41 protein-coding genes (2 of these 41 only partly in view) are annotated in these 57,671 nt (G+C 40.6%); 25 read left to right on the top strand and 16 right to left on the bottom strand.

Features of this window, described 5'->3' with window-relative positions:
• Both cueO and hpt read left to right on the top strand, forming a co-directional pair.
• A protein-coding gene (gene cueO / locus G6Q48_RS08375) for a multicopper oxidase CueO (protein ID WP_166265737.1) crosses the window boundary here: on the top strand, positions 1-1,154 show its 3' portion. 508 nt of this gene lie to the left of the window's left edge; the window shows 1,154 of its 1,662 coding nt (coding positions 509-1,662); its start codon lies off the left edge, out of view; its stop codon occupies positions 1,152-1,154.
• 126 nt (positions 1,155-1,280) lie between these two features.
• Positions 1,281-1,817 carry a hypoxanthine phosphoribosyltransferase gene (gene hpt / locus G6Q48_RS08370; RefSeq protein ID WP_102139424.1) on the top strand — a complete coding sequence of 179 codons (537 nt, stop codon included), beginning with the start codon at positions 1,281-1,283 and terminating at the stop codon, positions 1,815-1,817.
• 99 nt (positions 1,818-1,916) lie between these two features.
• Here the strand turns inward: hpt and can are convergent, their stop codons facing one another.
• On the bottom strand, positions 1,917-2,570 hold the full coding sequence (gene can / locus G6Q48_RS08365; RefSeq protein ID WP_102139423.1) for a carbonate dehydratase: 654 nt from the start codon (positions 2,568-2,570) through the stop codon (positions 1,917-1,919).
• 257 nt (positions 2,571-2,827) lie between these two features.
• On the opposite strand from can, the gene G6Q48_RS08360 reads away from it, so the two are divergent.
• Together G6Q48_RS08360 and G6Q48_RS08355 are read left to right on the top strand one after the other, a co-directional pair.
• Positions 2,828-3,769, top strand: coding sequence for an ABC transporter ATP-binding protein (locus G6Q48_RS08360; RefSeq protein WP_004913716.1), 942 nt, complete (start codon positions 2,828-2,830; stop codon positions 3,767-3,769).
• Positions 3,766-4,536, top strand: coding sequence for an ABC transporter permease (locus tag G6Q48_RS08355; protein ID WP_004913713.1), 771 nt, complete (start codon positions 3,766-3,768; stop codon positions 4,534-4,536). Before G6Q48_RS08360 ends, G6Q48_RS08355 begins: the two co-directional genes overlap by 4 nt.
• Before the next feature lie 125 nt (positions 4,537-4,661).
• Here the strand turns inward: G6Q48_RS08355 and panD are convergent, their stop codons facing one another.
• The 7 genes from panD to sfsA form a co-directional block, all read right to left on the bottom strand.
• The gene (panD, locus tag G6Q48_RS08350) at positions 4,662-5,042 is read right to left on the bottom strand and encodes an aspartate 1-decarboxylase (RefSeq protein WP_102139422.1); all 381 of its coding nucleotides are present in this window, start codon (positions 5,040-5,042) and stop codon (positions 4,662-4,664) included.
• 337 nt (positions 5,043-5,379) lie between these two features.
• Positions 5,380-6,243, bottom strand: a complete 864-nt coding sequence (gene panC / locus G6Q48_RS08345) for a pantoate--beta-alanine ligase (RefSeq protein WP_102139421.1) — start codon at positions 6,241-6,243, stop codon at positions 5,380-5,382.
• A gap of 30 nt (positions 6,244-6,273) precedes the next feature.
• A complete protein-coding gene (gene panB, locus G6Q48_RS08340) occupies positions 6,274-7,065 on the bottom strand; it encodes a 3-methyl-2-oxobutanoate hydroxymethyltransferase (protein ID WP_102139420.1) in 792 nt (263 codons plus the stop codon).
• A gap of 58 nt (positions 7,066-7,123) precedes the next feature.
• Positions 7,124-7,615, bottom strand: coding sequence for a 2-amino-4-hydroxy-6-hydroxymethyldihydropteridine diphosphokinase (gene folK / locus G6Q48_RS08335; protein WP_102139419.1), 492 nt, complete (start codon positions 7,613-7,615; stop codon positions 7,124-7,126).
• A 17-nt stretch (positions 7,616-7,632) separates the two neighbouring features.
• Entirely contained in the window at positions 7,633-8,979 is a 1,347-nt protein-coding gene (gene pcnB / locus G6Q48_RS08330) for a polynucleotide adenylyltransferase PcnB (protein ID WP_207393023.1), read from the bottom strand.
• Between the two features lie 728 nt (positions 8,980-9,707).
• The gene (gene dksA, locus G6Q48_RS08325) at positions 9,708-10,163 is read right to left on the bottom strand and encodes an RNA polymerase-binding protein DksA (protein ID WP_004260494.1); all 456 of its coding nucleotides are present in this window, start codon (positions 10,161-10,163) and stop codon (positions 9,708-9,710) included.
• A gap of 195 nt (positions 10,164-10,358) precedes the next feature.
• Positions 10,359-11,069, bottom strand: coding sequence for a DNA/RNA nuclease SfsA (gene sfsA / locus G6Q48_RS08320; protein WP_166265731.1), 711 nt, complete (start codon positions 11,067-11,069; stop codon positions 10,359-10,361).
• A 99-nt stretch (positions 11,070-11,168) separates the two neighbouring features.
• On the opposite strand from sfsA, the gene hrpB reads away from it, so the two are divergent.
• Together hrpB and mrcB are read left to right on the top strand one after the other, a co-directional pair.
• A complete protein-coding gene (hrpB, locus tag G6Q48_RS08315; RefSeq protein ID WP_166265728.1) occupies positions 11,169-13,628 on the top strand; it encodes an ATP-dependent helicase HrpB in 2,460 nt (819 codons plus the stop codon).
• Positions 13,629-13,810: 182 nt separating this feature from the next.
• On the top strand, positions 13,811-16,336 hold the full coding sequence (gene mrcB / locus G6Q48_RS08310; RefSeq protein WP_166265725.1) for a bifunctional glycosyl transferase/transpeptidase: 2,526 nt from the start codon (positions 13,811-13,813) through the stop codon (positions 16,334-16,336).
• A 456-nt stretch (positions 16,337-16,792) separates the two neighbouring features.
• On the opposite strand, the gene hemL is transcribed toward mrcB, so the two are convergent.
• Positions 16,793-18,082 (bottom strand): glutamate-1-semialdehyde 2,1-aminomutase, encoded by a 1,290-nt coding sequence (gene hemL / locus G6Q48_RS08305; RefSeq protein WP_102139445.1) that lies wholly within the window; start codon positions 18,080-18,082, stop codon positions 16,793-16,795.
• Positions 18,083-18,295: 213 nt separating this feature from the next.
• Between hemL and erpA the strand changes: the two genes are divergently transcribed.
• A complete protein-coding gene (erpA, locus tag G6Q48_RS08300; protein ID WP_004260480.1) occupies positions 18,296-18,640 on the top strand; it encodes an iron-sulfur cluster insertion protein ErpA in 345 nt (114 codons plus the stop codon).
• A gap of 188 nt (positions 18,641-18,828) precedes the next feature.
• On the opposite strand, the gene btuF is transcribed toward erpA, so the two are convergent.
• Together btuF and mtnN are read right to left on the bottom strand one after the other, a co-directional pair.
• Entirely contained in the window at positions 18,829-19,659 is an 831-nt protein-coding gene (gene btuF, locus G6Q48_RS08295) for a vitamin B12 ABC transporter substrate-binding protein BtuF (RefSeq protein ID WP_229597477.1), read from the bottom strand.
• Positions 19,660-19,727: 68 nt separating this feature from the next.
• Positions 19,728-20,420: a 5'-methylthioadenosine/S-adenosylhomocysteine nucleosidase gene (gene mtnN, locus G6Q48_RS08290; protein ID WP_102139413.1), complete on the bottom strand. Its 693-nt coding sequence runs from the start codon at positions 20,418-20,420 to the stop codon at positions 19,728-19,730.
• A 257-nt stretch (positions 20,421-20,677) separates the two neighbouring features.
• Here mtnN and dgt point away from each other — a divergent pair, with 257 nt between their 5' ends.
• From dgt to G6Q48_RS08250, 8 genes are all read left to right on the top strand, one after another.
• Positions 20,678-22,204, top strand: coding sequence for a dGTPase (gene dgt / locus G6Q48_RS08285; protein ID WP_166265719.1), 1,527 nt, complete (start codon positions 20,678-20,680; stop codon positions 22,202-22,204).
• A 175-nt stretch (positions 22,205-22,379) separates the two neighbouring features.
• Positions 22,380-23,711 (top strand): 23S rRNA (uracil(1939)-C(5))-methyltransferase RlmD, encoded by a 1,332-nt coding sequence (gene rlmD, locus G6Q48_RS08280; protein WP_166265716.1) that lies wholly within the window; start codon positions 22,380-22,382, stop codon positions 23,709-23,711.
• A gap of 16 nt (positions 23,712-23,727) precedes the next feature.
• A complete protein-coding gene (relA, locus tag G6Q48_RS08275; protein WP_166265713.1) occupies positions 23,728-25,959 on the top strand; it encodes a GTP diphosphokinase in 2,232 nt (743 codons plus the stop codon).
• A 483-nt stretch (positions 25,960-26,442) separates the two neighbouring features.
• Entirely contained in the window at positions 26,443-27,237 is a 795-nt protein-coding gene (mazG, locus tag G6Q48_RS08270) for a nucleoside triphosphate pyrophosphohydrolase (protein WP_166265710.1), read from the top strand.
• Between the two features lie 561 nt (positions 27,238-27,798).
• Positions 27,799-29,436 (top strand): glutamine hydrolyzing CTP synthase, encoded by a 1,638-nt coding sequence (pyrG, locus tag G6Q48_RS08265; protein WP_102139408.1) that lies wholly within the window; start codon positions 27,799-27,801, stop codon positions 29,434-29,436.
• Between the two features lie 65 nt (positions 29,437-29,501).
• Positions 29,502-30,803 (top strand): phosphopyruvate hydratase, encoded by a 1,302-nt coding sequence (eno, locus tag G6Q48_RS08260; protein ID WP_102139407.1) that lies wholly within the window; start codon positions 29,502-29,504, stop codon positions 30,801-30,803.
• 220 nt (positions 30,804-31,023) lie between these two features.
• A complete protein-coding gene (locus tag G6Q48_RS08255) occupies positions 31,024-36,945 on the top strand; it encodes a TcdA/TcdB pore-forming domain-containing protein (protein WP_166265707.1) in 5,922 nt (1,973 codons plus the stop codon).
• A gap of 381 nt (positions 36,946-37,326) precedes the next feature.
• Complete coding sequence (locus G6Q48_RS08250) at positions 37,327-38,712, top strand: SLC13 family permease (RefSeq protein WP_102139405.1); 1,386 nt, start codon at positions 37,327-37,329, stop codon at positions 38,710-38,712.
• A 70-nt stretch (positions 38,713-38,782) separates the two neighbouring features.
• On the opposite strand, the gene G6Q48_RS08245 is transcribed toward G6Q48_RS08250, so the two are convergent.
• The 3 genes from G6Q48_RS08245 to G6Q48_RS08235 all read right to left on the bottom strand — a co-directional run bounded on the left by G6Q48_RS08245 (position 38,783) and on the right by G6Q48_RS08235 (position 44,406).
• Positions 38,783-39,718, bottom strand: a complete 936-nt coding sequence (locus G6Q48_RS08245; RefSeq protein ID WP_102139404.1) for a two-partner secretion domain-containing protein — start codon at positions 39,716-39,718, stop codon at positions 38,783-38,785.
• Positions 39,719-40,044: 326 nt separating this feature from the next.
• A complete protein-coding gene (locus tag G6Q48_RS08240; protein WP_166265704.1) occupies positions 40,045-43,203 on the bottom strand; it encodes an efflux RND transporter permease subunit in 3,159 nt (1,052 codons plus the stop codon).
• A gap of 15 nt (positions 43,204-43,218) precedes the next feature.
• Positions 43,219-44,406, bottom strand: coding sequence for an efflux RND transporter periplasmic adaptor subunit (locus G6Q48_RS08235; protein WP_166265701.1), 1,188 nt, complete (start codon positions 44,404-44,406; stop codon positions 43,219-43,221).
• Positions 44,407-44,540: 134 nt separating this feature from the next.
• Between G6Q48_RS08235 and acrR the strand changes: the two genes are divergently transcribed.
• From acrR to mscK, 3 genes are all read left to right on the top strand, one after another.
• Positions 44,541-45,191, top strand: coding sequence for a multidrug efflux transporter transcriptional repressor AcrR (acrR, locus tag G6Q48_RS08230; protein WP_102139401.1), 651 nt, complete (start codon positions 44,541-44,543; stop codon positions 45,189-45,191).
• 11 nt (positions 45,192-45,202) lie between these two features.
• Positions 45,203-45,556, top strand: a complete 354-nt coding sequence (locus G6Q48_RS08225; protein ID WP_102139400.1) for a DsrE/DsrF/TusD sulfur relay family protein — start codon at positions 45,203-45,205, stop codon at positions 45,554-45,556.
• A gap of 107 nt (positions 45,557-45,663) precedes the next feature.
• A complete protein-coding gene (gene mscK, locus G6Q48_RS08220; protein ID WP_166265698.1) occupies positions 45,664-49,044 on the top strand; it encodes a mechanosensitive channel MscK in 3,381 nt (1,126 codons plus the stop codon).
• Here the strand turns inward: mscK and G6Q48_RS08215 are convergent, their stop codons facing one another.
• On the bottom strand, positions 49,045-49,221 hold the full coding sequence (locus tag G6Q48_RS08215; RefSeq protein ID WP_166265695.1) for a DUF2496 domain-containing protein: 177 nt from the start codon (positions 49,219-49,221) through the stop codon (positions 49,045-49,047).
• 18 nt (positions 49,222-49,239) lie between these two features.
• Complete coding sequence (priC, locus tag G6Q48_RS08210) at positions 49,240-49,788, bottom strand: primosomal replication protein PriC (protein WP_166265692.1); 549 nt, start codon at positions 49,786-49,788, stop codon at positions 49,240-49,242.
• Positions 49,789-49,930: 142 nt separating this feature from the next.
• On the opposite strand from priC, the gene apt reads away from it, so the two are divergent.
• The 7 genes from apt to hemH form a co-directional block, all read left to right on the top strand.
• Entirely contained in the window at positions 49,931-50,482 is a 552-nt protein-coding gene (gene apt / locus G6Q48_RS08205) for an adenine phosphoribosyltransferase (protein WP_125891578.1), read from the top strand.
• A gap of 112 nt (positions 50,483-50,594) precedes the next feature.
• Positions 50,595-52,538: a DNA polymerase III subunit gamma/tau gene (gene dnaX / locus G6Q48_RS08200; protein ID WP_102139396.1), complete on the top strand. Its 1,944-nt coding sequence runs from the start codon at positions 50,595-50,597 to the stop codon at positions 52,536-52,538.
• 48 nt (positions 52,539-52,586) lie between these two features.
• On the top strand, positions 52,587-52,916 hold the full coding sequence (locus tag G6Q48_RS08195; protein WP_004260403.1) for a YbaB/EbfC family nucleoid-associated protein: 330 nt from the start codon (positions 52,587-52,589) through the stop codon (positions 52,914-52,916).
• Positions 52,916-53,515 carry a recombination mediator RecR gene (gene recR / locus G6Q48_RS08190; protein WP_102139395.1) on the top strand — a complete coding sequence of 200 codons (600 nt, stop codon included), beginning with the start codon at positions 52,916-52,918 and terminating at the stop codon, positions 53,513-53,515. The genes G6Q48_RS08195 and recR overlap by 1 nt, the downstream gene beginning before the upstream one ends.
• Before the next feature lie 493 nt (positions 53,516-54,008).
• Positions 54,009-55,877 (top strand): molecular chaperone HtpG, encoded by a 1,869-nt coding sequence (htpG, locus tag G6Q48_RS08185; RefSeq protein ID WP_166265856.1) that lies wholly within the window; start codon positions 54,009-54,011, stop codon positions 55,875-55,877.
• Between the two features lie 192 nt (positions 55,878-56,069).
• The gene (gene adk, locus G6Q48_RS08180; protein WP_102139393.1) at positions 56,070-56,714 is read left to right on the top strand and encodes an adenylate kinase; all 645 of its coding nucleotides are present in this window, start codon (positions 56,070-56,072) and stop codon (positions 56,712-56,714) included.
• 181 nt (positions 56,715-56,895) lie between these two features.
• Positions 56,896-57,671 carry the 5' portion of a ferrochelatase gene (hemH, locus tag G6Q48_RS08175; RefSeq protein ID WP_102139392.1) on the top strand. It continues 190 nt past the right edge of the window, so only the first 776 of its 966 coding nucleotides appear in the window; its start codon is at positions 56,896-56,898; the stop codon falls past the right edge of the window.

Here is a 57,671-nt window from a genome sequence, read left to right as displayed (position 1 = left end):
CAAAGCACGGCTTACCAAGTGATTGGGGCGTTGATGATATTCCTGTCATTTTGCAGGACAAACGCTTAAAAGATGATGGTCAAATTGACTACCAGCTTGATGTGATGAGCGCGGCAGTGGGGTGGTTCGGAGACATCATGTTGACGAACGGAGCTGTTTACCCTAAACATGTTGCCCCAAAAGGTTGGCTACGCTTAAGGTTATTAAATGGCTGCAATGCGAGAAGTTTAAACATTTCCACCAGTGATGGACGTAAAATGTATGTCGTTGCGAGTGATGGTGGTTTACTAGCCGAGCCAGTTTCCGTAACAGAATTACCTATCTTGATGGGAGAGCGCTTTGAAGTCTTAATTGATGCCTCCGATGGTCGCGCATTCGATTTGGTTACGCTACCCGTCGGGCAAATGGGCATGACGATCGCACCATTTGACCAGCCTTTGCCTGTATTGCGTATCGAAACAACGTTGACGAAGGGAGAAGGTGACTTACCATCAACACTTGCAGCAATGTCTGCTATTCCTTCTCTTGCTGGCTTAAACCGTCGTCGTTTCCACTTAATGATGGATATGCGTTTGGACATGCAAGGCATGATGATGTTACGTGAAAAATATGGTGACCAGGCCATGGGTAACATGGGCGGCCATGGTGCAATGATGGGCAATATGAACCACGGTAACATGAATGCAGGCAATATGAACCATGGAAATATGAACCATGGAAATATGAACCATGGAAATATGAACCATGGAAATATGAATGGCAAAATGGGAAGTGGCGGCCACTGTGGTTCAGGTTCTGATGGTTTAGATATTCATAACGCGAATACCATTAATGGACAGGTTTTTTCAATGACTCATCCTGCATTCAATGCTCCTATGAATCAACAAGAAATATGGGTCGTTTCAGGGCGTGGCGATATGATGTTGCACCCATTCCACGTTCATGGAACACGTTTTCGTATCCTAAAAGAAAATGGTCAAGCCGTAGAGCCTCATCGCCAAGGTTGGAAAGATATTGTTAAAGTGGAAGGGCAGGTGAGTGAAATTTTAGTCGAATTTAAACACCCTGCAACTCAACAACATCCTTATATGGCTCACTGCCATCTCTTAGAGCATGAAGATACCGGAATGATGTTGGGCTTCACTGTAAGTTAACAGCCACATTTATTTTCAGATAAAATGCAGTGTGAAATTTTAGCACTGCATTTTCCTTTATTAGTATATGCGTGCTGCCTATGTTAAAATTACGTGCTTTCCATTCCCATAGATGCGTAATAGACGATGAAACATACCCTTGAAGTAATGATCTCTGAAGAAGAGATTGCTCAACGAATCAGTGAATTAGCCGATAAAATTAGCGCTCATTATCAAACACTTGATGGTGAATTAGTCCTTGTTGGTTTGCTGAAAGGTTCATTTATTTTTATGGCTGATTTATGTCGTAAGATTGATGTTCCTCATGAAGTCGATTTTATGACCGTTTCAAGCTACGGCAATGCAATGACATCAAGCCGTGATGTTAAAATTGTCAAAGACTTGGACGAAGATATCCGTGATAAACACGTATTAATCGTTGAAGATATTATCGACTCTGGCAATACCTTAAATAAAGTTCGTGAAATTTTCGAATTACGCGGCCCTAAATCTGTTGCTATTTGTACATTGCTGGATAAACCTTCACGCCGAGAAGTACAGGTTCCTGTTGAATGGATTGGTTATTCGATTGAAGACAAATTTGTGGTGGGTTACGGTATTGACTACGCTCAGCAATATCGTCATCTGCCTTATATTGGGCACGTAACGTTATTAGAAGACTAGATCTTCTGAATAAAACGACCAAAAAAGGACAGCATTGCTGTCCTTTTTTGTTGTGCATAGAAGCTCTTATGTCTAAGAGCTTCGAATTAATAATTTAATTTATTTTTTTTGAGTTAATGTTGAAATAGCTTCACGGTAACATAACTCAAGTTTTTCTCGGCTGTCAGCAGTAATATGTAAGTCGTGTAACCGGCCATTATTAATCCCATATACCCAACCGTGGATCATCACTTTCTGGCCTCGTTTCCATGCAGATTGCATGATGGTTGAATGCCCTAAATTATAAACTTGCTCAACGACATTTAATTCGCATAAACGGTTAAGACGCTCGCAAGGTTTTAGCTCACCTAACATAGAGCTATGTCTGTACCAAATATCTCTTATGTGTAATAGCCAGTTATTAATTAAGCCAAGTTCGGTGTTATCAACCGCTGCTTCAATACCACCGCAGCCGTAGTGGCCACAAATAATGATGTGCTCAACTTGTAAGACATCAACGGCATATTGAATGACTGATAAACAGTTTAGGTCAGTGTGAATAACTAAGTTGGCAACATTACGGTGCACAAAAAGGTCGCCAGGTGCCGCGTTAATTAATTTTTCTGCAGGTACTCGGCTGTCAGAGCAGCCTATCCATAAGAATCTCGGCTTTTGCGCTTTTGATAATTCTTTGAAGAATTCGGGATCTTGTTCATTGACTGATGCTGACCATGCTTCATTGTTAGCAAACAGCTCTTCGATTTTTCTCATCATGACTTATAGCCTAGTTGTGTTACTTTGCGATAAAATCTTATACAACATTTATTGATTAATTAATAATTAGTTATACTAATTTCAACATCCTTATGATGAACCTGTCTTTTAGGCAAGACAACCCTAAATTCATAACATATTGAATTATATTGTATAAACTAATTATCTCTTTTCTGCATAACATAGTGCAGAAAAAAGTGGCATCATGATGATATATTGCCTTCAAATCGTCCTAAGAATAAAGGTTTTTTTTACATATGACATATGCACTTGAGTTATCGCAATTAACCAAAACCTACCCAGGTGGTGTAAAAGCCCTGAAAGGGATTGACCTGAGCGTTGAAGACGGTGACTTTTACGCATTGTTGGGGCCAAATGGCGCGGGTAAATCAACCACGATCGGGATCATTAGCTCGCTGGTGAATAAAACGAGCGGTTCTGTAAAAGTATTTGGTTATGATTTAGAAAAGCAAGTTGTGCAAGCAAAGCAGCAACTTGGATTAGTGCCTCAAGAGTTTAATTTCAACCCATTTGAAACGGTATTACAAATCGTTCTTAACCAAGCCGGTTATTATGGGGTCACGCGCTCTGTTGCTGTACAACGTGCAGAGCAGTACCTGACCCAGCTTGATTTATGGGAAAAGCGTGATGAGCGGGCTCGTAATTTGTCCGGTGGTATGAAACGCCGCTTAATGATAGCCCGTGCGTTGATGCACCAACCAAAGCTATTAATTTTGGATGAACCCACCGCGGGTGTTGATATTGAACTTCGCCGTTCAATGTGGACATTCTTAAAGAATCTTAACGCTCAGGGAACGACAATCATTTTAACCACTCACTATTTGGAAGAAGCTGAAATGTTATGCCGTAATATTGGTATTATTCAACACGGTGAATTAGTTGAAAATACAAGTATGAAGCAATTACTGAGTCAATTAGAATCAGAAACCTTTATTTTTGATTTAATGCCAAAAAGTCCGATCCCTCAATTATTAGGGTATGAATCACGTTTGATAGACACCTCAACACTTGAGGTAGATGTCAAAAGAGAGCAAGGTCTAAATAGTGTTTTTAGCCAATTCAGTGAGCAAGGTGTTCAGATTTTAAGTATGCGAAATAAAGCAAATCGGTTAGAAGAGTTATTTGTTAACTTAGTCAAAAGAGAAAGTAATGCAACCGAGAAGGAGATTGCAAGATGATCTCACTATATTGGGTCGCATTAAAAACCATTTGGATAAAAGAAGTCACGCGGTTCGGCCGTATTTGGATACAAACATTATTACCACCTGTGATCACCATGTCGCTCTATTTTGTGATTTTTGGTAACTTAATTGGTTCAAGAATTGGTGATATGGGCGGTGTGGATTATATGCAGTTTATCGTCCCCGGGCTGATCATGATGGCGGTGATCACTAATTCATATTCAAATGTTTGTTCTTCTTTCTTTGGCTCTAAATTTCAGAAAAATATTGAAGAATTACTCGTTGCCCCTGTTCCGACGCATATTATTATCGCAGGTTTTGTTGGTGGTGGTGTTGCTAGAGGGATTTTAGTCGGCTTTCTCGTCACATTGGTATCGTTATTTTTTATTCCATTGCAAGTCCATTCATGGGCAATGGTAGTCATAACGTTATTACTAACCGCAATTGTGTTTTCCCTTGCTGGTTTATTAAATGCCATCTTCGCTAAGACATTTGATGATATTAGTATTGTTCCTACCTTTGTATTAACACCATTAACGTATTTAGGCGGTGTGTTTTATTCGTTGTCACTGCTCCCCCCGTTTTGGCAAGCCGTCTCTAAACTGAACCCAATTGTGTATATGATCAGCGGCTTTCGTTATGGCTTTCTGGGAATAGCTGATGTTTCTATCGCGATTACATTAGGCGTCTTAATGATTTTTTTAGTCGTCTTTTATGCATTAACATGGTTCCTAATTGAGCAGGGTCGAGGCCTCAGAAGCTAAGTTTTAGGGATGAAATTGTGTTAAAAAAACGGCTTTTGATACTGAATGTAATCAAAAGCCGTTTTTTATTGAAATGTATATAAATGGTGTTATTAATCAATTTATTGGGTAAGCAAAGACCCAAATTATGCCACTTGGACTGGAACCGCTTTTGCTAGGCGACTCATTTTATTATTTTCATCAAAGTAAGCTACTTTTGGTTTATGTAAGCGAGCGTCTTCATCTTCTATTTGCACATAAGAGCAAATAATCAGTTTATCACCAACCGCAGCGCGGCGTGCAGCAGCACCATTAACCGAAATAATTTTTGAACCACGTTCGCCCGAAATTGCATAAGTTGAAAAACGTTCACCGTTATCAACGTTGTAAATATCAATGGCTTCGTATTCAATGATCCCAGCGGCATCCATGAAGTCCTGATCTATTGCACATGAGCCCTCGTAGTGTAGGTCTGCTTGTGTAACAGTGACTCGGTGGAGTTTGCCTTGTAACATTCTTCTTAACATTTTTTCTTCCTCATTTGGCTCACAGCGTTGTTGGTGGCGCTCACTCACCCTAGTCACATACTTATGTATGCTCCTAGGGACTCGTTTACTTACCGCCTAGCTGTGAACCAAATGAGTTTGAAAAAAATAAAAGCCATTCGGAACACAGCGTTGTTGGTGGCGCTCGCTCGCCCTAGTCACATACTTATGTATGCTCCTAGAGACTCGCTTACTTACCGCCTAGCTGTGAACCAAATGAGTTTGAAAAAATAAAAGCCATTCGGAACACAGACATTGAATTAACGCTATAAACACTGTAATTGCAGTGTGTTATTTCATTTTTATAATTGATTTATTTTTATGCAATATCGCGTTGCAGGTCAACTTGTAAATTGTCAATAAGACGCGTTTGACCTAACCATGCAGCCATTAAAATAACCGCACGTTTACTCGGCTCACCAAGTGGTAATAATGTATCTGCATCGCGAATAAATAGCTCATCAGGGGTAAAACCGGCTTCACGTAAGCTATTATTCATCTCTTCTATAATAACCTCAGATGCGTTAGGCTCAGCGACTAATTTTTCACCCGCTTGTTGCATAATTTGATACAGTTTAGGCGCTGTTTTTAGCTCTTCCGCTGACAAATTGTTGTTGCGTGAACTCAATGCTAAGCCATTTTTGGCTCTAACCGTTGGGACACTAACAATTTGAGTATCAAATGATAAGTCAGCGACTAATTTGCGAATTAATTGCAACTGTTGGTAATCTTTTTCACCAAACAAAGCAATATCGGGCTGTACTAAGTTGAACAGCTTAGTGATAACCGTTGCGACACCTCTAAAATGACCGGGACGGCTTGCGCCTTCTAACATCGTCGATAACTCGGGAACGTCAACAAAAGTCTGTTTTTCCATCCCTTCTGGATAGAATTCTTGCGGGGAAGGGGCAAAAACTAAATTGATATCACGACGCTTTAATTTTTCGCAATCTTCTTGCAAAGTCCGTGGGTAATTGGCTAAATCAGATTGCCTATCAAATTGCATTGGGTTTACGAATACACTGGCAATCACAATATCAGCTTGTTTTTTCGCTTGGTCAATGAGTGTTAAGTGACCATCGTGTAAATTACCCATCGTAGGGACAAGTGCAATACGTTTACCTTCTTGTTTCCAGCGGCGAATTTCACGGCGTAAGATAAGTGCCGTTTCAACGATAAGCATACGTGAGTTCCTTATAATTACTGGCATCAATTAAGAAAAAGAATGTGCTTCACTTGGGTAAATGCCATCTTCCACTTCTTGAATATACATACGAATAGCATCATGAAGGTTGCCTGCTTGAGCTAAAAAGTTTTTAGCAAATTTAGGCGCTCGTGCGGTAATACCCAGTGCATCATGCATAACAAGGATTTGTCCATCAGTTCCATTTCCTGCGCCAATACCAATCACCGGTAATAGCAACTCTTCAGAAACATGACTTGCTAAGGCAGTTGGAACACATTCGAGAACCAATAATTGGATACCTGCATTTTCTAGTGCAATCGCATCTTTGAGTAATTGATTTGCCGTGACCTCATCGCGTCCTTGGACTTTATAACCGCCAAGAACGTTGACGGCTTGTGGTGTTAAACCGAGATGACCACACACAGGAACAGAGCGTTCTCCTAGCATTCTTACGGTATCACATAACCAGCTGCCACCCTCAATTTTCACCATGTTTGCACCGGCTTGCATCAAAATTGCTGCATTAGCACAAGCTTGTTCTGGTGTGGCGTAACTCATAAATGGCATATCTGCAATAATGAAGGCGTTTGGTGCACCTTTGCGAACGCATCGGGTGTGGTAAGCAATTTGCTCGACAGTAACTGGTAAAGTAGATGATTCACCTTGGATCGTCATTCCCAGTGAGTCTCCAACGAGCATCACTTGAATACCTTGCTCATAAAATAATTGAGCAAAGCTTGCGTCATAGGCAGTCATAGTTGCAAATTTGTGTTTGTCTTTTTTAAACTGACATAAATCAGCCAGAGAAATTGGTTTCATTATAATAACCTCCGGAAATGATCTCCCTGCGACCATACCTCATAAGAGGTTGAACATTTTAGGCTGGAATATCCCAAAATGTTAGGCCATTTCGAGGGACTTGTGTGAGTCTTTCTGAAAGCTTTTCGCCATCAGGAAAAACAAGGGAAGGGGCGATTTCACTAAGCGGATACAACATAAACTCACGCTCTTTTAGCCCATAATGTGGAACAATTAACCGTTCAGTATTGATAATACGGTTACCAAAAAGCATGATATCGAGGTCAAGAGTTCGTGGACCCCAACGTTCCTCTTTGCGAACACGACCAAGCTCAAGCTCGATTTTTTGTGTGTGGTTGAGGAGTATTTCTGGCTCAAGACTTGTTTCGAGTAGTACAGCCAGATTCAGAAAATCTGGCTGGTTTTGTGGACCTAGTGGTTTAGTTCGGTACACAGAAGAGGTAGAAACAACACGGCTATTGGGAATCGCATCTAATGCTGCAATAGCTTGTTGTGCCTGTAATAGCGGCTCACCAAGGTTACTTCCTACAGCAATATAGACTTGTTCCATTGTATTCTCTCTATCAATTATGACTTATTCGACCGGCGTGCACCTGTTCCACCTTGTGATGAACGTGGGCGATGGCGACGGCGAGTGGGTGCGTTGCCTAATTCCGAAATCATTTCACGCTGTTTGGTATTATTCGCTTGTTGAAAATCAGCCCACCATAATGCTAACTCTTGTAGCTCGTTGCGGTGCTCAACATTGGCCCTTAACTCTAATAAATCAAACGCGGCACGGAATTTCGGGTGCTCCATTAATTTATTGGCACGACGACCTTGGCGACGAGGTAAACGTAATTGCAACAACCAAATATCACGTATCGTGGTTGTAATGCGTTTTGGGATCGCAATCGAACGGCACTGTTCATCTAAAATATCATTCATCGCAAGGGCAAATGCATCGTAATAGGCTAGCCCGCCTTCTTGAGAGAGCTTTTCAGCATGCTCTGTAACTGGGTACCATAACATAGCCGCAAATAAAAAAGCAGGGTTAACACGCTTATCATTTTTTAATCGGAAGTCAGTATTTTTAAGGACTTGCTCAATGATTTTTTCCATTGGCGAATCACTGTTATCCGTAAAGCGGCTTGCGACAACAGGGAAAAGCTGCTCAAACAAACCATATTTTTTGAGCATTTTATAGGTATCGTAACCTTGGCCTGCTTGTAGTAATTTGAGTGACTCTTCAAATAACCGAGCAGATGGAATTTCTCTCAATAAATGAGCAAGTTGGTAAATTGGCTCTGCAGTTTTTGGTTCGATGCTCATATTTAATTTGCAGGCGAAACGTACCGCTCTTAGCATTCTGACTGGGTCTTCACGATAGCGTGTTTCTGGGTCACCAATTAGACGAATAACGCCAGCTTTGAGGTCAGTTAAGCCATTAACGTAGTCACGTAATGTGAAGTCTTCAATATTGTAATATAGGCTGTTAACGGTGAAGTCCCGACGGATCGCATCTTCCTCAATGGAACCAAAGATGTTATCGCGTAACAACATGCCATTTTGTGCTTGTGCAGATAAGTTTTTGTCATCTGATGCACTTTGGTCATGGTGGCCACGGAAAGTTGCAACTTCAATAATTTCGGGGCCAAACATAATGTGTGCTAGGCGGAAACGGCGACCAACTAGACGGCAATTACGAAATAATTTGCGGATCTGTTCTGGTGTTGCGTTTGTCGTAATATCGAAGTCTTTAGGTTTTTGGCCTAAAAGCAAATCACGCACACCCCCACCCACTAAATAGGCTTCAAAGCCACTTTTATTTAAGCGATACAGCACTTTTAACGCATTATCACTGATATCACTGCGTGAAATAGGGTGTTCGGAACGCGGGATAACAGTAATGTTTTCTTCGTTTACGGTTGTCATTGTAGGGCGCTTCTCAGGTGTTGAATCGGCACGTTGAGATTGACGAACCGTTTTTCTAATAGGGGTTGTTTTATGGGGTTGAACGGTGTTCTGCTCCTTAGATGCGGTTTGCGCATGAGCAGAATGAGTGACTGGCCTTTTACCGGCTGCCTGACTATCTCGCGAAGGATCACGATGTTTTACTACATCTTCAGGAGATGCATCTGTATTGCGAGATAAAATATTACGGCAGAAATTTGCTACTCGGTTAAAAATAGTACACCTCGATGTCATTACCAATATTCATTAAACAAAATAAGCGGCTAATCATAGCTCACAGAAGTTTCTTTGAGAATGGTTAAACGAATAAAAGTCGTCTCTAATTATAAACGTTACCAATAAAATTTACGCAAAATAATAGCGCAAAAAGCTTTCTTGCTATAGGTGTATAGGGTTAGAAGCCTTATTTTAAGCGTTTTTTTGTTATTAGATTATCGTTCAAATTCACACTATGGGGTTAAAAGATAGTATAAGCTATTTCCGTAAAAAATTACGCGAAAGTAAATATTTATCTTATTTAAAGGAACATGATAGGACGTTATCGCCAGCCAATTGGCAAAAAGATGCGAGAAGGATAGATTTTACGTGATAGCTAACGCAAGGAATAGGCTCTGAGCGGAACATAACAGAATGTGGAGTTCCCTTGTAACGGCGCAGTAATATGCGCCGTTCAGGACTCCATACAGACACTAGCCAGCCATTTGCTTTTCGCGAATTTCAGCTAATGTTTTACAGTCGATACATAAATCAGCGGTAGGACGGGCTTCCAAACGACGGATACCAATTTCTACACCACATGATTCACAATAGCCAAAGTCGTCATCTTCAACTTTTTTCAGCGTTTTTTCGATTTTCTTAATCAGTTTACGTTCACGGTCCCGGTTACGTAATTCAAGGCTGAATTCTTCTTCCTGAGCGGCTCTATCAACGGGGTCTGGAAAGTTAGCTGCCTCATCTTGCATATGAGTAACAGTCCGGTCCACTTCATCTCTGAGTTGATTGCGCCATGCTTCGAGAATGAGCTTAAAATGCGCCAACTGGGCCTCGTTCATATACTCTTCGCCAGCTTTTTCATGATAGGGTTCAACCCCAGCAATGGCGAGAATGCTTAAGGACGATGTCTTACGTTTTTGCCCTTCTTGCATAATGCTTCTCCTACACACGCAAATTTTACAAAAACCCCAAGGGGGAAAAATTAAGGTCGCTATAAATAGCAGAAGACTGCTCTCTTGGCAATCGTTCCTGCAATGAGTTTTGTAATGCTGTGAGGGCGAGCGTGTTTATTCCCTTTTTAGCGCCCAGAACTCTGCGGCCTCGTATAAAAATCGGTTAAAAAAACTTTATTTAATAGAGTTAAAGTGAATCTGCTTACTTAACACCATTTGTTGAACAGTTATATCAGCTTGATAACAAAGCACTTCAACACCACTTTGTCTCGCTTCCTCCAATAATAGCGCATAATGCTTATCAATATGTGCCGCTGCAGATGCTACGTGAATACCTGTGTGTAAAGCAACAAACAATAGTATGGCTCTTTTTCCTTCTTTCGCAATATACATTAGTTCTCTTAAATGTTTTTGGCCCCTAAGTGTCACCGCGTCAGGAAAAAAACCTTGATTATTTTCGAGTAAAGTTACTGATTTTACTTCGATAAAGCAATCGGGTAATCCATTTTGCGTGAGATAGAAATCGATTCGGCTATTTTCTGTGCCATATTTGACTTCAGGTTTTATTACGCTGTATTCGGATAATTCTGGAATGTGTTTTTCGGTTAAGGCTTGCGCAACTAATTGGTTCGCACGAAGGGTATTAATGCAAATAAAATGACCATTTGCTGTTTGGGTTAACTCCCAGCTATACGGGTATTTGCGTTTTTTATTATCGGACGTTGAATACCAGATGGTATCACCCGGGGTTGCACAACCTGTCATAGCGCCCGTATTCGCACAGTGAATTGTTATTTCTTCACCGCTCGGTAAAGTCACATCAGCCAAAAAGCGCTTGTACCGCTTAATTAAAGTGGCAGGTTGTAAGGCGGGTTCAAATTCCATGGGATCTCCGCTAGGGTATCGGTAATATGCTTACTGGCAAAAGAGGCTAATGCTACAATGTCTGACAGCAAAAGTTAAATATATGGAGTGATAGCCCCAGTGTTACCGATATTCGAAGTTTGTGAGGACATACTTACCGCGTTAATGGCTTCACCTCAAGTATTGCTTCATGCACCTACAGGTGCGGGTAAATCAACCGTTTTGCCGCTAGAAATATTAAAGAGTGGAGTTATTAATGGACGGGTTATCATGTTGGAGCCTCGTCGCTTAGCAGCACGTTCAGTGGCGGCTCGTCTTGCACAGCAACTTGGCGAAGAAGTCGGTCATACCATTGGTTTACGTATGCGCTCTGAAACTAAAGTTAGCCGCCACACTCGTCTTGAAGTGGTGACCGAAGGCGTACTGACCCGCTTACTGCAAAATGATCCCATGCTTGAAGGGGTTGGTTTAGTCATTCTAGATGAGTTTCATGAACGAAATTTACAGGCAGACCTCGGCCTAGCCTTGTTAATTGATTCACAACAAGCCTTACGTGAGGATTTACGTATTCTGTTGATGTCAGCGACACTAGATAATCAAGGGCTGTCCCAGCTGTTTCCTGATGCTCCGGTTATCACTTCTCAAGGGCGTACATTTCCCGTCATACGTGAGTATCATCCAATTAACCCAAATAAACTCTTTCATAAAGAAGTCGCATTGGCGGCTTGGCAATTATTACAGCAAGAGCATGGGTCTTTACTATTATTTCTTCCAGGTATGGGGGAAATCGAGAAAGTAAGAGCAGAACTCGCTTCGATGGTAAGTGAGGACATACTTTTATGTCCTTTATACGGAGCATTAACCCTACAAGCCCAGCAACAGGCGATACAGCTGGCACCAGAAGGAATGCGGAAGGTCGTATTAGCCACTAATATTGCGGAAACCAGTTTAACGATTGAAGGCATCCGCCTTGTGATGGACAGTGGTTTTGAACGTGTGGGTCAATTCAACCCAAGAACAGGGCTGACAAAGCTAATTAAACAGCGAATCAGCCAAGCATCGATGGCGCAGCGAGCTGGTCGAGCTGGCCGTTTAGAAACGGGTGTTTGTTGGCACTTATTGAGTGAAGAGCAGGCTGAGCGTGCGGCACAATTTAGCGAGGCCGAAATTGCGCAAAGTGACCTGAGCAGCTTATGGTTATCTTTATTACAGTGGGGGTGCCACGATGCAGCCCAGCTGAATTGGCTGACTTTACCCCCGAAGCCTGCAATATCTGCGGCAAAAAATTTACTGGGTAAATTAGGTGCTATTGATGCAGCTGGTAAGTTAACGCCTTTTGGGCTGCAGATGGCGGAGTTAGGTAGTTCAGTACGAACAGCGGCAATGTTATGCAAAGCACAACAAAGCCAAAATCAGCATGTTATTCAATTAGCTGCACTACTGGTGGCGATTATCGAAGAACCTCCTCGTCAACAAGATGCGGATCTTCGCTATTGCATAGAAAGGCCAACAGAGGGGTGGTGTAAGAGAGCATCAGCACTTTGCGAACAAAAAGTGCCGAGTACCATTGGTCAGCGAGATGCGCTCATTAGTGAGTGGTTACCAACGTTGCTGGCTACAGGGTTTCCCGACTACATAGCGAAATCTCGAGATAACCAACAACGTTACCAATTAGCGAGTGGCTTAGGGGCGACGTTGGGTGAGTCAGATAGACTAATGGGGACTCCGTGGTTAATAGTGGTGTCTTTATGGCAACCTGAAAATACAGCGGATGCGCGTATTTCTTTGGCTTACCCTGTAGAGATTGACAGGTTACAAGCAGATTGCCCATCACTGTTTAACAAGCAAGAAACGGTCGAATGGGATGAACAAAAAGGGACATTATTAGCTTGGAAGCGCTTGCAATGCGGTCAATTAGTGGTGAAATCAGAACGTTTAAGCAACCCAGATAAGACTGAGGTTCGCCAAGCGTTGGTGTATTGGTTGAAGCAAAATGGCTTACAGCAGCTAAATTGGCAGGAAGATGCATTACAATTATGTGTCCGTTGTACGTTAGCTAAGCAGTATTTTCCCGATGTTGACTTGCCAGATTTTGATGATACAGCTCTATTGGATTCGCTGGGTGAATGGCTTGAACCCTATCTTGATGGCATAACAAATAAGCAAAAACTACAGCAAATTGATTTAGCTTCTTTATTAATCAATCGATTGGATTGGCAGCAACAGCAGTGGTTAGAAAGTATGTTTCCGAAAACTTATCGAGCGCCATCTTTACATGATGTAAGTATTTACTACGCGTTAGATAAGCCACCAGTGGTAGCGATTCGTATGCAAGAGATGTACGGGGAAAAAACGAACCCGACAATAGCACAAGGAAAAATAGCAGTAACGATATCTCTACTGTCTCCTGCCATGCGGCCGTTGCAGATCACGCAAGACCTTGGTGCGTTTTGGCAAGGCAGCTATAAAGAGATACAAAAAGAGATGAAAGGGCGTTATCCAAAACATTTATGGCCGGATGACCCCGCAAATACTGCGCCAACAAGGCAAACAAAAAAAGCGATGATGGGTGCGAAATAGCCTATTTTTATGCTCTAATAGCGAGTTTCCTTATTCAGCCAATTGATAGGCTAAACTGAGTAAGGAAATGTAATTAAGAGCTTTCTTTGGTGAAATCTCTGAGGTTATGGGCCAAAATTAACCACTAAACTGGCATAACGAGTGAGTTATTAAGATATTTTGTAAGGTGATATGGAGAGACCATGTCAGGTAAAGATTTTGAACCAATCGGCAGACGTAACAAAAAAACTGCTGGGAAAAAACAATCTTCATCCCGCCGTCGTAGAGACCGCGATGACTATGATGATGAAGATTTATTCGAACATGATGATATTGATGAACAATATCTCGATGATGAAGATGAAGAAGAAGAGCAAATGGCTAAAAAAGGCTCAAGAAATAACAAGCCTCGAAAGGTAAAAAGTAAATGGCGTTGGTTTTGGCTGCTCGTCAAACTGATGATCGTGTTTGCTGTTCTACTCGCGGCATATGGTTTTTATTTAAATCAACAAATTAAAGAACGCCTTGATGGTAAGGTGTGGGATTTACCCGCAGCCGTATACGGCCGAATGGTTAACCTCGAGCCAGGTATGGACTACAGCCAGGCAGAAATAGTTCGCCTACTTGAAGGCATGCAGTACCGTAAAGTGAGTAAGATAACAACGTCAGGCGAATTTGTGGTGCGCGGTAATAGCATCGAAATCTTACGCCGGCCGTTTAATTTCCCTGATCAAAAAGAGGGGCAAATACTTGCTCGAATGGTGTTTGAAAATAATGCCTTGAGCAAAATTGAAAATATGGAGAACGGTCGCTCATTTGGCTTTTTCCGTTTAGACCCGAAACTGATCACGATGATGCAGTCGGCGAATAATGAGCAACGGTTAGTTTTACCGATATCTGACTTCCCCGAATCTCTAGTTAAAATCTTACTAGAAACCGAAGATCGCAACTTTTATGAGCATGATGGCGTCAGTTTGTACTCTATTGGCCGTGCTGTTGTTGCTAACTTAAGTGCAGGACGCTCCGTTCAAGGGGGAAGTACATTAACCCAACAGTTAGTCAAAAACTTATTTTTAACTAATGAACGCACATTAAAGCGTAAAGCTAATGAAGCGTATATGGCGATTTTACTGGACTACAACTACAGTAAAGAACGTATTTTAGAGCTGTATTTAAACGAAGTCTTTTTAGGTCAAAATGGTAATGACGAAATTCGTGGTTTCCCATTAGCAAGTTTGTATTACTTTGGTCGACCAATCAATGAGTTAAGTTTTGACCAACAGGCTTTATTAGTGGGGATGGTGCAGGGGGCATCAACATATAACCCTTGGACTAAGCCACAAAATGCGATTAAACGCCGTAATATCGTGCTGAAAATCTTGGAAACACGTGGCGTGATTGACCAAGAAATGTATCAGGTACTCAGCGCAAGGCCTCTTGGGGTGAAAAACAAAGAAGGGCTGGTGGCTTCTCAACCTGCCTTTATGCAAATGGTTCGTTTAGAACTCAATGAGAAATTGGGCGATAAAGTTAAAGAACTCTCGGGCGCGAAAATTTTTACTACCCTAGACCCAGTTGCTCAAACTGCGGCTGAAAATGCAGTTGAAAATGGTGTCGCTGATTTACGTAAATCTCGTAAATTGGATGATATCGAAGGGGCAATCGTGGTGGTTGATCGCATTAATGGCGAAGTTCGCGCGATGGTTGGCGGTTCTCAACCGCAGTTTTCAGGTTTTAACCGCGCGTTAAATGCACGACGTAGTATTGGTTCCCTAGCAAAACCACCTGTCTACCTCGCGGCATTAAGTGAACCAGACCGCTACCGTTTAAACACATGGCTAAAAGACGAGCCACTAACAGTGAAGGTTGGGAATCAAAACTGGAGCCCAAGAAACTACAGCCGCAATTTCAACGGCCGGATGATGTTAGTAGACGCTTTGGCTAAATCACAGAATATCCCAACGGTAAATCTAGGTTTAGAAGTTGGCTTAGACCAAGTGTTTAACACCTTTGTACGCTTAGGGGCTCCTGCAGCGGCTATGGAAAAAGTTCCCGCTATGTTCTTAGGTGCGGTTAACTTAACACCAGCGGAAGTTGCCCAAGTATTCCAAACCATTGGCGGTAATGGTAATCGTGCGAAATTGTCGGCATTACGTTCAGTCATTGACGGAGATGGTAAAGAGATTTACCAAAGTTACCCATCTGCTGAGCGAGCAGTACCTTCTCAAGCGGCATACCTCACATTGTATGGTATGCAACAAGTGGTTAAACAAGGTACGGGCAGAGTCTTGTTGTCTAAATATGCGAAGTATAATTTAGCCGGTAAAACAGGGACAACTAACGACCTACGTGATAGCTGGTATGCAGGGATTGACGGCAAAGAGGTCGCAATTGTGTGGGTTGGCCGTGACAATAATGGCCCAACACAATTAACAGGAGCAACAGGCGCACTGAAAGTGTACCAACGCTACTTAGATAACCAAGCGCCATTAGCCCTTATCAACCGCGCACCAGAGGGCATTGTTGATATGCAAGTCACAGCTGATGGCCAATTAAGTTGCTCAAACTTTGGCGGCGGTAGAATGTTGCCGATTTGGACGGATAACCCAGAAGGGTTATGCCAAGCGTCTGAAAGTGAAGCTCCAGTTTGGGATCTAAATGGCAATAATGGCGAGCAGCAAGGTGATGCGCCGGATTGGGTTAAGGATATGTTTGGCAATAACCCCTAAATTCTCGTCATATTTCAAGTTGTGACTGTGTTGGCTTCATTCGTCAACCCTAGTCACATACTTGTGTATGCTCCTAGGGATTTCCTCATTTGCCGCCTTGCCACAACTCGAACTATTTAGAGAATTAATTAGTTGGTGAGTTGCTTATTTGAAAGGCTAATTATTTGAGTGCTAATTAGTTAGGGCGTTGTGGTGTAAGGCTCTTCTCGTCATATTTCAAGTTGTGACTGTGTTGGCTTCATTCGTCAACCCTAGTCACATACTTGTGTATGTTCCTAGAGATTTCCTTATTTGCCTCTTACGACAACTCGAACTATTTAGAGAATTAGCTGGTGAATTAATTATTTTAAAGGCTAGTTAGGGAACTGTGGTGTCGAACCTAGAGTTATCTATTCTTAGCTATAAAAAAATAGAGGTGAAATTGGATAAATTTCACCTCTATAACATCAATGTGAATTAATTCTTTTTAATTTTCATCAATGCAGTTTCTGCGGCTTTGATCGTTTTCTCAATGTCTTCATCGCTGTGTGCGATAGACATAAAACCTGCTTCAAATGCAGAAGGCGCGAGGTAAATACCTTGCTCTAACATGTAATGGAAAAATTTCTTAAAGCGCTCAACGTCGCATTTCATCACATCTTGGTAGCAAGTTACGGTTGGGGCGTCGGTGAAGAAAATACCAAACATGCCACCGACGTGATTGATAACCATCGGGATACCTTGCTCTGCGGAAACACGTTTTAAACCACGAGCTAACTTTTCTGTTAATTCATTTAAACGTGAGTGAACACCCGGTTGAGAGACTTCTTTTAAGCAAGCAAGACCTGCAGCCATCGCGACAGGGTTACCAGATAAGGTCCCTGCTTGGTAAACAGGCCCAATTGGTGCTAGTTTTTCCATAATTTCAAGGCGGCCACCGAAGGCACCAACAGGCATACCACCACCGATGATTTTACCTAAACAGGTTAAATCAGGCTGAACGTCATAGTAATCTTGTGCTCCACCTAATGCGACACGAAAACCTGTCATAACTTCATCAATGATGAGTACGGCATTGAATTCATCACATAATGCACGTAAACCGGGTAAAAATTCAGCTGTTGGTGGTACGCAATTCATATTTCCAGCAACGGGTTCAACAATCACGCATGCAATATCTTCTGGGTAATTTTCAAATGCTTTGCGAACTGAAGCTAGGTCATTATAGGTACAAGTTAATGTGTGTTTTACAAAATCTTCAGGTACACCCGGGGAGTTAGGTTCACCCATAGTAAGTGCGCCAGAGCCCGCTTTGACTAATAAGCAGTCTGCATGGCCGTGGTAACAACCTTCAAATTTGATGATTTTGTCACGGCCAGTGTAACCGCGCGCCAGACGAATTGCGCTCATGGTGGCTTCAGTACCTGAATTCACCATACGTACCATATCCATAGAGGGTACTAATTCACAAACTAATTCAGCCATTTCAACTTCGGCGGCAGTCGGTGCACCAAAACTTAACCCTTTATGAACAGCTTTGATCACGGCATCGCGGATCTCAGGATGGTTATGGCCTAATACCATCGGTCCCCATGAGCCAACGTAATCCACATAGGCTTTACCATCAACGTCATAAATATAAGCGCCATCCGCTTTTTCAATAAATAATGGGGTTCCACCAACACCATTAAAAGCACGAACAGGGGAGTTTACACCCCCAGGAATTTGTTCTTTTGCTTGTGCGTAAAGTTTTTCAGATTGTGACATCGCAGGGCTCCAGAAAGAGGCTAAGAAAAAAATTGCTCTCATTCTAAAGCACCACACCAATTAAACCAAATGTTGAAACGAAGATATGCACAATGTGTCTAATTGCGTAACAGCACTTGAACGATTTAGTCAAGTGACGGATAATTAGGTTAATTGATCTGAGTAGGCTTTTGCCTACACATGAATTTACCGGTCACCGGTTTGGAGTAAAAAATGAGTGATGATGCAGCTCTGCCATTGCAATTTACTGATGCGGCAGCAATTAAAGTTAAAGATTTAGTCTCTGATGAGGACAACCCAAATCTGCGTCTGCGTGTTTATATCACTGGTGGCGGATGCAGCGGTTTCCAATATGGTTTCACCTTCGATGACCAAATCAACGAAGGCGATATGACCATTGAAAAGCAAGGTGTTGCTCTGGTTGTAGATCCAATGAGCCTACAGTATTTGGTAGGTGGAAGTGTTGATTATACTGAAGGCTTGGAAGGTTCGCGTTTTATTGTCACTAACCCGAATGCTAAGTCTACTTGTGGGTGCGGTTCGTCCTTTAGCGTCTAATTTTCGTCATATTTCAAGTTGTGACTGTGTTGGCTTCATTCGTCAACCCTAGTCACATACTTGTGTATGCTCCTAGGAATTTCCTCATTCACCGCCTTGTCACACCTCGAACTATTTAGAAAAATCTTTTCTCCATATATAGCTTCTAAACTTATTAATTTTTACTTTTTGATTTAAGACGTTATTTTTCAGTTTGGTAGTGTGTTTAGTTGGTCGCATAGCTGCTCGGTGGCATTGATGATACGGGGGCCTGCACGGTGAAACCAATCTTCATTTAATCGGATAATTGGGACATTCATCTGAGAGTGCCAAAATTCTTTCACTACTTTTTCCTGTTCTGGCGAGCCTGTCATGATAATTACATCTGGTTTGCGAGTGAGTACCTGCTCACGGCTGACTTGTGGCCATTGAACTGCACTATTTACAAAAACATTTTCACCACCACAAAACTCTACGATATTATTTTGCAGCGTGTGGTTACCCGCGCTAAATAAAGGCTGAGTACCGAGTTGAATGAACACTTTTTTGGGTTTGTTATTAGAAATTTTTTTATTTTGATAAGGGGCAAGCTTAGCGCGCATTTTTTCCACATTTTGCTGTGCTAACGCTGGGTTTGGGCTGTATTGCGCTAATTCAATAACTGAATTGATGACATCATCAATGGTTTGAGGATCGAAATAAATAATTGGAATGCCAAAACCCGCAAGTTGATCAAGGGGACGCTGGGGGTTGCCTCCTCGCCATGCGAGGATTAAATCAGGTTTAAGCGCGATAATACGTTCTACATTTAAACCTTGCCAATCAGAGACTTGTTCTAATTTTTTTGCTTGTTCTGGGTAATCGGAGTAAGCACTGACCGCAATTAAGCTATCCCCAAGCCCTGCAGCATAAGCTAGTTCAGTATTGGCTGGTGATAAACTAATAATACGCTGCTTTGCTGCTCCTAGGGCAGAAAAAGCCACTAATAAAGCACATAATAAGGTAACAGTAAGAGAAAAATAATGCGTTATTCGTTTCATAACAAAACTCATCGTAGAATTAATTAAAAGGCATAACTAACAAATGGTTATACCTTTTATGAAAATCATTAAGCGAGTTTAGCTAAAATGGCTGTGATCATCAGTGAGGATTGACGAGCAGCGACAGGTAAGAACTCATCGAAGCTCGTATGGGATTCCTTATCTGCCACATCCGAAATAGCACGAACGACGACAAACGGGGTGCCAAATTGGTGACATACTTGGCCAATCGCGGTAGCTTCCATTTCTACTGCCGCAACTTGCGGGAACATAGCTTTAATGCGTGCCAGTGGCTCAGCACCATTAATAAAAGCATCACCGCTACAGACTAAACCACGAACAGCATTCATATCCAATAACTTAATGCACTGCTCAGCAACTTCAATCAGTTTAGTATCAGCAACGAAAGCGGGTGGGCACTGTGCCATTTGGCCAGGTTCATAACCGAATGCTGTCACATCAGCATCATGATAACGAACTTCCGTAGAAACCACGATATCGCCAACATTTAAACGAGGGTCTAAACCACCTGCGGAACCCGTGTTAATCACGACATCTGGTTGGCAATGCTCTAATAACAGTGTTGTACCGATTGCGGCTGCGACTTTACCAATACCTGATTTTAATAAGGCGACGTCAACGCCATTAATTTGACCTGTGTAAATTTCACAGCCAGCGCGGCTAATGGTTTGGCAATTTTCTATTTGTGAGCGCAAAATCGCCACTTCCTGTTCCATGGCGCCAATTATTCCAACTTTCATTTTGTCTCCTTTTCCCTGCTCAATTTGCACTATTAATGTCAATATAGTGTCAATATTTTGACTAGGGACGATAATGTTTTATTGTGTTATTGCTGTATTTTTCGAGCAGGTTCGCAATTTTAATTGCAACAACTCGGATTTAGACAACGAAATTACAAAGGTGCACGAAGTGTAACATTGAAAGGTGAGCCGTGAAGTATTTTTCCTGTATTTAGGCTATATAATGAAACATCAATCGAGATAGGGAAGGTGGCAGAGTGGGTGAGATTAATTTTGTTAAAAAGCTAAACTTTCAGCGTAACTATATGAGTAGTGCGAAAAACCAAAAAATTTCACCTAAAGATGAAGATGCGGTTAATCGCTTATTTGAAAGTGACCGTGGGCGGATCATTAATTCGGCTGCCATTCGCCGCTTACAACAAAAAACACAAGTTTTTCCCTTAGAGCAAAACGCAGCAGTGCGGAGTCGCTTAACTCACTCACTAGAAGTCCAGCAAGTTGGCCGCTACATCAGTAAAACGGTTTTAGGTGAATTAAAAAAGAAAAAATTGCTCGAGCCCTATGGGTTAGATGAACGTTGTGATGCTTTTGAAAGCTTAGTCGAAATGGCGTGTTTAATGCATGATATCGGAAATCCTCCATTTGGACATTTTGGTGAGGCCGCAATTCAGCGATGGTTTACCAAATTATTGTCGCCAAGTTACCTGTTTACACCGAATTCCCCTGACCCATGCAAAATACCTGCATTACAGTTAACTGGGAATGAAAAACAAGATTTATTCCGCCGCCAATTAAAGCAGGATTTATGCTCATTTGAAGGTAATGCGCAAGGGCTGCGTATGGCGCATCGCTTACTTAAATTAAACTTAACCTATGCGCAAGTTGGTTCTATCTTAAAATATACGCGTGGTGCTTATGATTTGGAGCCAATTCCACCTGAGTTTGATTATTTGATGAAAAAGCCAGGCTATTATTGGTCTGAGGTGGACTTTGTTAGTGAGTTAACCAAAAAGCTCGATATGGAGAAATATTGTCGTTTTCCGCTGTCCTATATTATGGAAGCGGCTGATGATATTTCATATTGTATTGCTGACTTGGATGATGCCGCGGAAAAAGGCATTTTTACTGTTGAACAGCTGATTGAATATTTGAAAGCAGAGTGGGGAGATATTGTACAAAATGATTTGTTCGATCAAACCATTATGCGAGCTTTCAATAATATCAGTGACAACCACACAAGGCGTATTCAGCAAGATCAGTTCTTTATGTATTTGCGCGTGAATATCACAGGGAAATTGTCTCATTACAGCGCACAACAATTCATTAAAAATCTGCCCGAAATTTATAATGGCACTTTTAACAGTGCGTTGCTAGAAGATAAAAGTCCAGAACATAGGTTATTGAAAGTACTGAAAACAGTGGCTTTTAAACATGTATTTAACCACCATGAAGTTGAAGAGTTAGAGTTACAAGGCTACCGAATTATCAGTGGGTTATTAGATTTTTATAGCCCATTATTGATGATGGATAGACAGGATTTCGCTGATCTTGTTGAAAAAAATTATCACAAGCACTTTTTCATTGAAACGAGGTTATTTCATAAATTATCTAATAAGCACCGCTTATCTTACACGGAAGCACTTGAGAAAATCTCCGCAACGAATGAATCAGATAAATCTATTCTAGAGTTTTATTATCGAGCTCGTTTGATTCAAGACTATATTAGTGGCATGACCGACCACTATGCTTATGAAGAATATCGTAAATTTATGGTTAGTAACTAATATACTACTTGAATGGAATGATAAAAATAGAAAAGTAGTCAATCAAATGATAGGAAAATAGGTATAATGGTACCGTTCGTTTTTCTTAATTAATTAGCGAAAAAAAACATCGCACTAAAATTGGAAACTCGACAATCATGATTTTTATAACTTAATACTCTGTAGTGACTACTTTATGGCTCAATTTTACTCTCCTGCTCGTCGTACCTCTTCACGCCGTCAAATCACGGTTATTGCTGACAGCCTTGATGCCGCAGGGCAAGGTGTCGCCCGTATCGAAGGGAAAACCATTTTTGTAACAGGTTTATTGCCTGGCGAAGAAGCACACATTGAATTGACGGAAGAGAAACGACATTTTGCTAAAGGAAAGGTGGTTAAGCGTTTGAGCACTAGCCCCCAGAGAGTAAAGCCTCATTGCCGTTATTTTAATCAATGTGGAGGATGCCAACAGCAGCATGTTGACATTGCACTGCAAAGAGAAAGTAAAGCTCATGCATTAGCTTACCTGATGCAGCGCGAAACATCGCTAGATATATCCGTTCCTACGGTGATTAGTGGTGAGCCATATGGTTACCGCCGTCGAGCTCGATTAGGGCTACAATATCAGTCTAAAAGTAAAAATGTCATTATGGGGTTCCGTCAACCTCAATCTAACACATTGGTTGATATAAAAAATTGCCCGGTACTTTCCCCTGAATTGGATATCTTATTAAAGCCGCTTTCTGAATGTATTAACCAGCTCAGTAATAAGGCAAAACTGGGGCATGTAGAACTTATTCGTGCAGACAATTGCAAGATTGTATTGATTCGTTACTTAACGCCTTTTTCGTTATCAGATACTCAAAGGTTGAGTGATTTTGAAAATCAGCACGGAGTGTCTATCTGGTTAGCGGGGAATGATGAAAACTTACAAGCTTTGTCAGCAATTTCTCCACAGCCTGAATATCAAGTTGCTGGGGAGATACTAAAATTTGATCCATTAAATTTTATTCAAGTGAACGGGCAAGTTAACCAGCAGATGGTAGAACAAGCATTAGCATGGTTAGATCTAAACAGTGAAGATAGAGTATTAGATCTTTTTTGTGGAATGGGTAACTTTACGTTGCCAATTGCACGGTTAGCGAAATCCGTTGTGGGTGTTGAAGGTGTAGAAAATTTAGTCGAACAGGCTCGAAACAATGCACAGCTCAATACTATTTGTAATGCAACCTTCTATAATGAAAACTTAGAAGCTCAGATACACACACAACCTTGGGCGGCTCATGGCTTTAATAAAGTGTTATTAGACCCAGCGAGGGCTGGAGCAGCTGGTGTTATGGAACATTTAATTAAACTGATGCCAGAAAAAATTGTCTATGTTTCATGTAACCCCACAACATTGGCGAGAGATAGCAAAGTTTTACTTGATGGGGGCTATCAATTATTACAGTTGCGGATGCTAGACATGTTTCCGCAAACTAGCCATTTAGAGTCAATGGCGTTATTTATCCGTCGCCCAGAGGTTTAATAGGTAGGGAGAATATATGGTTGCAGTAAGAAGTGCGCATCTTACCCCAGCAGGTGAGTTTGCCCCAGAAAAGTGGGTTAACGGCCTGGGATTGAGCAATAAACAATCAGAAGAAAAGCTCATCCATACCTGGCAATATTGTCACGATAAATTAGCTGGACAAGAAATCGCCCCTCTATTACTGTGGCGTGGTATTGAAATGACCGAAATCCTATCGACATTAAGTATGGATATCGGCAGCTTACAAGCGGCTTTACTTTTCCCCTTAGTGGAAGAAGGGAAGTTAGAAGAACAAGAAGTTATTGATGAATTTGGCAAATCCATTCACGAACTTGTGAAAGGTGTGCCGGAAATGGATGCAATTCGTCAACTCAAAGCAACACAATCGAGCGAAACAAGCTCGACACAAGTCGATAATATTCGTCGTATGCTATTGTCGATGGTGGAAGATTTCCGCTGTGTTGTCATTAAATTAGCGGAACGAATTGCCCATTTACGTGAAGTTAAAGATGCGACTGAAGACGAACGCGTTTTAGCCGCAAAAGAGTGTTCCAATATTTATGCACCCTTAGCAAATCGTCTTGGAATTGGGCAATTGAAATGGGAGTTAGAAGACTTCTGTTTTCGTTATCTACATCCTGATGAATATAAAAAAATTGCAAAGCTCCTCCATGAACGTCGTATTGACCGTGAAGAGTATATAGATACTTTCGTTACAACCTTACGTAAGTACATGTTAAAAGAGAGTATTCAAGCAGATATCTACGGCCGACCTAAGCATATTTATAGCATTTGGCGTAAAATGCAGAAAAAATCATTGGCATTTGATGAACTGTTTGATGTGCGAGCAGTGCGCATTGTCGTTGAACGCTTGCAGGATTGTTATGCTGCATTAGGGATCGTTCATACCCATTTTCGCCACCTTCCTGATGAGTTTGACGACTATGTGGCGAACCCGAAACCTAATGGCTATCAATCGATTCATACTGTGGTGTTAGGCCCTAACGGTAAAACCCTTGAAATTCAAATTCGTACCCGCCAAATGCATGAAGATGCAGAACTGGGGGTTGCCGCGCACTGGAAATACAAAGAAGGCGCGACTGGCATTGGCAAGGGCAGTAGTTACGAAAACCGTATTGCGTGGTTACGTAAGCTGATTGCATGGCAAGAAGAGATGGCAGATTCTGGCGAAATGCTAGATGAAGTTCGTAGCCAAGTGTTTGATGACCGCGTGTATGTCTTTACCCCTAAAGGGGATGTGGTGGATTTGCCAGCAGGCTCGACGCCGCTTGATTTCGCGTATCACATTCACAGTGATGTCGGCCACCGTTGTATTGGTGCAAAAATAGGTGGGCGTATTGTCCCATTTAGCTATCAATTACAAATGGGTGACCAAATTGAAATTATTACTCAAAAGCATCCAAACCCAAGCCGTGACTGGTTAAATCCTAACTTAGGGTATGTAACAACCAGCCGTGGGCGAGCCAAAATCCAAAATTGGTTCCGTAAACAAGATAGAGACAAAAACATCCTTGCCGGGCGCCAAATTCTAGATAGCGAATTATCACAGCTTGATATCAGCCTGCGAGAAGCAGAGAAACTGCTAATTGCGCGCTATAATGTTCATTCATTGGATGAAGTTTTAGCCGGAATTGGTGGTGGTGATATCCGTATCAACCAATTAGTGAATTTCCTGCAAAGCAAATTTAATAAAGCCACTGCGGAAGAAGAAGACCGCGCGGCAATGAAAACATTGGAAAGTAAGTCTTCACTCCCAAGAGCGCCATCCCATGGTAGTGGTCGAGTGGTGGTTGAAGGGGTTGGTAACCTAATGCACCATATTGCACGTTGCTGCCAGCCAATTCCAGGGGATGAAATTGTCGGTTTTATCACGAAAGGACGAGGTATTTCTATTCACAGTGCGGATTGCGAACAATTAGCTGAGCTGCAAAGTCATGCGCCAGAACGTGTGATAGATGCAGTTTGGGGAGAAAACTATTCCAGTGGTTATTCTCTCGTGGTTAGAGTTGTCGCCAATGACCGTAGTGGTCTACTACGTGATATCACGACAATATTAGCTAATGAGAAGGTTAATGTGCTAGGCGTCAGTAGCCGCAGCGATGTGAAGCAGCAATTGGCAACGATAGATATGACAATTGAGCTGTATAATATTGAGGTGCTGAGTCGGGTGTTAGCAAAATTAAATCAGTTGCCGGATGTTATAGAAGCAAAACGTCATTCTCAGTGATTTTCTTCATATTTTGAGTTGTAGGGGTGTTGGCTGCACTTAGCTACTCGGGTCACATACTTATGTATGCTCCCCGAGATATCTTCGCTTGCCGCCTACCTACAATTCAAACTATTTTGAAAATAGCCCTGTTATATTGTCGGTGATTTTCTCCATATTTTGAACCGCAGCGTTGTTGGCTGCGCGCTCTCACCTTAGTCACATACTGATGTATGCTCCTACATTTTCTTCATATTTTGAGCTGCAGCGTTGTTGGCTGCGTGCTCTCACCTTAGTCACATACTGATGTATGCTCCTAGGGGCTCGTTTACTTGCCGCCTAGCTGCAATTCAAACTATTTTGAAAATAATTTTTTGCAAATGTTCAATAATCTTTTCTTTGTTTTTTCTTTTGTTGGGAAAAATTTGTTGATTTGCCTTTATATCTGGTAAGTTTGAGATAAAGATGACAATTAGAAACAAAAGAAAATCAAAGGTTAATACAATGAGTCAGGAAAAACCCCAAATCGAACGCTTATTATCCATTATGGCACAGCTGCGTGATCCACAAACAGGTTGTCCATGGGATAAGGTACAGACATTTAAAACTATTGCGCCTTATACGCTTGAAGAAACTTATGAGGTACTTGATGCGATAGAACGAGAGGATTTTTCTGACCTAAAAGGTGAACTGGGGGATTTATTGTTTCAAGTGGTTTTCTATGCGCAAATGGCGCATGAAAAATCATTGTTTGATTTTAATGATATTTGCCAAGCGGTGAGCGATAAACTCGAACATCGTCATCCACATATTTTCGATTCCAATAACACACTGAGTAGCTCAGAAGTGATTGATGGTTGGGAAAAACGTAAGTCAAAGGAACGAGCTGAAAAATCGCAGTTTTCAGTATTAGATGATATCCCGAATTCACTACCTGCATTGATGAAAGCGTATAAAATCCAAAAGCGTTGTGCTTCAGTAGGGTTTGACTGGGATACGCTAGGGCCAGTTGTTGGGAAAGTCCATGAAGAGCTTGAAGAGGTAATGGAAGAAGCCACGCAAGTGGTCGTTGACCAAGCTCGCTTAGAAGAAGAAATCGGTGACTTATTGTTTGCAACGGTGAATTTATCCCGTCATTTAGGTCATAAGCCTGAAATAGCGCTGCAAAAAGCTTGTAAGAAATTCGAAGGTCGTTTTCGCCAAATCGAAAAAAGCCTCGCAGAGAGTGGCAAAACGACAGAAAGTGCTACACTTGATGAGATGGAAGGGCTTTGGCAGCAGGTTAAGAACCAAGAATAAGATGGCTCGTCATATTTCGCACTACAGCGTTGTTGGCTGCGTTCAGCTACTCGGGTCACATACTGGTGTATGCTCCCCGAGTATCATCTCTTGCCGCCTAGCTGTAGCACGAACTATATAGAGCATGAATGATATATAGAACGAAGCATCTACAGAAAAATTCTATGTGGTTTGTTCTAAAATCACCTCATGCAATGGTTCCAAACAAAGCTTCAAAAATAATAAGCAGGTTGAAGTTTTCGAAGGCTAAATGTGGAGAGTTGGAGTAAATAGTTATTCAAAATCAAAGTTAGTGTAGAATCGCATTTTTTATGCCATACAATGAGCTGAAAGGATTTAGCTTTTATCATTGAACTGTGCTAATCTATAAAAATAGATAAAGATGACTAATTTTGAAGCGATAAATATTTTTTCGCTTTTAACTTGCTGATAATATTAGAGTATTGATGAAATTTAGCCTTATTATGCTTAGAACATTTGTAGCGAAATTAAGGTTCGGGTATACTGTTTTCCCGTCCTGTTATATCCATCATCTTTTAAACCTAAACTTTCAGGTTCAGCATGAAAACTAATTATATTTTTGTGACCGGCGGGGTCGTATCCTCACTGGGTAAAGGCATTGCCGCAGCCTCTTTGGCGGCTATACTCGAAGCCCGTGGACTCAATGTGACTATTATGAAACTGGATCCCTACATTAACGTAGATCCAGGCACTATGAGCCCAACCCAACACGGGGAAGTTTTCGTTACAGAAGACGGCGCTGAAACTGACTTAGATTTAGGTCACTATGAGCGCTTCATTCGTACTAAAATGACTCGTCGTAATAACTTTACGACCGGCCGTGTTTACTCTGAAGTTCTGCGCAAAGAGCGCCGTGGCGACTATTTAGGCGCGACAATTCAAGTTATCCCACATATCACTAATGAAATTAAAGACCGCATCATCCGTGGTGGCGAAGGCCATGACGTTGTTTTGGTTGAAGTTGGTGGCACAGTAGGTGATATCGAATCCCTACCATTCCTTGAAGCAATTCGTCAAATGGCGGCGGAAGTCGGCCGTGAGCGCACATTATATTTGCACTTAACCTTAGTGCCATACCTTGCAGCGGCTGGTGAAGTGAAAACTAAGCCAACTCAACATTCAGTGAAAGAATTGCTGTCAATTGGTATTCAACCAGATGTGTTAATTTGTCGTTCAGACAGAGTGATCCCGGCAAATGAGCGTGCAAAAATTGCACTGTTCTGTAATGTGCCAGAGAAAGCCGTTATTTCTCTCAAAGACGTTGATTCAATTTATAAAATCCCAGCCTTATTGAAATCACAAGGCTTGGATGAATATATCTGTAACCGTTTCCGTATTGATGTGCCAGAAGCTAATTTAGCTGAGTGGGAACAAGTTATTTACGAAGAAGCCAACCCTGCTGGTGAAGTTACCATTGGAATGGTGGGTAAATATGTTGAGTTACCTGATGCGTATAAATCGGTAATTGAAGCATTAAAACACGGTGGCTTGAAAAACCGTTTAACCGTGAACATCAAATTGATTGATTCACAAGATATTGAAACTCGCGGTGTTGAGTTATTAAAAGGTTTAGATGCTATTTTAGTACCAGGCGGTTTTGGCGAGCGTGGTGTTGAAGGTAAAATTCTGACCGCTCAATATGCACGTGAAAACAAGATCCCTTACTTGGGTATTTGTTTGGGTATGCAAGTCGCATTGATTGAATTTGCACGTAATGTGGCCAACATGGCAGATGCAAACTCAACAGAATTTAAAGCGGATTGTAAATTCCCTGTTGTTGCGCTGATTACTGAATGGCGTGACGAAGAGGGTAACCTTGAAGTGCGTACAGAAGAGAGCGACCTTGGTGGAACAATGCGCGTTGGTGGGCAACCATGTCATTTAGTGAATGGCAGCCTTGTGCGTGAGATGTATGGTTCAGAAACTATCATTGAACGTCACCGCCATCGTTATGAAGTGAATAATTTACTACTGAAACGCATTGAAGATGCAGGTCTAAAAATTGCAGGCCGTTCAGTGGATAATAAGCTGGTGGAAATTATTGAAAACCCTAATCATCCATGGTTTGTGGCTTGTCAGTTCCACCCAGAATTCACCTCTACACCAAGAGATGGTCATCCGTTGTTTGCAGGTTTTGTTAAAGCCGCTGGTAAGTACCAGAAAGGTGAGTTGAAATAAGATATGGGGAAGTCGGCGCAGGTGCACCAACTTCCCAAAATTTAACTTGTACTGAGGAAAACCTAATGTCCAAAATTGTTAAAGTGATCGGTCGTGAAATCATTGACTCTCGTGGTAACCCAACTGTAGAAGCTGAAGTTCATTTAGAAGGTGGCTTTGTTGGTTTAGCAGCGGCACCATCAGGTGCGTCAACAGGTTCTCGTGAAGCTCTGGAACTGCGTGACGGTGATAAAGCACGTTTTCTGGGTAAAGGTGTTCTGAAAGCAGTTGCAGCGGTTAATGGTCCAATCGCAGAAGCGCTGATTGGTAAAGATGCTAAAGACCAAGCTAACATCGATAAAATCATGATTGATCTCGATGGCACTGAGAACAAATCTAAATTTGGTGCAAACGCAATTCTCGCTGTATCTTTAGCAAGTGCTAAAGCAGCAGCAGCGGCGAAAGGTATGCCTCTGTATGAGCACATCTCTGACTTGAATGGTACTCACGGTCAATACTCTATGCCTCTGCCAATGATGAATATCATCAATGGTGGTGAGCATGCTGATAACAACGTTGATATCCAAGAATTCATGATCCAGCCTGTTGGCGCGCCAACGCTGAAAGAAGCGGTTCGTATGGGTTCTGAAATCTTCCACCACTTAGCAAAAGTACTGAAATCTAAAGGTATGAACACTGCGGTAGGTGATGAAGGTGGTTATGCACCTAACTTAGAGTCAAACGCAGCAGCATTAGCAGCAATTAAAGAAGCGGTTGAACAAGCGGGTTATGTATTAGGTAAAGACGTAACTCTGGCGATGGACTGTGCAGCATCTGAGTTCTATAACGCAGAAACAGGTAATTATGAGCTGAAAGGCGAAGGCAAAACCTTCACTTCACAAGAGTTCACTCATTATTTAGAAGAGCTGACTAAACAGTACCCAATCGTATCTATCGAAGATGGTCTGAATGAGTCTGACTGGGATGGTTTCGCATACCAAACTAAAGTTCTTGGTGACAAAATCCAACTGGTTGGTGACGACTTATTCGTAACGAATACTAAGATCCTGAAAGAAGGTATCGATAAAGGCATCGCTAACTCTATCCTGATCAAATTCAACCAAATCGGTTCTTTAACTGAAACTTTGGCTGCAATTAAAATGGCGAAAGATGCAGGCTACACAGCTGTTATCTCTCACCGTTCAGGCGAAACTGAAGATGCGACTATTGCAGATTTAGCAGTAGGTACAGCAGCAGGTCAAATCAAAACAGGTTCTATGAGCCGTTCTGACCGTGTAGCTAAATATAACCAACTGATTCGTATTGAAGAAGCATTAGGTAAAAATGCACCATTCAATGGCTTAAAAGAAGTTAAAGGCCAAGCATAATTTATTTTTGTTTAGCTAAATTAGTCAATGGGAAGCGTTCGCTTCCCATTTTTTGTTTGAATCAATTATATTTCCCCCCAATAAACATATAAAACAACTTTATTGTTAAATAGAAGTATGTCTGAAATTAGAAGCCAGTGGTGGTTTTTCTATTAATAATAAACTATTTTTATTTTTCGGCTCTTCCCTTCACTTATACAATATATTCAAAGGAATGAATATGAATAATGATAAAACTAAATTACTAAAAACGATTACGGAAAATAATATTACTCGTAGTAATGAAATTGCTAATTTAACAAAAATGTCAAAAAAATCAACGATAGACACAAGCGAGTTAATAAATTCGAGTGGTATTACTGAAAAAGGAAAAGTGGAATTTATTAAAACAAAAGATGATCGCTATGTGGTAAGGTATTTAAATGATGATAATAAAAGTAAATTATCAATTAATAGTTATTTTTTGAGTTATAACAAAACTGACCAAAGTCATTTTTATCCATACTATATTGATATCCCTAAAGAACCATTAGACAGTTTTTTTCTATTTACAGATACGCTAGATAAACATTCTTTAATTGTCACTGATTATGATAAAGATCATTATCGGGTATACAATGACTGTCGTATTAATAGTTCTATATTATATGATAATGTTGTTATGGCTGTTGATTATAAAGATTATCGTATTAAAGGGAAGGATAGTGGCAATGCAACGGCTTATATGCAGTATGTTAATAATGAATGGCAATTATTCTATCAAAAGCAAGAGACAAAATATTATGAAGGTAAAAAACATTTAATATTAAGCGAAAATAGTAGGTTAGTGCAAAACTCACCTAGCAAAGAAATTAATAATAAAAAGGAGTTTATAAAGTATAGAGAAGCAGTACACCAAGACATATTATCATTAGCAAATGAGCTGAATATTGAAGTAAAGAAAATAGATAGTGGTCTCTTTATTCAAGATAAAGATTTACCTGAAAGTTCCATAAATAATACATGGAGAGATTTGAATACAGTAATCTATAAAAAATTGAATAGAAACATTTCAATATTAGATGAAGTGCAAAATAGGTGGAGGAATAAAATAAAACAACTATATAAAACCTCAGCCAGTGAAAGCGTAAAAATAAAGGTTCTACAACAAAAAATAATACAGAGTGATATATACATTAACCTTTATCAAAACCGTTACAGTAAAGCCCTGGTAGAAGCCCGGCAAGTTGAACGTAGTTGGCTATGGTGGCAGCTAAAAGAAAAATATGGAATGAGCGCGGTTGTAAAGGCAGGGGAACAGATTATTCAAGGAGGAAGTGATGAAAACAAGAAAACGGTAAATGAGCGCTATGAAAATTTAGTTTTTGTACATAAGAATTCAAACAATATGCCATTTAGACGACGTTTTAGCGAAGGTATGGAAGATTTCAATGAAGTGAATATTTCAGGTATTAATAGAAAAATGTCGTCTTTGGAATTAAAAAAGCTGTACTTAACATTAGAACTTAGCCCAATAGAGCGTGGGGCATTGTATCAACGAATTAGCAAAGTCAGCCATGAAGAATACATAAATTATATATTGAGTGAAGCAGGTAAAGTCAGCAAGCTGTTTTATTCCTTTAATAGTCAATCAAATCGGTTAATTCCACAAGACTTCTATTTGTCACTTATGGGAGGAGAAACTAAGGGGCGATGTTATCCATTAGTAAGGGCAATGTCTGTAGCATTAGCTAAAGATGGGGAAAATGGTGCTGATATATTAATTAATAAGCTATTTATTGCCTCTGCGAATCCAAAAGATAAAGACTCAATACTGCTTAAATCAGCGTTAGAGAAGCTCCATTCAAATATTGATGCGGTTGAAGCTTCTTTTTCGCATGGCCGAATGGGAATTGAAGAGACGCAAAAATTATTGGACGCAGGGGAAAAAACAGTAATGTTTGCTATTAATAGCCAAAACCACTCAATGCTGATTGGGAAAACGGTAGGGAATGACCAATCACATTACTATTTTTATGATCCTAATTTTGGGCTATTTACATTTAATAATAGTCGAGAACTCTTCATTGCTTTTAAAATGTATATGGTTGAACACCAAATGGCTGACTTTTATTCGGCATTTGGTAGCGCTAAAAAACCTCATTTTGAGATTATTACAATTTCAACGGAAGATATGGCGATTGTCTCTGTTGGTAATGGCTTAAAAGTAGGTAACTTAAGTGATTCAAATGAACTTAGTCAGTTAACTAAAAGGGAGCAAGAAAGCCGTCGAGTCATTGAAAAACAGAATATAATAAAAAATGACCTACAGTTACAAGGAACTCTCAGCATTTTAGAGGCAGAGCAATGGGGGGATAGGCTAGATAATTCAATCAAAGGTTTGTTATTTGAGTATCAAATGACTAAAAAATGGGTTCCTATTTTCTCTACTTTACAAGAAACTAAGAATGGCAAATATCGCCTACAGTTCGTTAATTATGACGACCCAGAAAAAAGTCATTGGGTAGAAACTGAAGATACCACTTTTTTAGAGTTCAACCATTACTATAATAAAAAGATGGAAGAATTTAAAGAGTATTCCCATGTTGAAGAACGTGATACTAAACTTAAAGAGTTTGACAATGATATTCACTCTTTTGATGGATTAAATACGGGAATTGCTGTTCAATCATTAATTCAATGGTATTCTGATGAAAATAATAATATTAAACCAATGGAAACAGATGATTTTAATTTAGCACTTGCTCTAAAGATTCATGGTTATATTAATTATGGCATGATCTCACACGGTATAATGAGTGATTTATCTAAAATTGTAGGGGTTGTTCGAAAAGGATTGAAAAATAATTTAATAGTAGAGTCTAAAGCCATTAATATTTTTTCTTCCTCATTGGCTCGAACTGCGAATGAAAGTACAGCGATATTATTCAATGGTGCATTAGTTGGTATTGATGTATATGAGCTATCCCGTGCAAAAAGCGAGCCATATAAGATCATCTTCGGCACACAGCTTGCTTTTGACTCAGCAAACTTGATCACTGGTGGCGCGAGTTTAGGTGCTGGGCTTTTAGGGGCTAGCGGTGTATCAACCTTTATGAGTGGGGCTGGTGTTATTTGTGCGGGTTTGAGTATTGGCTTCACGAGTTTAGCCCGTAATTTTGTAGTTATTGGAGAGGATGCAAAATCGGTTGGTCATTATTTTTATATGTTAGATCAAGCTTATCAAAGTAATGGATATGATTATTTGACTAAAAGAAAAATAGCAACGCCAAAATTTGGAGCAGTGTTCAAAAAAATAGATCTTAAAAATAACCAGATAGAGTTTGATAGCCAGTATATTTATAGAACAACTCCGCATTCTGCGGGTGGAGGACGAAAAAATTATATTTTTTGGGCCGGTAATTTCCCTACAATGCTTCATGATCGGCAACAAGCACTAAATATACGCCAAGGTATTGGTTATACAAATAGCTACAGAGCTTATGATTATTTAGAGGCTGAAATAATTGTTTTACCAGTGACACCTAAATCTTACATTAAATATAATTATAATCTGTGGCCTGGTGCAACAACACGTCATGATAATGGATTTGATATTATTCGTCGCTTAGAAAATACAGATAAATTTGACTATGACTTTTATATTTTTCCAAGTGAGAATACGATAACACAAATATTCCATGAGTATGTGGATACATCAATAGAAGTAAATTTAGATGATAAGTATCGTTATGTGGTTGTTCCTAAAATCCCTAATGAATGGTACGGTAAGTTGAATTATTCTATTAAAGGAAATGGTGGGGTATATAGAATAGCACCTCAATTAGGAACTAAAATTACATTGTTTGATGAGTCTGGTTCTATATCACCTTCTAATTGGTTGATTGATGGAACATTTTTTGAAAATGATGAAATAATAATTCACCATGATAAAGTTATTATTTCTGGAGTGGAAGTTTATTTTTCATCCTCAATGCCTAAAGATAATATATTGTATATTAATAGTCAAAATGAAATTTATAAGATTGATTGTTTGAATTTAACTTACTATCTAATCAGTGAAGATGGTAATAAGTGGATAGGTAAAAGTGATAGATTATCTGAACATTTGGATGAATTAAATTCTCAACACAAGTTTAATAGTCAATATATAATAATTGAAAACTATCAATATAATGGAAGGAATGTGGGGCGTGCATTTTATCAAACATCTACAGGTCATTATATTTTCACTCATTATTCTGATGATAAAACGAATAGTGCAGACTCTTTTGTTATTCTTGGTGATTCGTTTTATTTTTATTCTAAAAAATACAATTTAATATGGGTAACTGGCTCTGATAATAAAATAAAATGCAAATATATGCTAGTTAATAATCAGGGTAAGTCTTTTGAATTAATAAATATATGGGAAAATAATGGAGCTGTTTATTTTTCATGTCGTTATCAAGCTCATGATTTACCGGAAGTTGTGACCTACATGATTGATGGTGATAGTATTATATTTATTGGCGTTTTTGTCGATGAGTTAACACACTACCAATTATCTGAAGGGCAAGATAAAATACCTAAAAAAATGTTAGAACAGGTTTTAGATAAGTATATTCTGTCAGTGAGTGATCATGAAAAACTAGTTACTGATAATAATGCAAACTCATCAAATTTTGCGGAAATAATATTAATTACCGGTGTTGATAAGAATAATAACGTTTATCATTATTGGTTAAAATATGAAGATGGTACGGTTATTAAGTCAAATGTCATTTCCTATTTAGACTCTATTGACAAAAAAAACGTTAACTCCAATAAATTAAATCAACCTAAAGATATTATATTAGTCGCTAGTCTAATTGATGAAGAGGGTAATGATGTATTTTATTTTTATAGTCGAGATAAGAGCCGGATTTATCGTCAGGTTGGTGCGTCTCCTAATATATCTCAAATAGTTGAACAACAAGTTAAGTGCATTGAAGTTTCTAATGTAGATAGCATTGTTTTTTCTCACGGGATACTCCTTGTTATTAATAAAGATGGTATTGTTAGCCAAGTTTCAGCTAAAGGAGAAATGAAAAATTTTGCTATAAATGAAAACTGGTTTGATAAAAAAACGATTTGGTGGGAAAGTTTAAAAGAATTAAATAATAAGAATGGTTTATATTTATTACTTGGGATTAAAAAGTTGCATAATAATGAAGTGATACCTGCTTGGTATGATAATGGAAATATTATTATAGCTCACCAGTTATCTTCTAAAAATACACTACAATATTTAGGAGTAGATGAAAAATCTTCTGCTGCTATTATTTATGATATGTCAAGTAAGCGACTTTATTGGCAACCTTTAGCAACGACTCAAGAGTTAGATAAAGCCTTTACTGGAAATAAAATGTATAACCCTGCTTCATTACCATCTTTGTATGAAATATACCCTAACATGAGATTTGAAACAGTTAAAAGATTAGCAAGTGGGTTGATCATGTATACTTCAAATAATGAAATCTTATATCACGACAGTTCTATGGCTCATGCAGAAGGTAATAAAAAAGAATTTCTTTCTTCATTGCTTATCAAAGGCGGGAATCAAAAAGATATTATTAATCCTCCTGTTATTGATAATGTCAAAAATATTGTCTTGAGTGCTGGAAATGAACAAGATAGCTATATTATTTCCCGAGCGGCTTGGCTACATTACCAAGTGATTATTATTAACAATCATGCTAGTGATTATTTAACTGATACTCTCGTTTTACCTGTAGATGATATGGAAACATTAGTTGTAAGCCGTTTTGACGATGACCTTATTCTTACTGATATTAATACTAATAGTATGTTATTAATTAATAAGGCCTTTGAACCAAATGCTGAAAAGTATCAGCATCTACAACTGCGTTTTTTAAATTCAACAGAAGAAATCAAAGTAAAAACGATAGTAGAAAGCTATGGGCTTACTGATGGTTTTTTGTCCGAAACCAGTAAGCTTGATAAAAGTAGTGAAGAAATAGCACTGAGAAATGAAAATCAATTGTTACAACTGGCAGACACAGCAGTGTCGTTGAATACTGATGAGAGTACATTTAGCAATCAGCGTATTGTTCAATCCCCTTTAACAAATCCCCCTCTTCACATCGGACATATACTATAAATTATTATAAATTAGCCCGCCATCAGTGCTGGCTAATAAAACGGCTTAATTTGAATTAAAATATCTACTATGTAGCTTAAGTTTTTATTTTGTTTTTTAATTCGCTTTTTTTTAATTGTTTATTGGTGGTTAGGACTGAGTATTTAGCTTTGTAGTCTTTTGTGTCGCTAGGGATACACTTATCTTGGTTTTTGTAAGGAAAATGAAGCATTTCTTGTTGGTTAAATCAAAAATGAATTAAATTGCGCGGGGTAGATCGCACTTTTAACTTATCCACATTTTCATCTCAATAAATTAACTCTATATTTCACAGCTTATAAATAACTATTAACAATATGCACGCGCTAAAACTAAACTTGCTTCCAAAGCTATGGAGTAAACATGGACGCTTCAGAATCGTTAACACCATCAGTGAGCCCAACGCCCTCGAACAAACGAGGGTGGATAATCTTAGCTGTTGATATCGTACTATTAATTCTATTACTAAAATATTTACCATTCGATGACAAAGCGAATGCAGGTCTTGCAATGATGGTTTTCATTGGTGTGCTTTGGTTAACTGAAGCTATCCACGTCACCATTACTGCATTGTGTATTCCTATCTTAGCAGTCGGCTTAGGGTTGATGAATACAGGGGATGCATTGAAATCATTTGCAAACCCAATCATTTTCTTATTCTTCGGTGGCTTTGCGCTAGCGACAGCTCTACATATCCAAGGCCTTGATAGGCTAATTGCAAATCGCTTACTCATGGCTGCTCGTGGGCGCTTATCAGTAGCGGTATTATTACTGTTTGGTGTAACCGCATTGCTGTCTATGTGGATTAGTAACACAGCGACCGCAGCAATGATGCTGCCATTAGTATTAGGTATACTGTCTAATCTCGATGTCCGCCATGAGCGCAACACTTTTGTGTTTGTTCTATTAGGTGTTGCTTATAGTGCAAGTATTGGTGGTTTAGGTACGATTGTCGGTAGTCCACCAAACGCAATTGCAGCTGCAGCTTTAGGTTTAGATTTCTTATCGTGGATGAAATACGGTATTCCAATCATGGTAGTGTTGCTGCCAATGATGTTTGTATTGATGTACATGATGTTACGCCCTAACCTGAAACACCGTTTTCAAATTGAGTTAGAACACGTTGAGTGGAATGGCAAACGTATTACCGCAATGACGATTTTCCTTTTAGCCGTAGTTTGTTGGATCACAAGTACGTTTATTAGTGATGCATTAGGTGGCGTAAAAGATTTAGATACAATTATTGCGATGAGTGCTGCCATTTTAATCGGTATAACAGGTGTTGCTAGCTGGTCTCAAATTCAAAAAAATACTGAGTGGGGCGTATTGATGCTGTTTGGTGGTGGTTTAACACTGAGCGCAATCTTGAGTTCTTCTGGTGCAAGTAAGATCATGGCAGACTGGATGCAAATGACATTTGGTGAAAGCCACTGGTTTGTTATTATTCTAGCTGTTACTACCTTTATTATCATTCTAACTGAGTTTACCAGTAATACGGCGAGTGCAGCTTTATTAGTACCTATTTTTGCAACAGTTGCTGAAGCATTAGGTATGCCTGTCATTGTCTTAACCATGATTATCGGGATAGGTGCATCTTGTGCATTTATGTTACCTGTCGCTACACCGCCAAATGCGATTGTGTTTGGTTCAGGTTATATTAGGCAGATTGAGATGGTACGTGTCGGTGCGGTATTGAACGTGGCCTGTATCCTAGTTATTTCATTGTTTGCTTGGTTTGTCTGGATGTAACCTAGTATCAATTCATCTTAACTTAACGGCCTCTTTTTGAGGCCGTTATTTTTTGCATTCCAAATGGAAATTAGTGCGCCGTTTTAGCAATAAGAGCTTGCTGGTTTTTCCCTATTTTTATTATGCCTTTATCTGAAAATGTAATGTCTGCATCCCCGCGTACAGAGAAACTCATCGTATTTATAACCCCTTGAATATCTATTTTATTTTGAGGGCAAAGAAAATTGTCTTTACATTGATATTGGTGGCTTTCAAGCACAATATTACGACCTGTCAATTTAGCCTGTTCATTTAGCTCTAACTGATTACCTTGAATATATGGAATATCAGTTTTGAATTTTGAACTGTATTTGACAACGCCTTCACTAGGGGAAAGGGTGCTATTGCCAGATGCGCTGATATAATTTTGTATGGCAGAGTGGATATTAAGGGAGTTTTGCAGCTTTATTTGGTCTGCAACTACATTTAGCTTTGATAGTTGAATTGGGTTTCCTTGTTGCTGGCTAATACTGATTTGGCTAGCTGGCTGAGTTGAAAACTTCAATTGGTTATAGTCCTCCAATTTTTGGAGTTCTAGTTGGTTGTCTTTATCTTTGTTTTTCACATATTTTTTTTCAAACTTACCGGCAATTAAGGATAGGCTATTAATATTATCAACGGTGCCGTCTTTCCATGAAATACCATTAGGATTCGCGATAACAAGGTTAGCGCGTTGTCCTTTAATACCTAATATTCCTTGCAAGTGGCTTGCTTCAGTTCCTGTGACTTCTGCAAAAATAAGCCTTGCTGCTTTATTATTAAGCTTAGTATTACTGTTAATGTCATTATTGAAAATTAAGCCATCGTCATTAGATGAGAGACTTTCAAATGTATTAAATGAAATGTTGTTCTTTAGAGGGGCTTCTATATTGATGACTTTTGCCTTAGAGATATCAGGGGATTCGGCCAATGATGCATTGTGATACAAAGTACAAGTTAATAGAGTGAATAATATGGTTTTCTTCATTTTTAGTAGCTCCTTGCTGTAAAAATTCCTTTTATGATTAAAAGTATAATGCTCCGAGTTGATTATTTTACTAATCAAAAATTAGCTGGGTTTAATAAAATATGATACGCAGCCCCTCATTGACCTAGATGAAATACGATATTTTCACTCTAGCCGCACTAAGGGGCGTTTCTATTTTGGTTATCAGACGTCTCTATTTGGGTTATCAAGAGGGCGAAGGCACAGATACTGATTAGCTTGAAAGGGGAGGCGGTCTACAGCAAGTTAGAATTAATACACAAAAAAAGAGCCACTTATGTGGCTCTTTTCAATTTACCTATCAGCAATTATTGTGCTGTTGGTGGATGGCTGTGTTCAATATCCTCTGACTTCTTGGTAAAGCGGCGACGGATCACCACGAAGAAGACAGGCACGAAGAAGATAGCCAATGAGGTTGCGGCAAACATTCCCCCAAGAACACCAGTACCTACTGAGTTCTGGGATGCAGAACCTGCACCGTTACTAAACACCAGTGGGATAACACCTAACATAAATGCTAAAGATGTCATCAGAATTGGTCGTAAACGCATTTTAACTGCATTCAGCGTTGCTTCGACTAACCCTTTACCTTCTTTCTCCATCAAGTCTTTGGCGAATTCAACAATCAAGATTGCGTTTTTCGCCGAGAGCCCAATGGTTGTTAAGAGACCCACTTTAAAGTAAACGTCGTTGTCTAGACCACGAACACTGGTAAACAGTAACGCACCAATAATACCTAATGGAACGACTAACATAACTGAGAATGGAACTGACCAGCTTTCATAGAGAGCCGCCAAACACAGGAAGACCACTATCAAGGAGATTGCGTACAGAGCAGGGGCTTGGTTACCTGCTAAGCGTTCTTGATATGACATACCTGTCCACTCGTAACCAATTCCTTCAGGCAGATTTTCAGTGGTGAGTTTTTCCATTAACAGCATCGCATCACCCGTACTTTTCCCAGGAGCTGCTTGGCCTTGAATGTTCATCGCAGGGACACCGTTATAACGCTCTAAACGCGGTGAACCATACTTCCAAGGGTTTTTGGATTCGTCCATAAAGGCAGAGAACGGAACCATTTTACCTTGGTTATTACGAACATATAGGTTACTGATGTCAGAAGGTAACATACGGCTTTCTGCGTCACCTTGTACGTAAACTTTCTTCACACGACCACGGTCGATAAAGTCATTCACGTAGCTTCCACCAAACATAGAACTCAATGTTGCGTTGATATCACTAATAGCAACACCTTGAGCCTGTGCTTTTTGTTGGTCAATATAAATACGGTATTGCGAGGTATCATCCTGACCATTTGGACGAACACCTTGAAGCATTTCTGGGTGCTGAGCAGCTAATCCAAGTAACTGATTACGGGCTTGCATTAATTTATCATGCCCCAAGTTACCTTTATCGACTAACTCAAAGTCAAACCCGTCTGCGGTACCTAACTCAACAATTGCGGGTAGGTTAAAGGCGTAAATCAATGCCTCTTGTTTTTGTGACAGTGCGATATTCGCGCGCTGTACAATCGCATCAACGTGGTTTTCATCACCTTTACGTTCGCTCCAATTTTTTAGAACGACGAAAGCGAGACCCATATTTTGTCCTTGACCTGCGAAGCTAAAGCCCCCTACGGTAAAGACCGATTCAACGTTTTTGGCTTCTTCGGTATGGTAGTAGTTATTTACTTCATCCAATACCGCTTGGGTTTGTTCCTGTGTTGATCCTGGTGGTAACTGGATCATAGACAAGAATACCCCTTGGTCTTCCGCGGGTAAGAAGGAAGACGGTAAGCGAACGAACATGAACGCCATACCAACCACTAACAGCAAGTAAATCACTAAATAACGGCCAGTGCCGTTAAGCATACGGCTTACACTGTCGGTGTAGTGGTGTGCTTGTTTTTCAAATGTACGGTTAAACCATCCAAAGAACCCTTTTTGGCTACCATGGCTGCCTTTTTCAATTGGCTTCAACATGGTGGCACACAGTGCTGGTGTTAAGATCATCGCAACCAGTACTGACAAGATCATGGACGATACAATGGTAATAGAGAACTGACGATAAATTGCCCCGGTAGAACCTCCAAAGAAGGCCATTGGGATAAATACCGCAGATAGAACCATTGCAATACCGACTAACGCACCTTGGATTTGACCCATTGATTTTTTGGTCGCTTCTTTTGGTGACAAGCCTTCTTCTTGCATAACACGCTCAACGTTCTCAACAACGACGATGGCGTCATCGACGAGAAGCCCGATGGCGAGTACCATCGCGAACATGGTCAAGGTGTTTATGGAATAACCAAATGCCGACAAGATAGCAAAGGTACCTAACAATACGACAGGTACTGCAATTGTTGGTATCAGCGTTGCACGGATGTTTTGTAGGAACAAATACATAACGACAACAACCAGCATGATTGCTTCCACTAACGTTTTAACTACTTCGTTAATTGAAATTTTAACGAATGGAGTTGTATCGTATGGATAAACAATCTCTAACCCTTGAGGGAAGAAAGGTTTCATTTCCTCAAGTGCAGCACGGACGTTATTAGACGTGTCTAACGCGTTCGCACCAGTTGCCAGTTTAATACCGATACCTGCTGCTGGCTTACCATTAAAGCGGGCAATCGTACTATAGTTTTCAGCACCTAATTGGACATCAGCAACATCCTTAATACGCACTTGTGAACCATCTTGGTTTACACGTAATAAAATATTGCTAAATTCTTCAGGGCTATTCAAACGTGTCTGCGCAATGATAGAAACGTTTAAACGCTGGTTTGCTATAGACGGTGAACCACCGAGTTGCCCTGCTGCGACTTGGTTATTTTGTACCTTGATCGCATTAATGACATCCGTTGTGGTCATGTTGTACTTAACGAGTTGCTCTGGTTTTAACCAAATACGCATTGCATATTGGGTACCGAACAGTTGAGTTTCACCTACACCGTTAACTCGGCTAAGTGGGTCTTTAATGTTTGACCCTACGTAGTCGGCAATATCGTATTGCCCCATTGAGCCATCGCTAGAAACGAAACCCGCAACCATTAAGAATGAACTAGTTGATTTATCGACACTAATACCTTGTTGCTGAACTTCTTGTGGCAACAATGGCATCGCCAGTTGCAATTTGTTTTGCACCTGTACTTGCGCGATATCACCATCAGTTCCTGCTTCAAATGTCAGCGTAATGCTAGCAGAACCTGATGAATCACTGCTCGATGACATATATACCAAGTTATCGATACCGTTCATATTCTGTTCGATAACCTGCGTTACTGTATTTTGTACCGTCTCAGCATCCGCTCCCGGATAGTTAGCTGAAATAGAAACAGCCGGTGGCGCGATGGTCGGGTACTGTGAAACAGGTAACTGGATAATTGCCAACAGACCAGCAAGCATGGTGATAATTGCAATTACCCACGCAAAAATTGGTCTTTCTATAAAAAACTTAGGCATTAATCAGCCGCTCCCTTATTTAGACTTTTCTTCAGGTTTTGCCTGATTGTCTATGGATTGCGTTTCTAAGTTTGCTTCCTTAGGATTCACAACAATTCCTGGTTTGATTTTTTGTAAGCCGATGACAATGACACGATCACCTGCTTGTAGACCTTCAGTTACCAGCCATTTGTTGCCAACTGCTTGTCCTGCTTTAACTTGTCTGACTTCAACTTTATTCTCAGCGCCAACAACCATGACTTGAGAAGTTCCTTGAGCCGTACGAGATAATCCTTGTTGCGGAACTAGAATCGCATTTTCAACAACACCATCTTCTAATACAGCACGAACAAACATACCTGGAAGTAACTCTTTGTTCGGATTAGGGAACATGGCTCTCATCGTGATAGACCCTGTTGTTTCATCAACAGTGACATCAGAGAATTCCAAAACCCCTTTTTGTGCGTATTCTTGACCGTTATTATTGATCAAACGGACAGGCGCTTGCCCTGACTCTTGCTGTATAGCACCTTTCGCTATCTCATTTCTCAGACGTAAGAAATCGTCACTCGACTGTGTTACGTCCACATAGATAGGGTCAAGTTGCTGAACACGCATTAATTCAGTGGCTTGTCCTGATGATACTAAAGCTCCCTCAGTCACACTCGATTTGCCAGTACGGCCGCTAATCGGTGCAGTGACTTTGGTATAATTCAGGTTAATACGTGCAGTTTCAACCGCTGCTTCAGCCGCTTTGACGGCAGCAAGTGCTTGCGCGTAGGTTGAGGTCGCTTGGTCGTATTCCTGACGACTAATGTAATTAGTTCCTAACAATGGTTTATAACGCTTCACCGTTAAGGCAGCCAGATTTGCATTTGCTTGTGCTTTTGCTAGCTCCGCTTTTGCGCTGTCATAGGTTGCTTGGAATGGTGCTGGGTCAATTTGGTATAAAGATGTCCCTGCTTCTACGTCGCTACCTTCTTTATAGTTGCGCTTTAAAATGATGCCACTAACCTGAGGGCGAACCTCGGCAACACGAAATGCGGATGTACGGCCTGGTAACTCGGTTTTGAGAGTCAGAGGTTCGGCTTTAAGCGTAACAATTCCTACTTCAGGCGCCGGGCGTTCTCCGCCACCTTGTTGTTCATCGTTACAACCAGATAAAGCCAAGCCACCTGAAAGAACTAACAGAGCCAGAGGTAACACCCCTCTGTTTTTTCGCATAAGTTAACCTCAATTAATCAATATGAGTTCAAAACAAAAATAAGAAAAATGGTAAACAATATGATTTATCACTGTGCTATAGTACAAACATACACGAATGTATGTAAATCAGCTTTCGATAGAAACGGGTCACAATGGCACGAAAAACTAAACAACAGGCTGAAGAAACCCGTCAGGAAATATTAGATGCTGCCATCAAAACATTCTCTGAACGAGGAGTTTCTGCCACATCATTAGCCGATATTGCAAAAGCAGCGGGGGTTACCCGAGGTGCAATATATTGGCATTTCAAAAACAAAGTTGATCTCTTTTATCAAGCTTGTGAATTTGGTGATAACCAAATAATACAAGCTGAAGAATATTATCGTTCTAAATATACCAATGATCCACTTTCAATACTAAGAGAATTATTAGTTTATATTTTGACTGGTTTTATTGAAAGTCCTAAAAATCGCGCTTTGATGGAAATTTTCTTTTTGAAGTGTGAATTAGTGGGTGAAATGGCAGAGTTAGTTGATTTTAAACGCGCTAACTATGTTGCGAGTCAATGCCGAATAGTTGACAATTTGACTGCCTGTATTGATGCAGGTCAACTTCCTGCTGACCTTGATGTGGAAGCAGCCGCGATTATGATCCGTTCATTAATGTCTGGTTTATTAGAAAACTGGCTACTCCAATCAGAAAATTTTAATATTAATCAACATACAATTACATTGGTTGATACACTATTAGAAACACTAAAGTGTAGTACGACAATCCGGTTAAAACCAATTCAAACTGAATAAGTGGAGTCCATATGACCTCTATCTTGATTATTGCCAATGGGGCACCTTACGGCAGTGAAACACTGTTCAACTCATTGCGACTAGCGATAACGTTAAAAGAGCAAGAGCCGCAGTTAGATTTAAAAATTTTTCTGATGTCAGATGCTGTGGGCGCAGGATTGGCTGCTCAAAAGCCGAAAGAAGGCTATAATCTTCAACAAATGTTAGAGATTTTAACGGCACAAAATGTCCCCGTGAAATTATGTAAAACTTGTACAGATGCCCGCGGTGTAAGTGAGTTAACTCTTGCTGATGGTGTTGAAGTAGGCACGTTAGTTGAGCTTGCAAGCTGGACATTAACGGCAGATAAAGTATTAACTTTCTAATATTTTACGTAAAATATGTTTAATTAGGTGAAAGTAAGTGTGGGTAGGCGACTATCGGCACTTTGCTTAATTAAACAATATAATTATTTGTATAAAGGAATGCCATTATGATGAAACAACAATGGAAGTGGCGGCAGTTAGTATCGATAACACTGTTTTTTTTCATCATATCTTTTTCCAGTTCAATTACGGCATTAACATCAAATAACTTACCTGATAAGAATGAAATAAAAAGTGCGCTCAGCGCATTGAATAAAAAAAGTTCACTCAGTGAAGAAGATAAACTTGCTCTCGCTGATCTGGAAAAAACCTCAGATTTTTATAACGAGCTGGATAAACTCGAACAGCGAACGGCTGAACTGCAAAAAAAACTGAGTAACGCGAGTGAAGAATCGAAACAAGCAGCACAAGGTTTGTTGCAAATAAAAAATGAAAATGAGCAGCGCACCGAAAATTTCCTACAAAAAATACAAGATAGTTCTCTTTCACAATTAGAAGCATTACAAGCCTCTTATTTAGAAAATCTGCAAACAGAACAAAATGACCTTGCAACCTATAGTAGCCAATTAATTGGCTTACAAACGCAGCCTGAAAGGGCACAAGCGATGATGTTGGAAAATGCGAGGCGCTTACAGGAAATTCGTAATGAGCTAAATAGTTCATTGAATGAATCTGTGAATTTAAGACCAACTCAAATTACCATGCTGCAAGTTGAACAGTATTTATTGCAGCAACAAAATGAATATCAAAAACGTATTCTACAGGCTAACACTCAATTACAAGATGTGCTGCAAAAACAGCGTGATTATACCGCCGCCTATATTGAGCAATTGGAACATCATATTCAGCAAGTACAAAACGCGATTAGCCATCGTCGCCTAAATGACTCCCAATCAACAGTGCGTGAAGCATTGAGTACTTCTGAAACCGATATTGAAGCGCAACAGAATCCCATTATTCAAAAAGAAATTGCGATTAATAATGCGCTTAGTGACCGTTTAATCGCAGTGACAGAAAGTAGTAATAAACTGGTGCAAAATGGTATTCGAGTGAAAACATGGCTTGAAAGAGCGACGCAGTCAGAACGAAATCTAAAAGAACAAATTAATGTATTACGCGGTAGCTTATTGCTTTCACGAATTTTATTTCAACAACAAATTGATTTGCCTCCTGACATTTTAACTAAAAATTTACCTACAACGATTGCCGATTTGCGGCTTGAACAGTTTGATATTAACCAACAGCGTGATGAGCTTTACCAACCTAATGATTATATTACGAAGTTGGAACAGCAATTTGAGATAAAAACAGGGGATGAGCCAGCAAATAGCACATTATTATCAGCTGAAGATAAATCCTCGTTATTAAAACTATTGGAAGTACGTCGGGGTTTATTAGACGAACTTAACCAGCAGCTTGGTGGGCAAATTTCGCAAGCTATCAACTTGCAATTGGATCAAAACCAATTATTGAGTGTGGTGAGTTCTCTTGAAAACACATTAGCCCAGCAAATATTTTGGGTGAATAGTAATAAACCAATTGATTTGGAATGGGTTAAAGGTTTCCCTGAAGCCGCAGCAACACAAATTAATAGCTTTGATTTTAGTTTATCGAATCGCAGTATTAAACGGGGAATGAGTAATTCACTGTTAGTTGTTATTCCACTTGTATTGGTCGCGCTGTTGTTTATTTGGTTTAACCGTAAAATTAATAATCGATTGCAAGATATTGACCAACGGCTTTCCAGTTTGCGTAACGATAGTGTGTTAAGCACACCTTTTGCGCTACTGCTGACATTAATGCAAACCTTACCTATTTCACTGTTTTTACTGGCATTTGGCTATTGGTTCTTGAAAACAGGAAATGTACAAGGGCCATTCTTCTGGCAATTTTGCCAACAGTTGGCGATATTTTGGGCATTATTTGAGCTGACTTTTCGCGTGTTAAAACCGCAAGGTATTGCGCGAAAACATTTTGGTATCGAAAAAGAGAAAATATCCCAGACGCGGCGCCAAATGCTCCGGTTATCGATTCCGTTGGTACCACTCATTTTCTTCTCCACTTATGGGGTTACTAACCCACTGAAAGTGTCTGAGGACGTGATAGGTCAGTTGATCGTGCTGGTTTCTCTTATCCTGTTATGTATCTTTACTGTTCCTTTTTGCAAACAAGTTTGGCAAGAGAAGGGTAGCCACTTAACGCGTAGTATTGTCGTGACATTGCTGACATTTTCGCCATTAATTTTAGTGGGCTTAATGATGGCAGGCTACTACTACACCACTTTACGCTTAGCAAACCGTTGGATAGACAGTTTATACCTGTTATTGCTGTGGTATATCACTTATAGCGCGTGTTTGAGGGGGTTAACATTGGTTGCCCGTAAATTGGCGTATCAGCGTGCTATTGAGCGGCGTGCGATGTTGAAGCAAGAAGAGGTTGAGAACGAACCTATTAAAGAACCCCCAATGACCATTGAGCTGATTAGCCAACAATCGTTACGTCTCACCACGATGGTGTTGTTTATTATCTTTGCATTGGCGTTTTACGCAATTTGGTCTGATTTCATCACTATTTTCTCTTTCTTAGATAGCGTGAATTTGTGGAGCTATACCGCCACATCGGCAGATGGGGGAAATATCTTACAATTCGTCACGTTAGCGAATTTAATTTTGGCTCTGGTGATCATTATTGTTGCTTGGGTGATGACGCGAAATCTCCCCGGGTTACTGGAGGTTTTGGTCTTATCGCGGTTAAAACTTCGTCAAGGTTCCACTTATGCCATCACGACAATATTGACTTATATTATTGTGGGAATTGGGGCGATCGCCTCATTAGGGATGATTGGTGTCACGTGGAACAAGCTGCAATGGTTGGCGGCAGCCTTAACGGTCGGGTTAGGGTTTGGTTTACAAGAAATTTTTGCTAACTTTGTTTCAGGGATCATTTTATTGTTTGAGCGGCCGATCCGCATTGGCGATACGGTCACTATTGGGACCTATTCAGGAACAGTCAGTAAAATTCGCATTCGTGCAACAACGATCGTCGATTTTGATCGTAAAGAAGTGATCATACCCAATAAAGCATTTGTGACTGAGCGGTTGATCAACTGGTCGCTATCAGACACCGTTACACGTATTACGATTGCGATCGGGGTAGCGTATGGTTCTGATCTTGATAAAGTAAAACGCGTTTTACTATCTGCCGCAACCAGTAACAGCAAGGTAATGACGGAACCTGCTCCCAATGTTTATTTCACCAGTTTTGGCGCGAGCACGCTAGATCATGAATTGCGTTTTTATGTGCGGCAGATAGGTGACCGTGGTGTGACCAGCGATGAAGTGAACCGTGCGATAGATAAATTATGTCGAGAAAATGATATTGATATTGCATTCAACCAGTTAGAAGTTCATTTGCATAATAGCAAAGGGGATGAAGTGCAAGAAGTGAAACGTACACCAAAAGACAGTGATGACAACCTACCAAGTTAATTAGATTTCATCTGTGCGGGTGGCTTGTGCCGCCTGCATCTGTTTGGAAATATAATCATTTTTAACAATATCAAGGGCTTTTAATACAATATCGGCTTCAATATCTGAATTTTCGAGTAAATAAATCAAATCAACGGCAAGTTGTACTTCTTGTGGGGCATCTTTGAGCGAATTCATAGCGTTCCCTTCTAATATTTAATCAAAGTATTGATTTTCTTGATGTTCAATGGCTTTTTCAATGCGCAAAAGTGCTTGGCGGCATCGGTACAAACGGCCTGCGAGTACAGCGAGTTCTTTTTGGCATTGGTGCTGCAAACGGTGGTCGGTTAGCTCACTTAAATGAAGTTCTTTTTCACTCACCATGGCCTGCAAGCGTCGTTCATAGTCTTGGTGTTGTGATAAACGTTCATATAAATCAACCTGTTCCCTTTTTTTAGTGAAACTAGGCTCTTTTTCACGTAAAGTTTGTGTAGAGATCTCTCGTGAAATTGCCTGCATTTGATGGACAATTTTCTCAGTCAGAAAATTGACCTGCTCGCTGTGGTTTAACGTTACGCTATGGCACAATTGCTGGTATAAGGTCTGTAATTCGTTTTGGCAATCACCCAAACGGGTTGATTTGCGACTAAACAATTGCATATCGAAGCGTGAATGTGAAAACTCAAGATCCTTTATGGGTTCCACTCGTGTTTTCAATTCATCAATTTGCTTTTTTAACGCGTCCAAAAGAGCGGGAATTTTCATTTTTTGTTCTCATTAAGTGTCAAAAATAGCGGAATATTGATATTCAGCAACAAAACTGATGCCAAATTGACGGCTTCTTATTGCATTTTTATGGTACTTTACATAGATTCTACACTTTCGTGTTTACTACATGGCTTTTATTATGACCGCTAAAGAGCAACAACTGCAATTGATTAAAGAAAGTATCGCATCGATTCAAGATTATCCAATCGAAGGCGTGATCTTTCGTGACATTACGACTTTATTAAATAACCCTGCTGCATACCAAGCAACGATTGATATGTTAGTGGAGCATTATCAAAATAAAGGCGTCACTAAAATTGTAGGAACTGAAGCGCGTGGTTTCCTATTTGGCGCGCCAGTTGCATTACGTTTAGGCGTAGGTTTTGTCCCTGTGCGTAAAAAAGGGAAATTACCACGAGAAGTATTGAGTATGACTTACGACCTTGAGTATGGCACCGATACGCTTGAGATCCATAAAGATAGCATCAGCCCTGAAGATAACGTCTTAGTTGTTGATGACTTACTCGCGACCGGTGGTACCGTGGAAGCAACGGTAAGAATGATCAAACAGCTTGGTGCTAATGTTGTTGATGCGGCATTTATCATCTGTTTACCTGATCTTGGCGGCGTTGAACGTCTACAAAAAGAAGGTGTTTCTTCTTATAGCCTTGTTGAGTTCCCAGGCCACTAATCTTTATTTTCCCTCTATTTTTATCACAGCCTCGCTGTATAGGTTGAGGCTGTGGTAGCATGGTACTATGATTATATATATTCACGTACCATGTTAAATGACAGTGGAATCCATGAGCTATCAGGTACTTGCCCGTAAGTGGCGCCCCCAAAAATTTTCAGACGTTGTTGGCCAACAGCACGTTTTGACTGCACTCGCTAATGGGCTAACGCATCAGCGGCTTCATCACGCCTATCTTTTCTCAGGTACACGTGGTGTAGGGAAAACGACGATTGCGCGCCTATTTGCTAAAGGTCTTAATTGTGAAACAGGGATCACCGCCTCGCCTTGTGGACAATGCGCTAATTGCCTTGAAATAGAACAAGGGCGATTTGTCGATTTAATTGAAATTGATGCGGCTTCCCGTACCAAAGTCGAAGACACTCGTGAATTATTAGACAACGTCCAATACGCACCCGCACGTGGGCGCTTCAAAGTTTATTTAATTGACGAAGTACATATGCTGTCTCGTCATAGTTTCAATGCGTTGTTAAAAACCCTTGAAGAACCGCCTGAACATGTGAAGTTTTTATTGGCGACGACGGACCCACAAAAACTCCCCGTGACCATTTTGTCTCGCTGTTTGCAATTCCATCTAAAAGCGTTAGATGTCACGCAAATCAGTGAGCAACTTGAGCTCATCCTAAATGCAGAAAATATTGAGCACGACCAACGTGCTCGCCAGCTGATAGCAAGAGCAGCTGATGGCAGTTTACGTGATGCATTAAGCTTAACTGACCAAGCCATTGCGATGGGGCAAGGGAAAGTCACGGCTGATATTGTCAGCCAAATGCTAGGAACCCTTGATGACGAGCAGCCATTAGCCATTATTGAAGCTCTAGTACGTGCCGATAGCATGGCGGTAATGGAGCAGGTGGAGCAAGCTGCCAGTCGCGGAGCGGATTGGGAGAACTTGCTGGTGGAAATTTTGTCGCAATTACACCGTATCGCGATGATCCAACTGCTTCCTGCTGAACAAGAAACAGACCCGTCATCGACAGAAGGGCGGCTACGGCAGGTCGCAAGGGTCATTTCCCCTGCAGACCTTCAACTGTTTTACCAAACGTTATTAGTCGGAAGGAAAGAACTTCCCTATGCCCCTGAGCGGCGTATGGGGGTTGAAATGGCACTATTACGTGCATTAGCTTTTCATCCTAAAAATGTGATTGCTGAAATTGAAGCACCGCCAAAAGTTATTCCACAAGCCGCTGTTCAATCTGCACCGTCTGCGGCATCAAATATGACGCAAAGGGTGCCTCCGACACAAGCGCGAGCAGAAAATCTGCCAGACAATAGCCCAACGTTACAGTTATTGAAGGCTAGGCAGGCGTTACAATCTCCACAAAGTGAGGATCCTAGCCCAAAAAAGGCTAAACCGGTGACGCCTGAAAGGGCTAAGCCGGCGGCATCAGCACTGGAAAGGCTGGCCGCCGTGACCAGCAAACATCAACAAAATGTGGTTAATAAAGCGTCTCAGGCGGCAAAACCACAAAAACCAAAGCAATACCAATGGAAGCCTCAAAATGAAGAGGCGATGGCGCCAAAAGAGGCAGTGACAACGCCAAGCGGGATCAAAGAGGCGTTAGAATATGAAAAAACGCCTGAGTTAGCCGTTAAAATTATTGAGGAAGGGCGAGTTCGTGACAGTTGGTCAGGGAAAATTGCAAAATTAAATATTCCCAAACTGGTTGAACAATTAGCTTTGAATTCATATATAGAAGAGTTAAGCGAGTCGCAAATTGTTTTACATTTGCGCTCGGCTCAGAAGCATCTCGATAAACCATCGGCACACAAAGCGTTGGAAGAAGCTCTGAGCGAACTATATGGTCGTACTGTTGAACTGAAAATCGTTCATGATGATAATAGCGAGGTGAAAACCCCGCTAGAATGGCGACAGGCGATTTATGAAGAAAAACTGGCACAAGCGCGCCAGTCTATTATTGCGGATAAAACGATTCAAAAACTGCGCTCAATGTTTGATGCGCAATTAGATGAAGAGAGTATTCGCCCCGTTTAACGCTACAGTCTCATTGTTAAGCTGTAGCCTCAGTTGTGAGAGATAACTATGTTTGGTAAAGGTGGATTGGGTAACCTGATGAAACAGGCCCAGCAAATGCAAGATAAAATGCAAAAAGTTCAGGAAGAAATCGCTCAACTCGAAGCTACAGGTGAGTCTGGAGCTGGCTTAGTTAAAGTGACCATTAATGGTTCACACAACTGCCGTCGTGTTGAAATCGACCCTAGCTTGCTTGAAGACGACAAAGAAATGTTAGAAGATTTGATTGCTGCGGCATTTAATGATGCTGCACGTCGTATCGAAGAAACTCAGAAAGAAAAAATGGCGAGTGTTTCCAGTGGTATGCAATTACCACCAGGCTTTAAGATGCCATTCTAATGCAAACAAGTCCGCTTCTTGAATCGTTGATGGAAGCTCTGCGCTGTCTTCCGGGGGTTGGCCCCAAGTCAGCGCAGCGAATGGCTTTTCATCTTTTACAGCGTGACCGTAGTGGTGGAATGCGTTTAGCACAATCACTCACTCGAGCCATGTCTGAAATAGGCCACTGTCGTGATTGCAGAACATTTACAGAACAAGATGTTTGTAATATTTGTGATAACCCACGCCGCCAACAGAATGGCTTAATTTGTGTGGTTGAAAGCCCCGCAGATATCTATGCAATCGAACAAACCGGGCAATTTTCCGGCCGCTATTTTGTACTTATGGGGCATTTATCACCACTTGATGGCATTGGCCCTATGGATATCGGTCTTGATAGGCTCGAAGAGCGTTTGGCGTCAGAGACGGTCAATGAGGTGATTTTAGCAACTAACCCAACGGTAGAAGGGGAAGCGACGGCAAATTATATTGGGCAAATGTGTGGCCAATATGGAGTGGCGGCGAGCCGAATTGCACACGGGGTGCCTGTTGGCGGAGAACTGGAGCTTGTCGATAGTACGACGTTATCGCATTCGCTCTCCGGCCGCTCTCGATTGTAATATCCTCGTCATATTTCAAGCTGTAGGGGTGTTGGCTGCACTCGGCGACTCGGGTCACATACTGATGTATGCTCCCCGAGATCTCCTCATTTGCCGCCTACCTACAACTTGAACTATTTAGAGGATAGTATTGATTTCGTTTTTCTAAAATCACCCTACAGAATTCAGTTACTAATTTAAGCCGTAGGGGGCTGCACTCGGTGACTCAGGTCATATACTGGTATGCTCCTAGGGATTAACGCATTTGACGCCTAGCTACAGCACAAATTATTTAGAGGATATGTTTGGGGGTGATTAAAACGATCCCTTTCATCAACTTCCTTTAGAATGATGACGGATGTGATTATTTTCTTTCTAATCATTAGCTTTTGGTTCTGATGGTTTAAATTTTTTGTTCTTTTCGCTTGAATTTCTGTTTTTCGCCCCCAACTAATCTGCATCGATAAGTCAAACCTATCCAATTAGATTGATGAAATAGAGGCGATTAATGAGTATGAAAGGACAGGAAACGCGTGGTTTCCAATCAGAAGTTAAACAACTCCTCCAATTAATGATCCACTCTCTTTATTCAAATAAAGAGATTTTCTTACGCGAATTGATCTCCAACGCATCAGATGCGGCGGATAAACTGCGTTTTCGTGCATTATCTAAACCCGAACTGTATGAAAACGATGGTGAGCTGCGCGTGCGCATTAGTGCTGAAAAAGACCAAGGTACATTGACCATCAGCGATAACGGTATCGGTATGAGCCGTGAAGAGGTGATTGAAAACCTCGGAACTATCGCGAAGTCCGGCACAAAAGCATTCTTAGAATCATTAGGTAGTGACCAAGTCAAAGATAGCCAAATGATTGGTCAATTTGGTGTGGGCTTCTATTCTGCATTTATCGTGGCTGACAAAGTAACGGTACGTAGCCGTGCGGCAGGTGCTCCTGCAAATGAAGGTGTGTTCTGGGAATCTGCTGGTGAAGGTGAATACACCATCGCTGATATTGAAAAAGCCGAACGCGGCACCGAAATTACCTTGCATTTGCGCGATGACGAAAAAGAATATTTGGATAACTGGCGCTTGCGTTCAGTGATTAGCAAATATTCTGACCATATTGCTTTACCAGTTGAAATCGAAGAAAAAAATGAAGAAGACGGTACGGTCACTTGGGAAAAAATTAACCAAGCGAAAGCATTATGGACGCGTAGTAAGTCTGAAATTTCAGACGAAGAATATACCGAGTTCTATAAACATATTTCCCATGACTACGCAGACCCACTAACATGGTCACATAACCGTGTAGAAGGTAAGCAAGAGTATACCAGCCTGCTGTATGTACCTTCTAAAGCGCCATTTGATTTATGGAATCGTGACCAACAACACGGCTTGAAACTCTATGTTCAACGCGTATTTATTATGGATGACGCAGAACAGTTCATGCCGAATTACCTACGTTTTATTCGTGGGGTGTTGGACTCCAATGATTTACCATTGAACGTTTCGCGGGAAATACTGCAAGACAGCGCATTAACCCGTAGTTTGCGCAGTGCATTAACCAAGCGCGTCCTGCAAATGCTGGAAAAACTGGCTAAATCAGATGCAGAAAAATACCAAACCTTCTGGCAACAATTTGGTTTAGTGATGAAAGAAGGCCCTGCGGAAGATATGGCAAATGGTGAAACTATTGCTAAACTCCTGCGTTTTGCAACGACTCATACTGATAGCAGTGTACAGAACGTCTCTTTAGACGATTATGTAAGCCGCATGGTTGAAGGCCAAGATAAAATTTACTACATCACGGCAGACAGCTATGCAGCGGCAAAAGGCAGCCCGCATCTTGAGTTATTCCGTAAAAAAGGCATAGAAGTCTTGCTGTTATCTGACCGTATTGATGAATGGATGATGAATTACTTATCGGAATTCGACGGTAAACAGTTCCAATCCGTAAGTAAAGCCGATGAGTCATTAGATAAGCTAGCGGATGAAAACAAAGCGGAACAAGAGGAAGCTGATAAGCAATTAGAGCCTTTTATTGAGCGCGTTAAGTCATTCCTAGGTGAGCGTGTTAAAGAGGTTAAACTCACGCATCGCTTAACGGATACACCTGCAATTGTCACGACAGATGTAGATGAAATGAGTACACAGATGGCGAAACTGTTTGCAGCAGCAGGACAAGCCGCGCCAGAAGTGAAATATAACTTCGAATTGAACCCAACGCATCCTTTGGTTAAAAAAGCAGCTGAAGTCACTGATGAGTCCGTGTTTGCTGATTGGGTTGATGTCCTGTTGGATCAAGCATTATTAGCAGAACGTGGTACATTGGAAGATCCAAACCTATTTATACGAAAAATCAATGAATTACTTCTAAAGTAATTTAATCTAGTATTTTCGTTATTGAGCATAAACCACGCTTTTGCTTGTGCTTTAGCGTGGTTTTTTTCTTTTGCGAAAAAAGATAAATGCGAAATCGTTTACGTGTGTTCTTGAGTAAAGCGGCATGCTAATGGTATGGTAGCTTGTTTTCTTTTCAAATTATAAAAATCTAAATAGCAAGGGGTTTACGCAATGCGTATCATTCTGCTTGGCGCTCCAGGCGCTGGTAAGGGCACTCAAGCTCAATTTATTATGGAAAAGTTTGGGATCCCTCAAATTTCAACCGGTGACATGTTACGTGCCGCTGTTAAATCAGGGAGCGAACTTGGTTTACAAGCTAAAGAGCTGATGGATAACGGTAAATTAGTTACTGATGAATTAGTTATCGCATTAGTTAAAGAGCGCATCAAACAAGATGACTGCCGCAATGGCTTCTTGTTGGATGGGTTCCCCCGTACTATCCCTCAAGCGGACGCCATGAAAGAAGCTGGCATCACTGTTGATAACGTGCTGGAATTTGATGTACCTGATGAAATCATTGTTGAGCGCATCATTGGTCGTCGTGTGCATGCACCATCAGGCCGTGTTTATCATATCAACTTTAACCCACCAAAGGTTGAAGGCAAAGACGATGTAACAGGTGAAGAACTAACCATCCGTAAAGATGACCAAGAAGACACCGTACGTAAGCGTCTGGTTGAATACCATGCATTAACTGCACCTTTAATTGCGTATTACCAAAATGAAGCTAAACAAGGGAATACCAAGTACTTCAAATTAGACGGTACGCGTAAAGTAGCAGAAGTTAGTGAAGAACTGGCGAAAATTTTAGGTTAATATTTGTACTTATCATGATGTGTATTGCAGTAATAGTCACTGCAATTCGAATTATTTTAAGTATAAGGTATTATATGGAGGCAGCGATGATCGCTGCCTTTGTTTTTTATACCACTTGGTGACAAAAATCGTTAATTAACTGTGCTAAAGTTGGGAATAATTATCAATTAGGAGTTGTTTCATGTCAGAAAAAAAATACGGCATTTTGTTAGCTAACCTAGGAACCCCTGATGCCCCAACGACCTCAGCAGTGAAACGCTATTTAGCCGAATTTCTTAGTGATAAACGCGTTATTGATGTACCCCGCTTGATTTGGAAACCCATTTTGCATGGGGCGATTTTACCGCTTCGTTCTTCTAAGGTAGCGAAATTATACCAATCTATTTGGTTAGAAGGTGGCTCGCCATTACTGGTTTATTCTTTACGTCAAAAGCAAAAACTCGCTGAATTATTGCCGAATACTGCCGTAGAGATAGGTATGAGTTATGGTTCACCTTCAATTAAAAGTGCGGTGGATAGCTTGCTAGACCAAGGCGTGACCGATTTAGTGGTACTTCCACTGTATCCACAGTACTCCTGTACGACAACTGCAGCGGTGTATGATGCATTAACGAGAGCATTTGCAAGCAGACGTACCATTCCAAGTGTGCAATTTATTCGGAGCTATGCGACACATCCCGCTTATATTCAAGCGCTAGTCAGCTCGATAGAAGAAAGCTTTGCTCTGCATGGTGAGCCAGATAGGCTTATATTGTCTTTCCATGGTATTCCGCAGCGTTATTGTGATACCGGAGATATTTACCAGCAAGAATGCGAAAAAACGGCGGAGGCACTCCGTGAGGCGCTGAATTATCCAAGTGACAAAGTCATGCTTACCTACCAGTCACGTTTTGGACGTGAGCCTTGGTTGATGCCTTATATGGATAAAACGATGCATGAATTACCCGCACAAGGAGT

The organism is Providencia sp. M-27 (genome assembly GCF_011077905.1).
In the GTDB taxonomy this organism is placed as follows: domain Bacteria; phylum Pseudomonadota; class Gammaproteobacteria; order Enterobacterales; family Enterobacteriaceae; genus Providencia; species Providencia huaxiensis.
This window is presented reverse-complemented; position numbering and strand designations above follow the sequence as displayed.

Excerpts from the sequence above, each read along its gene's own strand:
- hpt (WP_102139424.1), top strand. The coding sequence starts at position 1,281 with ATGAAACATACCCTTGAAGTAATGATCTCTGAAGAAGAGATTGCTCAA.
- can (WP_102139423.1), bottom strand. The coding sequence starts at position 2,570 with ATGATGAGAAAAATCGAAGAGCTGTTTGCTAACAATGAAGCATGGTCA.
- G6Q48_RS08360 (WP_004913716.1), top strand. The coding sequence starts at position 2,828 with ATGACATATGCACTTGAGTTATCGCAATTAACCAAAACCTACCCAGGT.
- G6Q48_RS08355 (WP_004913713.1), top strand. The coding sequence starts at position 3,766 with ATGATCTCACTATATTGGGTCGCATTAAAAACCATTTGGATAAAAGAA.
- panD (WP_102139422.1), bottom strand. The coding sequence starts at position 5,042 with ATGTTAAGAAGAATGTTACAAGGCAAACTCCACCGAGTCACTGTTACA.
- panC (WP_102139421.1), bottom strand. The coding sequence starts at position 6,243 with ATGCTTATCGTTGAAACGGCACTTATCTTACGCCGTGAAATTCGCCGC.
- panB (WP_102139420.1), bottom strand. The coding sequence starts at position 7,065 with ATGAAACCAATTTCTCTGGCTGATTTATGTCAGTTTAAAAAAGACAAA.
- folK (WP_102139419.1), bottom strand. The coding sequence starts at position 7,615 with ATGGAACAAGTCTATATTGCTGTAGGAAGTAACCTTGGTGAGCCGCTA.
- pcnB (WP_207393023.1), bottom strand. The coding sequence starts at position 8,979 with ATGACAACCGTAAACGAAGAAAACATTACTGTTATCCCGCGTTCCGAA.
- dksA (WP_004260494.1), bottom strand. The coding sequence starts at position 10,163 with ATGCAAGAAGGGCAAAAACGTAAGACATCGTCCTTAAGCATTCTCGCC.
- sfsA (WP_166265731.1), bottom strand. The coding sequence starts at position 11,069 with ATGGAATTTGAACCCGCCTTACAACCTGCCACTTTAATTAAGCGGTAC.
- mrcB (WP_166265725.1), top strand. The coding sequence starts at position 13,811 with ATGTCAGGTAAAGATTTTGAACCAATCGGCAGACGTAACAAAAAAACT.
- hemL (WP_102139445.1), bottom strand. The coding sequence starts at position 18,082 with ATGTCACAATCTGAAAAACTTTACGCACAAGCAAAAGAACAAATTCCT.
- erpA (WP_004260480.1), top strand. The coding sequence starts at position 18,296 with ATGAGTGATGATGCAGCTCTGCCATTGCAATTTACTGATGCGGCAGCA.
- btuF (WP_229597477.1), bottom strand. The coding sequence starts at position 19,659 with ATGAAACGAATAACGCATTATTTTTCTCTTACTGTTACCTTATTATGT.
- mtnN (WP_102139413.1), bottom strand. The coding sequence starts at position 20,420 with ATGAAAGTTGGAATAATTGGCGCCATGGAACAGGAAGTGGCGATTTTG.
- rlmD (WP_166265716.1), top strand. The coding sequence starts at position 22,380 with ATGGCTCAATTTTACTCTCCTGCTCGTCGTACCTCTTCACGCCGTCAA.
- relA (WP_166265713.1), top strand. The coding sequence starts at position 23,728 with ATGGTTGCAGTAAGAAGTGCGCATCTTACCCCAGCAGGTGAGTTTGCC.
- mazG (WP_166265710.1), top strand. The coding sequence starts at position 26,443 with ATGAGTCAGGAAAAACCCCAAATCGAACGCTTATTATCCATTATGGCA.
- pyrG (WP_102139408.1), top strand. The coding sequence starts at position 27,799 with ATGAAAACTAATTATATTTTTGTGACCGGCGGGGTCGTATCCTCACTG.
- eno (WP_102139407.1), top strand. The coding sequence starts at position 29,502 with ATGTCCAAAATTGTTAAAGTGATCGGTCGTGAAATCATTGACTCTCGT.
- G6Q48_RS08255 (WP_166265707.1), top strand. The coding sequence starts at position 31,024 with ATGAATAATGATAAAACTAAATTACTAAAAACGATTACGGAAAATAAT.
- G6Q48_RS08250 (WP_102139405.1), top strand. The coding sequence starts at position 37,327 with ATGGACGCTTCAGAATCGTTAACACCATCAGTGAGCCCAACGCCCTCG.
- G6Q48_RS08245 (WP_102139404.1), bottom strand. The coding sequence starts at position 39,718 with ATGAAGAAAACCATATTATTCACTCTATTAACTTGTACTTTGTATCAC.
- G6Q48_RS08240 (WP_166265704.1), bottom strand. The coding sequence starts at position 43,203 with ATGCCTAAGTTTTTTATAGAAAGACCAATTTTTGCGTGGGTAATTGCA.
- G6Q48_RS08235 (WP_166265701.1), bottom strand. The coding sequence starts at position 44,406 with ATGCGAAAAAACAGAGGGGTGTTACCTCTGGCTCTGTTAGTTCTTTCA.
- acrR (WP_102139401.1), top strand. The coding sequence starts at position 44,541 with ATGGCACGAAAAACTAAACAACAGGCTGAAGAAACCCGTCAGGAAATA.
- G6Q48_RS08225 (WP_102139400.1), top strand. The coding sequence starts at position 45,203 with ATGACCTCTATCTTGATTATTGCCAATGGGGCACCTTACGGCAGTGAA.
- mscK (WP_166265698.1), top strand. The coding sequence starts at position 45,664 with ATGATGAAACAACAATGGAAGTGGCGGCAGTTAGTATCGATAACACTG.
- G6Q48_RS08215 (WP_166265695.1), bottom strand. The coding sequence starts at position 49,221 with ATGAATTCGCTCAAAGATGCCCCACAAGAAGTACAACTTGCCGTTGAT.
- priC (WP_166265692.1), bottom strand. The coding sequence starts at position 49,788 with ATGAAAATTCCCGCTCTTTTGGACGCGTTAAAAAAGCAAATTGATGAA.
- apt (WP_125891578.1), top strand. The coding sequence starts at position 49,931 with ATGACCGCTAAAGAGCAACAACTGCAATTGATTAAAGAAAGTATCGCA.
- dnaX (WP_102139396.1), top strand. The coding sequence starts at position 50,595 with ATGAGCTATCAGGTACTTGCCCGTAAGTGGCGCCCCCAAAAATTTTCA.
- G6Q48_RS08195 (WP_004260403.1), top strand. The coding sequence starts at position 52,587 with ATGTTTGGTAAAGGTGGATTGGGTAACCTGATGAAACAGGCCCAGCAA.
- recR (WP_102139395.1), top strand. The coding sequence starts at position 52,916 with ATGCAAACAAGTCCGCTTCTTGAATCGTTGATGGAAGCTCTGCGCTGT.
- htpG (WP_166265856.1), top strand. The coding sequence starts at position 54,009 with ATGAAAGGACAGGAAACGCGTGGTTTCCAATCAGAAGTTAAACAACTC.
- adk (WP_102139393.1), top strand. The coding sequence starts at position 56,070 with ATGCGTATCATTCTGCTTGGCGCTCCAGGCGCTGGTAAGGGCACTCAA.